The 42,792-nt window shown below is 74.8% G+C and carries 38 protein-coding genes; 31 read left to right on the plus strand and 7 right to left on the minus strand.

Annotated elements, in window-relative coordinates; all coding sequences use genetic code 11:
* Positions 1-168 precede the first annotated feature (168 nt).
* The 10 genes from lspA to ACI799_RS19510 all read left to right on the plus strand — a co-directional run bounded on the left by lspA (position 169) and on the right by ACI799_RS19510 (position 13,738).
* Positions 169-699 (plus strand): signal peptidase II, encoded by a 531-nt coding sequence (gene lspA / locus ACI799_RS19465; protein ID WP_456588739.1) that lies wholly within the window; start codon positions 169-171, stop codon positions 697-699.
* Positions 700-737: 38 nt separating this feature from the next.
* Positions 738-1,685, plus strand: a complete 948-nt coding sequence (locus tag ACI799_RS19470; protein ID WP_456588738.1) for an RluA family pseudouridine synthase — start codon at positions 738-740, stop codon at positions 1,683-1,685.
* Between the two features lie 10 nt (positions 1,686-1,695).
* Positions 1,696-2,514 carry a CPBP family intramembrane glutamic endopeptidase gene (locus ACI799_RS19475; RefSeq protein ID WP_456613732.1) on the plus strand — a complete coding sequence of 273 codons (819 nt, stop codon included), beginning with the start codon at positions 1,696-1,698 and terminating at the stop codon, positions 2,512-2,514.
* Between the two features lie 26 nt (positions 2,515-2,540).
* Positions 2,541-3,005, plus strand: coding sequence for a GNAT family N-acetyltransferase (locus ACI799_RS19480; RefSeq protein WP_456613733.1), 465 nt, complete (start codon positions 2,541-2,543; stop codon positions 3,003-3,005).
* 185 nt (positions 3,006-3,190) lie between these two features.
* On the plus strand, positions 3,191-6,751 hold the full coding sequence (gene dnaE / locus ACI799_RS19485; RefSeq protein ID WP_456588735.1) for a DNA polymerase III subunit alpha: 3,561 nt from the start codon (positions 3,191-3,193) through the stop codon (positions 6,749-6,751).
* Positions 6,752-6,836: 85 nt separating this feature from the next.
* The gene (locus ACI799_RS19490) at positions 6,837-7,442 is read left to right on the plus strand and encodes a DUF2567 domain-containing protein (RefSeq protein ID WP_456613734.1); all 606 of its coding nucleotides are present in this window, start codon (positions 6,837-6,839) and stop codon (positions 7,440-7,442) included.
* Positions 7,443-7,591: 149 nt separating this feature from the next.
* The gene (locus ACI799_RS19495) at positions 7,592-9,058 is read left to right on the plus strand and encodes a class I adenylate-forming enzyme family protein (RefSeq protein ID WP_456613735.1); all 1,467 of its coding nucleotides are present in this window, start codon (positions 7,592-7,594) and stop codon (positions 9,056-9,058) included.
* A gap of 89 nt (positions 9,059-9,147) precedes the next feature.
* Positions 9,148-10,953 (plus strand): DUF3556 domain-containing protein, encoded by a 1,806-nt coding sequence (locus ACI799_RS19500; protein ID WP_456613736.1) that lies wholly within the window; start codon positions 9,148-9,150, stop codon positions 10,951-10,953.
* Complete coding sequence (locus ACI799_RS19505) at positions 10,950-12,365, plus strand: phytoene desaturase family protein (RefSeq protein WP_456613737.1); 1,416 nt, start codon at positions 10,950-10,952, stop codon at positions 12,363-12,365. Before ACI799_RS19500 ends, ACI799_RS19505 begins: the two co-directional genes overlap by 4 nt.
* A gap of 50 nt (positions 12,366-12,415) precedes the next feature.
* Positions 12,416-13,738 (plus strand): PucR family transcriptional regulator, encoded by a 1,323-nt coding sequence (locus tag ACI799_RS19510; RefSeq protein WP_456588730.1) that lies wholly within the window; start codon positions 12,416-12,418, stop codon positions 13,736-13,738.
* Positions 13,739-13,742: 4 nt separating this feature from the next.
* Here ACI799_RS19510 and ACI799_RS19515 read toward each other — a convergent pair whose 3' ends face one another.
* Complete coding sequence (locus ACI799_RS19515; protein WP_456588729.1) at positions 13,743-14,543, minus strand: LON peptidase substrate-binding domain-containing protein; 801 nt, start codon at positions 14,541-14,543, stop codon at positions 13,743-13,745.
* 117 nt (positions 14,544-14,660) lie between these two features.
* Between ACI799_RS19515 and hisD the strand changes: the two genes are divergently transcribed.
* Genes hisD through hisH form a run of 5 tightly spaced genes read left to right on the plus strand, consistent with a single transcriptional unit; the run spans position 14,661 to position 18,567 of the window.
* Complete coding sequence (gene hisD / locus ACI799_RS19520) at positions 14,661-15,965, plus strand: histidinol dehydrogenase (RefSeq protein ID WP_456588728.1); 1,305 nt, start codon at positions 14,661-14,663, stop codon at positions 15,963-15,965.
* A complete protein-coding gene (locus ACI799_RS19525; protein WP_456588727.1) occupies positions 15,962-17,074 on the plus strand; it encodes a histidinol-phosphate transaminase in 1,113 nt (370 codons plus the stop codon). The genes hisD and ACI799_RS19525 overlap by 4 nt, the downstream gene beginning before the upstream one ends.
* Before the next feature lie 5 nt (positions 17,075-17,079).
* Complete coding sequence (hisB, locus tag ACI799_RS19530; protein WP_456588726.1) at positions 17,080-17,676, plus strand: imidazoleglycerol-phosphate dehydratase HisB; 597 nt, start codon at positions 17,080-17,082, stop codon at positions 17,674-17,676.
* 16 nt (positions 17,677-17,692) lie between these two features.
* Positions 17,693-17,869: a hypothetical protein gene (locus ACI799_RS19535; RefSeq protein WP_456588725.1), complete on the plus strand. Its 177-nt coding sequence runs from the start codon at positions 17,693-17,695 to the stop codon at positions 17,867-17,869.
* Positions 17,870-17,928: 59 nt separating this feature from the next.
* Positions 17,929-18,567 carry an imidazole glycerol phosphate synthase subunit HisH gene (gene hisH, locus ACI799_RS19540; RefSeq protein ID WP_456613738.1) on the plus strand — a complete coding sequence of 213 codons (639 nt, stop codon included), beginning with the start codon at positions 17,929-17,931 and terminating at the stop codon, positions 18,565-18,567.
* 10 nt (positions 18,568-18,577) lie between these two features.
* Here the strand turns inward: hisH and ACI799_RS19545 are convergent, their stop codons facing one another.
* Positions 18,578-19,342, minus strand: coding sequence for an SDR family NAD(P)-dependent oxidoreductase (locus ACI799_RS19545; protein WP_456588723.1), 765 nt, complete (start codon positions 19,340-19,342; stop codon positions 18,578-18,580).
* Between the two features lie 102 nt (positions 19,343-19,444).
* On the opposite strand from ACI799_RS19545, the gene ACI799_RS19550 reads away from it, so the two are divergent.
* From ACI799_RS19550 to ACI799_RS19560, 3 genes are all read left to right on the plus strand, one after another.
* On the plus strand, positions 19,445-21,778 hold the full coding sequence (locus tag ACI799_RS19550) for a M28 family peptidase (RefSeq protein WP_456588722.1): 2,334 nt from the start codon (positions 19,445-19,447) through the stop codon (positions 21,776-21,778).
* Between the two features lie 551 nt (positions 21,779-22,329).
* Entirely contained in the window at positions 22,330-23,919 is a 1,590-nt protein-coding gene (locus ACI799_RS19555) for an ATP-binding protein (RefSeq protein WP_456613739.1), read from the plus strand.
* The gene (locus ACI799_RS19560; protein ID WP_456613740.1) at positions 23,916-24,578 is read left to right on the plus strand and encodes a response regulator transcription factor; all 663 of its coding nucleotides are present in this window, start codon (positions 23,916-23,918) and stop codon (positions 24,576-24,578) included. The genes ACI799_RS19555 and ACI799_RS19560 overlap by 4 nt, the downstream gene beginning before the upstream one ends.
* 98 nt (positions 24,579-24,676) lie before the next feature.
* Here ACI799_RS19560 and ACI799_RS19565 read toward each other — a convergent pair whose 3' ends face one another.
* The 4 genes from ACI799_RS19565 to ACI799_RS19580 all read right to left on the minus strand — a co-directional run bounded on the left by ACI799_RS19565 (position 24,677) and on the right by ACI799_RS19580 (position 27,558).
* Positions 24,677-24,970 (minus strand): hypothetical protein, encoded by a 294-nt coding sequence (locus ACI799_RS19565; RefSeq protein ID WP_456613741.1) that lies wholly within the window; start codon positions 24,968-24,970, stop codon positions 24,677-24,679.
* A gap of 112 nt (positions 24,971-25,082) precedes the next feature.
* Positions 25,083-26,309, minus strand: coding sequence for a hypothetical protein (locus ACI799_RS19570; protein WP_456613742.1), 1,227 nt, complete (start codon positions 26,307-26,309; stop codon positions 25,083-25,085).
* A 71-nt stretch (positions 26,310-26,380) separates the two neighbouring features.
* Complete coding sequence (locus ACI799_RS19575; protein WP_456600641.1) at positions 26,381-26,980, minus strand: nitroreductase family protein; 600 nt, start codon at positions 26,978-26,980, stop codon at positions 26,381-26,383.
* Between the two features lie 29 nt (positions 26,981-27,009).
* Positions 27,010-27,558, minus strand: a complete 549-nt coding sequence (locus ACI799_RS19580) for a TIGR03086 family metal-binding protein (RefSeq protein WP_456600642.1) — start codon at positions 27,556-27,558, stop codon at positions 27,010-27,012.
* Positions 27,559-27,596: 38 nt separating this feature from the next.
* Here ACI799_RS19580 and ACI799_RS19585 point away from each other — a divergent pair, with 38 nt between their 5' ends.
* The 5 genes from ACI799_RS19585 to ACI799_RS19605 all read left to right on the plus strand — a co-directional run bounded on the left by ACI799_RS19585 (position 27,597) and on the right by ACI799_RS19605 (position 32,163).
* Positions 27,597-28,436, plus strand: a complete 840-nt coding sequence (locus ACI799_RS19585) for a helix-turn-helix domain-containing protein (protein ID WP_456613743.1) — start codon at positions 27,597-27,599, stop codon at positions 28,434-28,436.
* Between the two features lie 38 nt (positions 28,437-28,474).
* Positions 28,475-29,221, plus strand: coding sequence for a bifunctional 1-(5-phosphoribosyl)-5-((5-phosphoribosylamino)methylideneamino)imidazole-4-carboxamide isomerase/phosphoribosylanthranilate isomerase PriA (gene priA / locus ACI799_RS19590; protein ID WP_456591220.1), 747 nt, complete (start codon positions 28,475-28,477; stop codon positions 29,219-29,221).
* Positions 29,218-29,610: a RidA family protein gene (locus tag ACI799_RS19595; RefSeq protein ID WP_456597292.1), complete on the plus strand. Its 393-nt coding sequence runs from the start codon at positions 29,218-29,220 to the stop codon at positions 29,608-29,610. The genes priA and ACI799_RS19595 overlap by 4 nt, the downstream gene beginning before the upstream one ends.
* Complete coding sequence (gene hisF, locus ACI799_RS19600) at positions 29,607-30,401, plus strand: imidazole glycerol phosphate synthase subunit HisF (protein WP_456613744.1); 795 nt, start codon at positions 29,607-29,609, stop codon at positions 30,399-30,401. Before ACI799_RS19595 ends, hisF begins: the two co-directional genes overlap by 4 nt.
* Before the next feature lie 160 nt (positions 30,402-30,561).
* Positions 30,562-32,163 (plus strand): DUF3604 domain-containing protein, encoded by a 1,602-nt coding sequence (locus tag ACI799_RS19605; protein WP_456613745.1) that lies wholly within the window; start codon positions 30,562-30,564, stop codon positions 32,161-32,163.
* Here ACI799_RS19605 and ACI799_RS19610 read toward each other — a convergent pair.
* Positions 32,157-32,780, minus strand: coding sequence for a TIGR03085 family metal-binding protein (locus ACI799_RS19610; RefSeq protein WP_456613746.1), 624 nt, complete (start codon positions 32,778-32,780; stop codon positions 32,157-32,159). The genes ACI799_RS19605 and ACI799_RS19610 overlap by 7 nt on opposite strands.
* Positions 32,781-32,923: 143 nt before the next feature.
* On the opposite strand from ACI799_RS19610, the gene ACI799_RS19615 reads away from it, so the two are divergent.
* From ACI799_RS19615 to trpC, 8 genes are all read left to right on the plus strand, one after another.
* Entirely contained in the window at positions 32,924-34,699 is a 1,776-nt protein-coding gene (locus ACI799_RS19615) for an ABC transporter ATP-binding protein (RefSeq protein ID WP_456613747.1), read from the plus strand.
* A complete protein-coding gene (locus tag ACI799_RS19620; protein ID WP_456591214.1) occupies positions 34,696-36,531 on the plus strand; it encodes an ABC transporter ATP-binding protein in 1,836 nt (611 codons plus the stop codon). The genes ACI799_RS19615 and ACI799_RS19620 overlap by 4 nt, the downstream gene beginning before the upstream one ends.
* Before the next feature lie 101 nt (positions 36,532-36,632).
* Positions 36,633-38,297: an FAD-binding dehydrogenase gene (locus tag ACI799_RS19625; RefSeq protein ID WP_456613748.1), complete on the plus strand. Its 1,665-nt coding sequence runs from the start codon at positions 36,633-36,635 to the stop codon at positions 38,295-38,297.
* 11 nt (positions 38,298-38,308) lie between these two features.
* Positions 38,309-39,013 carry a hypothetical protein gene (locus ACI799_RS19630; RefSeq protein WP_456591212.1) on the plus strand — a complete coding sequence of 235 codons (705 nt, stop codon included), beginning with the start codon at positions 38,309-38,311 and terminating at the stop codon, positions 39,011-39,013.
* 25 nt (positions 39,014-39,038) lie between these two features.
* Positions 39,039-39,416 carry a phosphoribosyl-AMP cyclohydrolase gene (gene hisI / locus ACI799_RS19635; RefSeq protein ID WP_456613749.1) on the plus strand — a complete coding sequence of 126 codons (378 nt, stop codon included), beginning with the start codon at positions 39,039-39,041 and terminating at the stop codon, positions 39,414-39,416.
* A complete protein-coding gene (locus ACI799_RS19640) occupies positions 39,413-40,930 on the plus strand; it encodes an anthranilate synthase component I (protein ID WP_456613750.1) in 1,518 nt (505 codons plus the stop codon). Before hisI ends, ACI799_RS19640 begins: the two co-directional genes overlap by 4 nt.
* The gene (locus tag ACI799_RS19645; protein ID WP_456600648.1) at positions 40,927-41,571 is read left to right on the plus strand and encodes a Trp biosynthesis-associated membrane protein; all 645 of its coding nucleotides are present in this window, start codon (positions 40,927-40,929) and stop codon (positions 41,569-41,571) included. The genes ACI799_RS19640 and ACI799_RS19645 overlap by 4 nt, the downstream gene beginning before the upstream one ends.
* Positions 41,572-41,724: 153 nt before the next feature.
* A complete protein-coding gene (gene trpC, locus ACI799_RS19650; protein ID WP_456591208.1) occupies positions 41,725-42,534 on the plus strand; it encodes an indole-3-glycerol phosphate synthase TrpC in 810 nt (269 codons plus the stop codon).
* The last annotated feature ends 258 nt before the right edge of the window (positions 42,535-42,792 follow it).

A 42,792-nucleotide genomic window follows, 5' to 3' on the forward strand; every position in this document is an offset into this window, starting at 1 on the left:
GTGGGCCCCGCGAACAGCGCGGTGTGGGACTAGGTCGCCCCATGGTAGGCCCCCGGCCGGGGGGCTTGGGGGGGGGGGGGGGCCCGCGCGCCCACCGCGCGATCCCGCCGAACCGAGGAGCCCGAGCTGTCCGAGCACGACGACCCGTCCGCCGGCTCCTCCGCCGTCGTGCCGCCCGGCCGGCCGCGCACCCGGCTGCTGCTGACGCTGGCCGCCGTCGTCCTCCTGGCCGACCTCGTGACCAAGCTCGTGGTCGTCGCGACCATCGAGCCGGGTGAGGACATCCGGCTGCTCGGTGGCGCGCTGTACCTGACCCACCTGCGCAACACCGGCGCCGCCTTCTCCTTCGCGCAGGGGGCCACGGTCGTGTTCAGCCTCATCGCGATCGTCGTGGCCGTCGTCATCGTCCGCACCGCCCGCCGGCTGCGCTCGACCGGCTGGGCCGTGGCGCTGGGGCTGGTGCTGGGCGGCGCGGTGGGCAACCTGATCGACCGCATCTTCCGCGACCCCGGCTTCCTGCGCGGCGGGGTCGTGGACTTCGTCTCGGTGTTCGGCCCGGGCGGGAGCGTGTTCCCGGCCTTCAACGTCGCCGACTCGGCGATCGTCTGCGGCGGCATCCTGGGCGCGGTGCTGGCGCTCCGGGGCATCGAGTTCGACGGCACCCGCAGCGGTGCGGAGGAGCGGCCCCGGGCCGTCTGAGGTCCGGCTCCGCCGTCCCGTCCGGCCCGACCCGCACAATGGGGGGCGTGACCAGCGCTCCCGGCCTGCACCGCGCCCTTCCGGTGCCCGACGGGCTGGAGGGGCAGCGGGTGGACCAGGCCCTGTCCCGGCTCTTCGGCCTGTCCCGCACGGCGGCGGCCGAGCTCGCCGACGCCGGCCACGTCGTCGTCGACGGCCGGGTGCGCGGCAAGGGCGACCGGCTCGCCGGGGGCAGCTGGCTGGAGGTCGAGCTGCCGCCCCCGCCGGGCGAGCCCGCGCCGCCCAGGCCGGTCGAGGGGATGACGATCCTGTTCGACGACGACGACCTGGTGGTCGTCGACAAGCCGGTGGGCGTCGCCGCGCACCCCAGCCCCGGCTGGGACGGGCCCACGGTCATCGGCGGACTGGCCGCCGCCGGGTACCGCATCTCCACGTCGGGTGCGGCCGAGCGGCAGGGTGTCGTGCACCGGCTCGACGCGGCCACCACCGGCGTGATGGTGGTCGCCAAGAGCGAGCGCGCCTACACCGCGCTCAAGGCCGCGTTCAAGGAACGGACGGTCGAGAAGGGCTACCACGCGCTCGTGCAGGGCCACCCCGACCCGTCGCGCGGCACCATCGACGCACCGATCGACCGGCACCCTCGGCACGACTGGAAGTTCGCCGTCGTGAGCGGGGGGCGGCCGTCGGTCACCCACTACGAGGTGACCGAGGCATTCGCCGCCGCCAGCCTCGTCGACATCCGGCTCGAGACGGGGCGCACCCACCAGATCCGGGTGCACTTCTCCGCCCTGCGCCACCCCTGCGTCGGGGACACCACCTACGGCGCCGACCCGACCCTCGCCGCCCGGCTGGGGGTCTCCCGCCAGTGGCTGCACGCGGTGCGGCTGGGCTTCCCGCACCCGGCCGACGGGCAGTGGATCGAGGTCACCAGCGAGTACCCGCCCGACCTCGCCGGCGCGCTGGCCCTGCTGCGCGCCGAGGCCTGACCCCGCGACGGTGACGGGTCTGCCGGTCGCGCTGGGCGACTTCGGCCCGGCGGCGTTCGCCGCGGTCGTGGTCGCCGTCTACCTGGTGGCGGGGGAGCCCGTCGTCGGGCACGTGCTGCACCGCCGGTTCGAGGGGCGGCTGCGCACCGACGCGGGCGCCCGCCGCTCGTTCTACCGGCGGCTGCTCGTGCTCGAGTGGGGGCTGGCCGCGGTCGCCGCCGTCGTCTGGCTCGCCGCTCCCGGGGTCGACGCCGCGGCCGTGGGGCTGGTCTGGCCGCGGGAGTGGCCCGGGCCGGTCACCGCGGCGGTCGTCGTCCTGGTCCTGCTGTTCGTCGTCGCCTCCACCCGCCAGCTGCGGGCCGGCGCCCTGCTGGAAGCGGCCCGACCGGCGCGGCGGGCGGGTCATTCCCCGCCCGCCCACGGCCGGCACGCCGAGCCGCCCGGGCAGTCCACCCTGGCGCTGCTGCCCCGCACCGGGGGCGAGCGGCGGCTGTTCACCCTCGTCGGCGTCACGGCGGGGGTGTGCGAGGAGTGGCTGTACCGGGGGTTCTTCCTCGCCGTGGTCGCCGCCGTGACCGGAGGCCTGCCCACCTGGCTGCTCGTGGTCGTCGCCGCGGCCGCGTTCGGCCTGGCGCACGCCTACCAGGGGCGCGCGGGCATCGTCCTGACCGGTGTGCTGGGCGGGATCATGGCCGCGTTCTACCTGGACACCGGGTCCTTGCTGCTGCCGGTGCTGCTGCACGCGCTGATCGACCTGCGCTTCCTGCTCGTGCCGGCCAGCGCCCTGCCGGCGTCGGTGCACGAACGGCCCGAGGCCCCCGGCCGCTGACCGGCCCGCTCGCCGGCGTCGCCAGAATGGAGGTCGTGCCCAGCCCCACCGCCCAGGTCGCCACCACCGCCGACTGGCCGGAGGTGGCGGCGCTGCGGAGCCGCGTGTTCGTCGAGGAGCAGGGCGTCCCGCCCGAGATCGAGCAGGACGACGCCGACGCGGTGGCCGTGCACGTGCTCAGCCGCGACGTCTCCGGCCGCGTGGTCGCCACCGGGCGGCTGCTGCTGGACGGGGCCACGGCGCGCATCGGCCGGATGGCCGCCGCGGCCGAGGTCCGGGGCAGGGGGCACGGGGCCGCCGTCCTCGCCGAGCTGCACCGGCAGGCCGTCGCGCGCGGGGCGCGGGCGGTCGAGCTGCACGCCCAGCTGCCGGCCCGCCGCTTCTACGAGCGCGCCGGGTACGCGGCCGTCGGCGAGGTCTACGAGGAGGCCGGCATCGCGCACGTCACCATGCGGCGCGCGCTGTCCTCAGCCGAATCCGGACCGCTGTGACGGATCGGTCCACTGTGAGCAGACACGTCGTGTCAGACCCTCGGCGTAGAACCGAACCAGTGCGAGGATCGACCCACCGGCCCGCCGGTGCCCGACACCCCGCATGCACTGCCGGTCTTCCCCGCCGGTCGCCCGCCGCGTGACGCCGGCCGGGCACGCACGACCCGTGAGGAGCATCCCGCACAGTGAGCAGCCCGTCCGATTCGTTCGTGCACCTGCACGTACACACCGAGTACTCGATGCTCGACGGCGCCGCGAAGCTGCCTGAGGTCACCAAGGCCGCGGCGGAGCAGGGGATGCCGGCGCTGGCCATGACCGACCACGGGAACGTGTTCGGCGCCTACGACTTCTACAAGCAGGCGCACGCGGCCGGCGTGAAGCCGATCATCGGCATGGAGGGCTACTACACGCCGGGCTCGCGGTTCGACCGGGCGCCCTTCGACTTCGGCGACAACCTCATCGACGAGGAGGGCGACGGCGGCTCCAACCGGGGGAAGGCCGCGTACACCCACATGACGCTGCTGGCCCGCAGCACGGAGGGGATGCACAACCTCTTCCGCATCTCCTCGCTGGCCAGCCTCGAGGGGCAGTACCGCAAGCCCCGGTTCGACCGGGACCTGCTGGAGCGCTACGGCAAGGGCCTCATCGCCACCACCGGCTGCCCGTCGGGCGAGGTGAACATGTGGCTGCGCGCCGGCAAGGAGGACAAGGCGCGCCAGGCGGCCGCGGACTTCCAGGACATCTTCGGGCGGGAGAACTTCTACGCCGAGCTGATGGACCACGGCCTGGCCATCGAGAAGAAGACCCGGCCCGCCCTGCTGGCGATCGCCAAGGACCTCGGCATCCCGCTGCTGGCCACCAACGACCTGCACTACACGCACAAGGAGGACGCCGAGGCCCACGACGCCCTGCTGTGCATCCAGACCGGCTCGCGGCTCAACGAGCCCAACCGCTTCAAGTTCAACGGTGACGGCTACTACCTGAAGTCCGCCGCCGAGATGCGGGCGCTGTTCACCGGCGACCTGCGGGAGGCCTGCGACAACACCCTCCTGGTCGCCGAGCAGTGCGAGGTGACGTTCACCGAGGGCGCCGACCTCATGCCCCGGTTCCCCCTGCCACCGGGGGAGGACGAGACCTCCTGGTTCGTGAAGGAGGTCGAGCGCGGCCTGCACAAGCGCTATCCGAACGGCATCCCCGACCACGTGCGCAAGCAGGCCGACTACGAGGTCGGGATCATCTGCCAGATGGGCTTCCCGGGCTACTTCCTCGTGGTCGCCGACTTCATCAACTGGGCCAAGGACAACGGCATCCGGGTGGGCCCGGGTCGTGGCTCGGCCGCGGGCTCGCTGGCGGCCTACGCCATGGGCATCACCGACCTCGACCCGCTGCAGCACGGGCTGATCTTCGAGCGGTTCCTCAACCCCGAGCGCGTCTCCATGCCCGACGTCGACATCGACTTCGACGACCGCCGCCGGGGCGAGGTGATCCAGTACGTCTCCAAGAAGTACGGCGAGGAGCGGGTCAGCCAGATCGTCACCTACGGGACGATCAAGGCGAAGGCAGCGATCAAGGACGCCGCCCGCGTGCTCGACCGGCCCTACTCGGTGGGCGACGAGCTGACCAAGCTCATGCCGCCGGACGTCATGGGCAAGGGCATCCCGCTGTCGGGGGTCTTCGACCCGGCCCACCCGCGCTACAAGGAGGCCGCGGAGTTCCGCGCCCGCTACGAGTCCGACCCCGGGGCGGCCGAGGTCGTCGACCAGGCCCGCAAGCTCGAAGGCCTGAAGCGCCAGTGGGGCGTGCACGCCGCCGGCGTCATCATCGGCCGCTACCCGCTGATCGACAGCATCCCGATCATGCGCCGCGAGGCCGACGGCGCCATCATCACGCAGTTCGACTACCCGACCTGCGAGACGCTCGGCCTGCTGAAGATGGACTTCCTGGGCCTGCGCAACCTCACCGTCATCGACGACGCCCTGCGCAACATCGTGATCAACGGCAAGGAGCCGGTCGACCTCGACGAGATCAGCAAGGACCTCACCGACCCGGCCACCTACGCCCTGCTCTCCCGCGGTGACACGCTCGGGGTCTTCCAGTTCGACGGCGGGCCGATGCGCTCGCTGCTGCGGCTCATGCGGCCGGACAACTTCGAGGACATCTCCGCCGTCGGCGCGCTCTACCGCCCGGGCCCGATGGGTGCGAACTCGCACACCAACTACGCGCTGCGCAAGAACGGCCAGCAGGAGATCACCCCGATCCACCCGGAGCTGGCCGAGCCGCTGGAGGAGATCCTCGGCCAGACCTACGGCCTGATCGTCTACCAGGAGCAGGTCATGGCAATCGCGCAGAAGGTCGCCGGCTACTCGCTCGGCAAGGCCGACCTGCTGCGCCGCGCCATGGGCAAGAAGAAGAAGTCGGTGCTGGACGCCGAGTTCGTCGGCTTCGAGGCCGGCATGAAGGCCAACGGGTTCTCCAGCGCCGCCATCAAGACCCTGTGGGACATCCTCGTCCCCTTCGCCGACTACGCGTTCAACAAGGCCCACTCCGCCGCCTACGGCCTGGTCTCGTACTGGACCGCCTACCTCAAGGCCAACTACCCGGCCGAGTACATGGCCGGCCTGCTCACCAGCGTCCAGGACGACAAGGACCGTCGGCCCATCTACCTGGCCGAGTGCCGCCGGATGGGCATCAAGGTGCTCCCGCCCGACGTCAACGAGTCCTCGTGGGACTTCACCGCGGTCGGCACCGACATCCGCTTCGGGCTGGCCTCGGTGCGCAACGTCGGCACCAACGTCGTGGAGTCCATCGTCCGGGCGCGCGAGGAGAAGGGCGCCTTCAAGGACTTCGCCGACTTCATGCGCAAGATCGACACGGTCGCCTGCAACAAGAAGGTCATCGAGTCCCTGGCCAAGGCCGGGGCCTTCGACTCGCTCGGCCACTCCCGCCAGGGCATCGTCGCCGTCCACGCCCAGGCCGTCGACTCCGCGATGGGACTCAAGCGCAAGGAGGCCGAGGGCCAGTTCGACCTGTTCGGCAGCTTCGGCGGGGATGGGGCGGCCGACGACCCGTTCGCCGGCGCCCTCGACATCACCATCCCGACCGCCGACTGGTCCAAGAGCGAGCGGCTGATGTTCGAGCGCGACATGCTCGGTCTCTACGTCTCCGACCACCCGCTGCACGGCGTCGAGCACGTGCTCGCCGCCAACGCCGACACCCCCATCGCCGAGATCAACGCGGGCGGGGTCGAGGACGGCGCCAACGTGACCATCGCGGGCATCCTCACCGCCGTCTCGCCGCGCACGAACAAGCAGGGCGCGCCGTGGGCGATCGCGACGCTGGAGGACCTCGAGTCCGGCATCGAGGTGCTGTTCTTCCCGAAGACGTGGGCCGAGGTCTCGGAGAAGGTGGTCCGCGACCAGATCGTCGTGGTCAAGGGCCGGATCAGCCGGCGCGACGACCAGCCCTCGCTGTTCGGCTCGGAGGTCATCGTCCCGGAGCTCACCGAGGGCGCGCGCGGGCCCGTGCTGGTCTCGATGGCCGCCGCCCGGTGCACCCCACCGGTCGTGGAGCGGCTGCGGGAGGTGCTGGGCAGCCACCCGGGCACCACGGAGGTGCGGCTCAAGCTGGTGAACGGCAGCAGGGAGACGGTGCTGCGGCTCGACCAGGGGCTGCGGGTGCAGCCCAGCACCGCCCTGATGGGCGACATCAAGGCACTCCTCGGGCCGACGAGCGTGGCGCTGCTCTGAAAGAGGACCCCCTGCCCCCCACCGCTCGCACGCTCGCGGCGGGCCCCTGCAGGGGGCCGGGCTCGGGAGGTTGTTCACTGGTGGGGTGAGCACCCCACCGCTGCCCGTCCAGCCCGTGCCGGGGGTGCCCCCGCACGCCTACTGGCGGGGCCGGCCGGAGGTCCGGGAGGACCTGCGCGCGGGCCGGGCGCTCCTGGTCGGGCTCGCCCTCGCCGGCCTGCCCGCGGGTGCGCTCTGGTGGCTGCTGGCCCCCCGGGCGGAGTTCCAGGTGACCGAGACCGGCCCGGTCGCCGTCGGCCCGCCGGCGGCGGAGGTGCGGATCGCCGACGACACCGTGCTCGTGCTCGTGCTGCTGGGCCTGGGGCTGCTGGCCGGCGCCGCGGCGTGGCAGGTCCGCCGCGGCCGGGGGGTGGGCATGCTGGTGGTCCTCGTGGCCGGTACGTCGGCGGCGGCCGTCCTCGCCTGGCAGGTCGGGGAGCTGCTCGGGCCCTCACCCACCGAGGTCCAGCTCTCCCAGGTCGGCGCCGAGGTCACCACGGGGCTGGTGCTCGGTTCCCTGCCCGGCCTCGCCGCCGCGCCGTTCGCCGCGCTGCTCGTGTACCTGGGCTGCGCGCTGGTGGCCGCCGACGACGGCCTCGGTCGGCGCGGGGGCGGCGATCCGGGGACCGTCGCGCCGCCCCCTGTGCGCTGAGCCGACGCACCGTGCACGGTGCACAAAGGCCGTGGCCAAGTTGGTGCGCGGTGGCCGTGGGCAGGCTGGGGGATCGTTCCTAGTGTCGGCGGTCACAGGATCTGCGTGGTGCGGATCACAGCGTGCGACCACCGAGGAGACGGCGACGCATGAGCTTCGGTTACCTGCCCTGGGCCCGGCCGGCATCCTCGGGTGACGCGCCCTGCGTCCGCGACGAGGTCGTCGCCCTGACCTACGCGGAGCTCGACGTCCGGGTCGCCGCGTTCGCCGGTCAGCTCGCGGAGCACGGGTTCGGTCGCGGCGACGTCCTCGCCGTCATGCTGCCCAACCGGGTCGAGCTCCTCGTGGCGCTCTACGCGGCGTGGCGGCTCGGCGGCGCCGCGACGCCGGTGAACCCGGTGTTCACGGCGAGCGAGGCGGACCACCAGATCGCCGACTCGGGCGCCACGCTCGTGGTGAACCTCGGGCCGGGTGCGCCGACGGCCGGCCTGCCGGCGATCGGTGTCGACGACATGCGGGTCGCCGGCTCCGGGGCGCAGCTCCCGCCGGTCGCCCTGGAAGGGCACGACCTGGCCCTGCTGATCTACACCAGCGGCTCCACCGGGCGCCCGAAGGGCGTCATGCTCGACCACGCCAACGTCGAGGCCATGTCGAGCACCATGGCCGACCACTTCTCCCTCACCGAGCGGGACCACTGCCTGCTGGTGCTCCCGCTCTTCCACGCCAACGCGCTCATGGTGAGCGCACTCGCGACGTTCCGGGCCGGCGGGCAGCTGAGCATCGTGGGCAGCTTCTCCGCGAGCCGCTTCTTCGAGCAGGTGGAGCGGCTGCGGCCGACGTACTTCTCCGCCGTCCCGACCATCTACGCGCTGCTGGCCTCGCTGCCCGACGACGTCCGCCCCGACACCTCGTCGCTGCGCTTCGTCGTCTGCGGCGCCGCTCCCGTGCCGGCGGAGCTCCTCGACCGCTGCGAGGAGCGGTTCGGGTTCCGGATGGTCGAGGGCTACGGGCTCACCGAGGGCACCTGCGCCTCGGCGTGCAACCCGGTCGACGGCGTGCGCAAGCTCGGGAGCGTCGGCCCCGCGCTTCCCGGCCAGCGCATCGAGATCCGGGGTGAGGACGGTGCCCCCGTGCCCACCGGTGCGATCGGCGAGGTCGTGATCGCGGGACCCACCGTCATGCGGGGATACCTCGGCCGGCCCGAGGCGACGGCGGAGACGCTGGTCGACGGCTGGCTGCGCACCGGCGACGTGGGCCGGCTGGACGACGACGGCTACCTCACCATCGTCGACCGTGTGAAGGACATGATCATCCGCGGCGGGGAGAACATCTACCCCAAGGAGATCGAGGCCGTCCTCACCACCGTGCCCGGCGTCCTCGAGGCCGCGGTCGTGGGCCGACCCGACGCCGTCCTCGGGGAGTCGCCCGTGGCCTACGTGAGCCTCTACCCGGACGCCCGGGTCACCGAGGAGCACCTGCTCGAGCACTGCCGGCGCCACCTCACCCGGGTGAAGGTCCCGGAGCGGATCGAGATCGTCGACGGCCTGCCCAAGAACCCGGTGGGGAAGACCGACAAACCCGCCATCCGCCGGTCGTTGCAGCCCCAACCGGCCTGACCGACAGCTTTCCCGCGCCCCTCTGCACGTCCGCCAGCAGCGAGAGCACCCCTCTCGCTGATCACCCCTGCCCGTACGAAGGAGCAACCATGGGCTTCAAGACCGCAGACATGCCGCCGGTGGACCCGGCGCAGTTCGAATCGATGCCCTTCATGGAGCGCATGCGGATGCTCGCCACCCACTGGTGCGAGTACGGCTTCGGCGGCCCGAAGACCAACCACATGCTCTACGTCTACAAGCTCGCCTTCTACGTGTTCGGCGGGTTCACGGTCGTCGGTCTGACGACGCCGGGACTGGGCTTCGGGGACCTCGGGGCGTGGTGGGGCGAGCCGATCGTCTACCAGAAGCTGATCATCTGGACGATCCTGTTCGAGATCACCGGGTGGGCGTCGTCCTCCGGCCCGCTGGCGTTCAAGTTCAAGCCGTTCATCGGCGGCTTCCTCTACTGGTCGAAGCGCGGCACGCTCCGGCTCCCCCCGTGGCCGGGCAAGGTCCCGTTCACCGCGGGTGACCACCGCACCGCTTTCGACGTGGGCCTGTACTTCTGCATCCTGGCCACGCTGGTGTTCCTGCTGATCGGCCCCGGGGTGCGCACCGACGCCCTGCCCGGCAGCGAGGCCGGCCTGCTGCCGCAGTGGGCGCTGCTGACCTTCGTGGCGCTCATCATCGTGATGGGGCTGCGCGACCGCGTCGTCTTCCTGGCGGCTCGCTCCGAGCAGTACATCGCGGTGCTCTTCTTCTTCGGCATCCTCGGCAACCACGTCGACATGATCATCGCGGCCAAGATCGCCATGGTCACCATCTGGATGGGCGCCGGCGTCTCGAAGTTCGGGCACCACTTCACCAACGTGGTCCCGCCGATGATGAGCAACACGCCCTGGCTGACGTCGCTGCGGTTCAAGCGGGCGCTGTACCGCGACTACCCGAACGACCTGCGGCCGTCCAAGGTCGCCTGGGCCTTCGCGCACATCGGCGGCACGGTCGTCGAGCTGGTGCTCCCGCTGGTCCTGCTGTTCTCGACCAACACCACGATCACCTGGCTCGCGATCGTCGGGATGATCGTGTTCCACATCTTCATCACCTCGACCTTCCCCCTGGCGGTGCCGCTGGAGTGGAACGTCTTCTTCATGTTCGCCACCGCGTGGCTGTTCGGCGGCTTCCCGGCCGGCGAGGGCTACGGCATCGGCGACATCAGCTCGCCGTGGCTGCTGCTGCCCATCGTCGCCGTGTTCGTGGCCTTCCCCATCCTGGGCAACCTGCGGCCGGACCTGGTGTCGTTCCTGCCGTCGATGCGGCAGTACGCCGGCAACTGGGCCTCGGCCACCTGGGCCTTCCGGGGCGACGAGGCCGAGGACAAGCTGAACCAGCACCTGGTGAAGTTCAACCCCAACCAGATCGACCAGCTCTCCGGTGCGTTCGGCAAGGAGATCGCGGAGATCTTCATGCAGAAGGCGGTGGCCTGGCGGACGATGCACAGCCAGGGCCGGGGCCTGCTGTCGCTGATGATGCGGCACCTGGACCGCATGGAGAACTACCGCATCCGGGAGGGCGAGTTCGTCTGCACCACGCTGGTCGGCTGGCAGTTCGGCGACGCCCACCTGCACAACGAGCAGACCGTCACGGCCGTGCAGAAGCGCTGCGGGTTCGAGCCGGGGGAGTGCATCGTCGTCTGGGTCGAGTCGCAGCCGATCCACCGCTCGACGCAGGAGTACAAGGTCATCGACGCGGCGCTGGGCGTGGTGGAGCGGGGCTACTGGAAGGTGAGCGACGCGGTCGCGGAGCAGCCCTGGCTGCCGAACGGCCCGATCGCGCACACGGTCACGTGGCGGAGCCCCGGCTACACCCCGGCCGGTGAGCACCCGCACCCCGTCGTCCGTGCCAGTGTGAGTGCATGACCGACGCCGTCGTGGTCGGCAGCGGGCCCAACGGGCTCGCTGCCGCCCTCACCCTCGCCGCCGCCGGCGTGCACGTCACGGTCCTGGAGGCCGCGGACACCATCGGGGGAGGGACCCGCAGCAGCGCCCTCACGCTGCCGGGTCTGGTCCACGACGAGTGCGCCGGCTTCCACCCGCTCGCCGTGGACACCCCGTTCTCCCGCGCGTTCGACCTCGGCGCGCAGGGGCTGACGTGGCGGTGGGCGGGCATCGAGTACTCCCACCCGCTGGACGGCGGCCGCGGCGCCGCCGTCCAGCGGTCGGTGGACGCGACCGCCGACCACCTGGGCGCCGACGCCGGCCGGTACCGCAGCCTCTTCGGCCCGCTGACGGAGCGCTTCGGCGACATCGCCGAGGACTTCCTGCAGCCGCTGCTGCACGTCCCGGCGCATCCCGTGAAGCTCGCGCGGTTCGGCGCCTACTCCCTGCTCCCGGCGGCGGTCCTCGCCCGGCGCTGGTCCACGGAGGAGGCGCGCGCCCTGTTCGCCGGCGTCGCCGCGCACGCCTTCCGGCCGTTGGGCTCCCCGGCGTCGTCGGCCATCGGCGTGGCCCTCGGCACCGCCGCGCACCGCTACGGCTGGCCGGTGGCCGAAGGAGGATCGGCGGCCATCAGCCGGGCGGTGTCCACCCTCCTCGCCCGGCACGGCGCGAAGGTGGAAACCGGGGTGACCGTCGGCTCGATGGCCGAGCTGGGGGAGCCGGACATCGTCATGCTCGACCTCGCGCCCCGTGCCGCGGCCCGGCTCGTCGGCGACCGGATGCCCAGGCGGGTCGCGCGCGCGCTGACCCGCTACCGGCACGGGCCGGGGTCGTTCAAGGTCGAGTTCGCCGTCCAGGGCGGCGTTCCGTGGGCCCACGAGGAGTCGCGGCGGGCCGGGACCGTCCACGTCGGGGGCACGTTCGAGGAGATCGCCGCGGCGGAGAGGGACATCACCCGCGGCCGCATGCCCGAGCGTCCCTTCGTACTCGTCGGGCAGCAGTACGTCGCCGATCCGAGCCGCTCGGCCGGCGACGTCCACCCGCTGTACACCTACGCCCACGTGCCGGCCGGCTACACGGGGGACGCGACGCGGGCCATCGAGCAGCAGATCGAACGGTTCGCCCCCGGTTTCCGCGAGCGCGTGCTGGCCCGGCACGTGACCTCGGCCGCGGGGCTGGAGGCGCACAACGCCAACTACGTCGGAGGGGACGTCGTCACCGGCGCCAACGACCCGCTGCAGCTGGTCTTCCGCCCGCGGGTGGCGCTGGACCCCTACTCCCTCGGGGTCGACGGGGTCTACCTCTGCTCGGCGGCCACACCGCCCGGCGCCGGCGCCCACGGGCTGTGCGGGTACAACGCCGCCCGGTCGGCCCTGTCGCGGGTCGCACGCTGAGCGCGGGGCAGGACGGACGTGCACGGACGGGACGGCGGCAGGAGGCGGGGATGAGCGCGGCGGCGGGGCCAGGGCACGGGGCGCCGGGCCCCGAGGGCGGCGAGCGGGTGCTCGCCCTGGTGTCGCAGGCGGGCAGGCGGCTGGACCGCCGTCAGCCCCAGATCGCCCGGGACATGACCGAGCTCATCGCCCGGCACATCAGGAGTCTGGACGTGGACCCGCAGTTCATGGAGCTGCTCCGGGCCAGCGTGGACGCCAACACCAAGACGCTCACGCACATCCTGACCAACCACATCCCGATCGAGCACCTGATGCCCACGACGGCCGCGGTCGAGTACGCCCTGCGGCTGGCCCAGCGGGAGATCCCGGCCAACTCCCTCGTCCGCGCCTACAGCATCGGCAAGGACGACTTCATCGAGCAGATGTTCCCCGACGTCCAGGCGCTCGACTGCACGGCGGAGGAGAAGTTCGAGGTCCTGCACCACATGGCCACCGTGGTCGGGCGGTACATCGACTGGATCTCCCAGTACGTCTTCGAGGCATACGAGGCCGAACGCGAACGCTGGCTGAGCACGCAGGGGACCGTGCGCGCGGCGCTCATCCACGACGTGCTGGCCGGGCAGAAGGTCGCGCCCGGGCGCTTCGAGCGCGAGACCGGCTACCGCCTGACGGCGCACCACCTCGGGATGATCATCTGGTCCGTGGACGCGGCGCCGGCGCCGGACGAGCTCCGGTTGCTCACCTCCGTCGTGTCGAAGGTCGCGACGGGAGCCGGCTGCTCGGGGCCGCCCCTGGTGACGGCGGTCGACCGAGAGACCGCCTGGGCGTGGCTGCCCTTCGCGGTCCGGCCGGGGGAGGTGGACACCACTCAGATATGCCGGCTCGTCGAGCAGGCGCGCACCTGCCGGGCCGCCCTGGGGCTCTCCGGGTCGGGTGTGGACGGCTTCCGGCGCACCCACGAACAGGCCCGGGCGGCCCGTCGGGTCGCCATGGCCTCGGGCGCCACCACGCCCGTCACGGGCTTCGGCGACGAAGGCGTTGCGATCACGTCGATGCTGGCCGGCGATCTCGACTCCGCGCGGGCGTGGATCCACGAGGTGCTCGGTCCGCTCGCGGTGGACAACGATGCGTCCCAGGTGCTGCGCGAGACGTTGCGGGTCTTCTACCTCACGGGGGAGAGCTACACCGAGACCGCAGAGATCATGCGGCTGCACCGCAACACGGTGAAGTACCGGGTGTCCCGAGCGCTGGAGCTGCGGCAGCCCGCAGCGCGGTCGCACCGGGTGGACCTGGCGGTGGCCCTGAACGCCTGCCACTTCCTGGGGTCCGCCGTGCTCGACGCCGGCGCCCGGGCCGACGCGCCGCCGGCCTGACGGGTCAGTTCACCGTCATCGGGACGGCGAACTGCTGCAGCGGCGCCGGGACCGCGCCGAGGGTCTGCAGCAGCGTCAGCTCCCGGCGCAGCAACCGGGACTCCGCGGCCAGGCGGCGGCGGGTCGCGGACTCCGCCAGCAGCGCCTGCCGGTCCTCGGTGGTCAGCAGCGCCGAGGAGGCGACCAGCCAGGACAGCGCGGTCGGGTCGTCGGACGCCGCCGCGAGCCGCACCGCGGCCTCCGCGCCGTCCCCGTGCGCGCCGGCGCCCAGCGCCGCCACCTCCGCGACGTACCGGGTGAAGAGGTCACCGACCCCGTGCGCGAGGAGGTCGAGCGATCCGCGGGCGACCGAGCTGGCGAGCTCGTCCGTCGGCGGGGCCAGCCCGGCGGAGTCGCCGGTGGCCACCTCGGCGTCCCCGGCGGCCTCCTCCGCGGCCTCCTCCTCGGCCAGCCACTCCACCTCCGCCTGCAGGTAGGGCGGGTCGTCGCCGACCACGACGTCGAGCAGCCGGAACCGCTCACCACCGACGGTCACGATGCGGAATCCGCCGTCGGACTGCGGTTGCACGCGCTGCAGCCGCGCGGTGCACCCGATGTCGTAGAGCGCCGCCGCGGGGGCCACCCGCTCGACCTCCCACCCCTGCCGGATCGCCACGACCCCGAAGAACCTGCGGTCGCCGAGCTCGGGCAGGTCCATCAGGTCGCGCATCAGGCGCCGGTAGCGGGGCTCGAAGATCTGCAGGGGCAGCACGACCCCGGGGAAGAGGGGCCGTCCCAGCGGGAACAGCGGGATCAGCTCACCCATCCGGGGAAGCGTACGGCCCCCCGGCCGCCTGCCCGTGTGGGCGCCCCGGGCCCGTCGCGGGGCGCTGGATACCCTGGGATCCGCGTCGTACCACCGATCCGACCCCGGAGGCCTCCCGTGCTGGCACGCATCGACCTGCGCGGACACGCGTTGCCCGGCGTCCGGGAGCTCACCGGGCTGCTGCCGCGCGCCGCCACCGACATCGACTCGGTGCTCGCCACCGTCCGCCCGCTCTGCGAGGACGTGCGCATCCGCGGCGCCCAGGCGGTGCGGGAGATCACCGCCCGCCTCGACGGCGTGGACGCCGAGGACTTCGCGGTGCCGCAGGAGGCGCTCGACCGCGCGCTCGCCGAGTGCGACCCGACGCTGCGGGAGGCCCTGGAGGAGGCCATCGCCCGGGTGCGGAAGGTGCACGGCGACCAGCGGCGCACCGACGTCACCACGGAGGTCGCGGCCGGCGGCACGGTCACCGAGCGCTGGCTCCCGGTCCGCCGCGTGGGGCTGTACGTGCCCGGCGGCCTGGCGCCGCTGCTGTCCAGCGTCGTGATGAACGTGGTCCCCGCGCAGATCGCCGGCGTCGAGTCGATCGCGGTGGCCTCCCCGCCGCAGCGGGACAACGGTGGCCTGCCCGACCCCGGGGTCCTGGCCGCCTGCGCGCTGCTGGGCGTCACCGAGGTCTACGCCGTCGGAGGTGCCCAGGCCATCGCCGTCTTCGGGTACGGCGCCGGCTCGTGCGAGCCGGTCGACATGGTCACCGGTCCCGGCAACGTCTACGTGACCGCCGCGAAGCGGCTGCTGCGCGGGCTGATCGGCATCGACTCCGAGGCGGGCCCCACCGAGGTCGCGATCCTCGCCGACGACACCGCCGACCCCGCCCACGTCGCCGCCGACCTGATCAGCCAGGCCGAGCACGACCCCCTGGCCGGCGCGGTGCTGGTGACCGACAGCGAGGAGCTGGCCGACGCCGTGCTGGCCCTGGTGCCCGGGCAGGTGGCCGCCACCAAGCACTCCGAGCGGATCACCACCGCGCTGGACGGCAGCCAGTCCGGCATCGTCCTGGTCGACGACCTGGACGCCGGGCTGCGGGTGGTCGACGCCTACGCCGCCGAGCACCTGGAGATCCAGACCCGCGACGCGCGTGCCGTCGCGATGCGGGTGCGGAACGCGGGCGCGATCTTCGTCGGCGCCTGGTCGCCGGTCTCCCTGGGCGACTACTGCGCCGGGTCCAACCACGTGCTGCCGACCGGCGGGTGCGCGCGGCACTCCAGCGGGTTGAGCGTGCAGTCGTTCCTGCGCGGCATCCACGTCGTCGAGTACGACGAGCAGGCGCTGGCCGACGTCGCCCGGCACATCGACGCCCTCGCCGGCGCCGAGGACCTCCCGGCGCACGCGGCCGCGGTGCGGGTCCGGCAGCGCCCGTGACGTCGCTCGAGGAGCTCCCGCTGCGGCCGGAGCTGCGCGGCCGCACGCCCTACGGCGCCCCGCAGCTGCCGGCCACCCACCGGCTCAACACCAACGAGAACCCGCACCCGCTGCCGGCCGAGCTGCTCGCCGACCTCGGCGAGGCGCTCGGGCGCGCGGCGCTGGAGCTCAACCGCTACCCCGACCGGGACGCCGTGGCGCTGCGGGCCGACCTCGCCGCCTACCTGTCCCGGACCGGCGGCCGGCCGCTGGAGCCGGCGCAGGTGTGGGCGGCCAACGGCTCCAACGAGGTGCTGCAGCAGATCCTGCAGGCGTTCGGGGGAGCGGGGCGCACTGCGCTCGGGTTCACGCCGTCGTACTCGATGCACCCGATCATCGCGGCCGGCACCGGCACGTCGTGGGTCGACGGGCACCGGGCCGCCGACTTCACGATCGACACAGAGGCCGCCGTGGCGCAGGTGCGCGAGGTTCGGCCCGACGTCGTCTTCGTGACCAGCCCGAACAACCCCACCGGCACCGCGGTCGACCTGGACACGGTGGCCGCCCTCTACGACGCCACCGACGGTGTGCTCGTCGTCGACGAGGCGTACGCGGAGTTCGCGCGGACCGGTACCCCGTCGTCGCTCACCCTGCTCCCCGGCCGGCCCCGGCTGATCGTGAGCCGGACGATGAGCAAGGCCTTCGGCATGGCGGGGCTGCGGCTGGGCTACCTGGCCGCGGACCCGGCCGTCGTGGACGCCATCCAGCTGGTGCGGCTGCCCTACCACCTGAGCTCGCTCACCCAGGCCGCCGCCCGGGCCGCGCTGGCGCACACGGATGCCCTGCTGGCGACCGTCGACGCGGTCAAGGCGCAGCGCGACCGCATCGTGGCGGCGCTGCCGGGCCTGGGGCTCACGAGCGTGCCCAGCGACGCCAACTTCGTCCTCTTCGGGCACTTCGCCGACGCGCCCGCCGCCTGGCGGGCGCTGCTGGACCGGGGGGTGCTCGTGCGGGACGTCGGTCTCCCGGGATGGCTGCGGGTGACCGCCGGTACCGCCGAGGAGACCGACGCCTTCCTCACCGCCCTGGGTGAGGTCGCGCCGGCCCACCGCACGACTCTGGGAGACTGACGCCCATGACCCGCACCGCACGCGTCGAGCGCCAGACCAGCGAGACCAAGCTCGTGGTGGAGCTCGACCTCGACGGCACCGGCAGCAGCTCGATCAGCACGGGCGTGGGCTTCTACGACCACATGCTCACCGCGCTGTCCAAGCACAGCGGCATCGACCTGACCGTGCGGGCCGACGGTGACCTGCACATCGACGCCCACCACACGGTGGAGGACGTCGCCATCGCGCTGGGGCAGGCGTTCGCCGAGGCGCTGGGCGACAAGCGGGGCATCACCCGCTACGGCGACGCCACCATCCCGATGGACGAGGTGCTCGCGCAGGCCGCGGTCGACCTCTCCGGCCGGCCGTACTTCGTGCACGCCGAGCCCGAGAACATGACGCCGATGATCGGGCCGGACTACCCGACCTCGCTGACCAAGCACGTGCTGGAGTCCTTCGCGTTCAACGCGCGGATCAGCCTGCACGTGCGGGTGCTGTACGCCGGGCGCGACGCGCACCACATCGTGGAGGCGCAGTTCAAGGCGCTGGCGCGGGCGCTGCGTGCGGCCGTCGCGATCGACCCGCGGGTCACCGACGTCCCCTCCACCAAGGGCGCCCTGTGATCCTGCGCGGCCGGCGGTGAGCTCGGGGCTGCCCCTCCTGCTGCTCGGCGGCTTCCTGCTCGGTGGTGCGTGGAGCATCTGGCGGGCGGACACCGCCGACGGCCGGCGCACCGGGCCGCAGGTCGCGTTCGCCGCCATCCTGCTGATCGCGGCCCTGCTGGCCAGCGCGGCGGGCATCCTGCGGCTCGTCTGAGCCGGCGCTGCCCGGGAACACATCGAGGGGCTCCGGCGCTGGTCGGTAGCGTGGCAGGCGTGAAGAAGGTGGCGGTCCTCGACTACGGCTCGGGCAACCTGCGGTCGGCCGAGCGTGCGCTGCAGCGGGTCGGGGCCGAGGTGACGGTAACCGACGACTTCCAGACGGCGCTGGACGCCGACGGGCTGGTCGTCCCCGGCGTGGGCGCGTTCGCCGCGTGCATGACCGGGCTGGACGCCGTCCAGGGGCGCCGGATCATCGGCCGCCGCCTCGCCGGTGGCCGTCCGGTGCTCGGCATCTGCGTCGGCATGCAGATCCTCTTCGAGCGCGGTGTCGAGCACGGCGTGGACGCCGAGGGCTGCGGCGAGTGGCCCGGCGTCGTCGAGCCGCTCGAGGCGCCGGTGCTGCCGCACATGGGCTGGAACACCGTCCAGGCGCCGCAGGACAGCGTGCTGTTCGCGGGGCTCGCGGACCAGCGCTTCTACTTCGTGCACTCCTACGGGGTGCGCACCTTCCCGCTGGGCCAGGACGGCGTGCCCTCCCCGCTGGCGCCGCCGTTGGTCACCTGGGCCGAGCACGGCGACCGGTTCGTCGCCGGTGTGGAGAACGCCGCGCTGTCGGCCACCCAGTTCCACCCCGAGAAGAGCGGCGACGCCGGCGCGCAGCTGCTCACCAACTGGCTCGGCACGCTGAACTGAGGCGCGCAGGTCAGCTGCGCAGGTAGCTGGCCCCGTTGACGTCGATGATCGTGCCGGTGGAGAAGCGGGCCTCCGGGGACGCCAGCCAGAGCACGGCCGCGGCGACCTCCTCCGGTCGCGCCACCCGCCCGTAGGGGGACTGCGCGCGGACGGCGTCGCCGCTGGGCCCGTCGAGGATCTCGCGAGCCATCTCGGTCTGCACGAACCCCGGGGCGACGCTGCCCACGCTGATCCCGTGCGGGGCCAGGGCCTGGGCCATCGACTGCCCGAAGGCGTTCAGGCCCGCCTTCGCCGCGCCGTAGGCCGGTGTGCCCGGCTCGCCGCGGAAGGCGCCCCGGCTGGTCACGTTCACCACGGCGCCGCCACCGGCCGCGACCAGGTGCGGCACCGCGCGGAAGGTGACGTGCATCGCGCCGACCAGGTTCACCTGCAGCGTGCGCGCCACGGCCGCCTGCCAGTCGGTCCAGGACGTCTCCAGCGGCGGGTGCGGCGTGTAGACGCCGGCGTTGTTGACGAGCACCTGCAGCCCGCCCAGCGCCGTCGCCGCGTCGTCGACCATCGCCCCGACCGCCTCGGCGTCGGCCACGTCCGCCTGCACGACGGTGTGCCCGGCCCCGGGCAGCTCGGCGGCGACCCGCTCGGCCGCCTCCCGGGAGCTGCCGGAGTGCACCGCCACCCGGTCCCCCCGGGCGGCGAAGGCGTGCGCGATCGCTCGCCCGATGCCGCGGGAGGCGCCGGTGACGAGGACGGCGCGGGGTGCTGCGGCGCTGGTCATGGCAGCAGTCAACCAGCCGGCGACGGCGCGCCGCGGGCGGTGCTGCACGGCCGGGAGGCGCCCGCGCCCTAAGGTGCGCGGGTCGCCGTCCAAGGAGGTCGCGTGCCCGCCGAGCGTCCGTCCCGCCCCGGCCGGCTCGTCGGGCTGGCCGTCGTCGCGCTGCTGCTGGCGCTCACCGGCTGGACCGTGGCAGGGCTCCGGCCGCCGGACCCGCGCCCCGTCGGCGCCCCGGCCACGGAGTTCAGCGCGGCCCGTGCCTTCGCGCACGTCGAGCGCATCGCGGCCGAGCCGCACGTGGCGGGGAGCCCGGAGAGCGACGAGGTGGTCGACGGGCTCGTGCGCGCCCTGACCGACCTCGGTCTGGACACCCGCGTGCAGAACGCCGTCGGCGCCCGGGCCGGTGGCGCGGGGGAGGCCCGCATGGCGCGGGTGCGCAACGTGGTCGCCGTCCTGCCCGGCACCGATCCCACCGGCCGGCTGTACCTGGTGGCGCACCACGACTCGGTGGAGGGCGGGCCGGGGGCGGCCGACGACGCCGCCGGGGTGGCCGCGCTGCTGGAGTCCGTCCGGGCGCTGACCGAGGGCCCGCAGCTGCGCAACGACGTCGTCGCCGTCCTGACCGACGCCGAGGAGGCCTGCCTCTGCGGAGCCGAGGCGTTCGTCGCCTCGCACCCGCTGGCCGGCGGCGGGGTGGCGCTCAACCTGGAGGCCCGCGGCACCGGCGGCCCACCGATCATGTTCGAGACGTCGCTCGGGAACGCCGAGCTCGCGGCGGCGTTCGCCGACGCCGCCCCCCACCCGGTCGCCAGCAGCTTCGCCGTCGAGGTCTACCGGGCGCTGCCCAACGACACGGACTTCAGCGTGTTCCTCGAGGACGGCGGCTACACCGGCATGAACACCGCCTTCATCGACGGCGCCGCGGCCTACCACTCGCCGCAGGACACCCCCGAGCGGCTGGACCGCGGCAGCCTGCAGGCCCTCGGCGACAACACCCTGGCGCTGGCCCGGGAGCTGGGGGACCGGGACCTGGCCGTCCTCGCCGAGCCCGCCGCCGAGGACGCGACCTACTTCCCGCTCCCCGGGCTGCTGGTGCGCTACCCGGGCTCGCTGGTGTGGCCGCTGGCCGGTGCGGCGCTGGTCGCCGTCGCCGGCCTGGCCTGGACGCTGCGCCGCCGGGGGATCAGCCCGTTGCGGCGCACCGCCGGGGCCGCCGCGCTGGCGCTCGTCCCGCTCGTGGCGGGGCCGCTGGCCGCGCAGGGGCTGTGGGAGGCGCTGGTCGTCCTCCGCCCCGGGTACGCCACGATGCTCGACCCCTGGCGGCCGGGCTGGTTCCGGCTGGCGGCCGTCGCGGTTGTGCTGGCCGTCGTCCTGATCTGGTACGCGCTGCTGCGCCGGCCGGTCGGCGCGGCCCCACTGGCCGCGGGCGCGCTGCTCTGGCTCGCCGTGGTGGCGGCGGTGCTCGCCGCGGTGGCGCCGGGCGGCTCCTACCTCGCGGCCTGGCCGGCCCTGGTCGGTGCGCTCAGCGGCGCCGTCGCCGTGCTCGCCCGCTCGCGCGCGGTGTGCGCCGTCGCCGCGTCGCTCACCGGCGCGACGGCGGTCCTCGTCCTCGCCCCGACCGCCGCGCTCTTCCTCCCCGCGCTCGGCATGTCGCAGGTGCTCGCGCCGTCGGTCGTCGTCGTGCTCGGCGCGCTGGCCCTGCTGCCGGCGCTGGAACTGCTGTTCCCCGACCCCGCCGCGCCGCCCGGGGCGCGCGGCCGGCTGGCGGCGGCCGCCGTCCCGGCCGTCGCGCTAGGAGCCGCAGGGGCCTGCGTGGCCGCGGGGCTGGCGGTCGACCGCTTCGACGCCGACCACCCGGTGCCCAGCCGGCTGGCCTACGTGCTGGACACCGACCGGGACCGGGCGCGGTGGGTGACCACCGAGACGACGCCGGGCGAGTGGACCGGCCGGTTCGTCGACGGCCCCGGGACCCTGGGCGCGGACCTCCCGTACCTCGCCGGCCGCGATCTGCTCACCGGACCTGCCGAAACCGCCGACCTGCCGGCGCCGGAGGTCGTCGTCGTCTCCGACCAGGTCCTCGGCGAACGGCGGGAGATCACCGTCCGGGTCACGCCGCAGCGGGCGGGGGTCCGGCTGGTCCAGCTGGACCTCACCGCCGAGGGCGGCACCGTCGTCCGCGGCCGGTTCGGCGGCCGCGGCGTGCCCGACGCCGCGCTGGGGGAGTCGGGGCTGCGGATCACCTTCCACGCGCCGCCCCCCGACGGGTTGCAGGCCGCCTTCACGGTCGAGGGCGACGGGCCGGTGCGGTTGCGCGCCGCGGACGCCAGCGACGGGCTCACCGGTCTGCCGGGGTACGAGCCGCGGCCCGCGGGCGTGGACGTCGCCGGTACGCACGGTGCGGACCTGCTGGTCGTCACGGCGGTCACCGACCTGGGGTGACGGGCGCGGCCGGATGAGAGCTCTCTCATCCGGCTCTCACGACGCCGTCACCGGTGGAGCGCAGGCTCTGAGCCGTGCATCGTCGCCCGTTCGTCGCAGTGCTCGCCGGAGCGGTGGCCGTGCTGCTGGTAGCCGGTGCAGGCTGGGCGGTGCTGGGGCCCGCCGGTGGGGGGGGGGGGGGGGGGGGGGGGGGGGGGGGGGGGGGGGGGGGGGGGGGGGGGGGGGGGGGGGGGGGGGGGGGGGGGGGGGGGGGGGGGGGGGGGGGGGGGGCCCCCCCCACCGATCGAGGTGCCCCTCCCGGCGTCGCCCACGGAGCCGGGAGCGCCCCCGACCGTGGATTCCGGCCCATCGCCCGATCCCGCTCCGGAGCCACCGCCGCCTCCCGCACCGGCACCGCCTCCGGCACCCGCTCCCGCACCGGCACCGCGCCCGGACGTCGTGCCCCCGCCTCCCATCACCGACGATGACGATGACGATGACGATGACGACGGCGATGACGATGACGATGGCGGCGACGATGGCGACGACGACTGAACGGTGACGACCCAACCGTGACGATCGAGGAACGGACCGCGCCCGGGTGGCGGCAGCACGTCCGGGGGCGGCTGGCGCCCCGGGCCGCCCGGACCCGGATCATCGGCTGGGTCCTGCTGCTGGTCCTGCTCGCCCTCGCCCTGCTGACCCTGGTGACCTGGTGGTTGCTGATCCGGGCGACCGACGAGCGGATGGACCTCGCCCTCGAGGCGGAGGTCGCCGAGTTCTCCCAGATCGTGGCCTCGGGGATCGACCCGGAGACCGGCGCACCGTTCGCCTCGGTCGCCGAGGTCCTGCAGACGGCGATCACCTACAACCTCGCCCGGCCCAACGAGAAGTTCCTCGGGTACGTGGACGGCGCCTATCGCTTCCAGAGCCGGATCGAGGCCCCGGTGCTGCTGAGCGAGGACGCCGTGTTCGCCGACCTGGTCGGCTCGGTCGAGGAGCCCGTGGCCGGGCGGTACGAGAGCGGCGCGGGCGAGGTGCGCTACCTCGCCGTCCCGGTGACCCTGGAGGGCGATCCGTCGCTCGGGACGGCCGTGGTGGCCTACTTCGCCGACCAGGAGCGCCAGGCAGCCGATGAGACGGCCCGGTTGATGCTCGGCGTGGGGGCGGTCACCGTGCTGCTGGCCGCAGCCGGCGCGTGGGTGGTCGCCGGGCGTGTGCTCGCCCCGGTGCGCGCCGTCGCGGCCACCGCCCAGGGGATCACCGAGACCGACCTCACCGGCCGCATCCCGGTCGACGGGCGACCGGCCGACGAGCTCACCGACCTCGCCTCCGCCGTGAACGCGATGCTCGACCGGGTGGAGACAGGCGTGGCCGCCCAGCGGCGATTCCTCGACGACGCCGGCCACGAGCTGCGCACACCGATCACCATCGTGCGCGGCCACCTGGAAGTGCTCGACCCGGCCGACCCGGAGGACGTGCGCCAGACCGTCGCCCTGGTCGACGACGAGCTGGAGAGGATGAACCGCATGGTCTCCGAGCTGCTGCTGCTCGCCCGCGCCGAACAGCCGGAGTTCGTCCGCCTCCAGCCGGTTGACGTCGCCGAGGTGACCGCAGAGGTGTTCGGCAAGGTGCGGCGGTTGGGCGACCGGGACTGGCAGCTGGGCGCCGTCGCCCGGGCCGACCTGCTGCTCGACCCACAGCGCCTGACGCAGGCGGTGGTCGCGCTGGCCGACAACGCCGTCCAGCACACCGCGCCGGGCGACCGGATCGTGCTGGGCAGCCGGCTCAGCGGGGATCAGCTGCTCGTCTGGGTCGACGACACCGGGCCCGGTGTCGCTCCCGCCGACCAGGCGCGGGTCTTCGAGCGCTTCGCCCGCGGCAGCTCCGGGGCCCGGCGCAGCGACGGCGCGGGACTGGGCCTGTCCATCGTGCGCGCCATCGCCGCCGGCCACGGCGGGGAGGTCGAGCTGCACAGCCGCCCCGGCGAGGGGGCCACCTTCACCCTGGTCCTGCCGGCCCGCCCGGCGCCGCCCCGCGCCGAGGCAGGCCCCGACGAGCTGCTGGACAGCGGCTCCGGCACCGTCGACGACGCGCTCGACACCCCACCGATGACCGTTCCGCCCGCGACGGTCGCCCCGACCGAGGGAGGGCCGCGGTGAGCCGCGTGCTGATCGCCGAGGACGAGCCGCGGATCGCCGCGTTCGTCGAGAAGGGGTTGCGGGCCAACGGCTTCGCCACCTCCGTGGTCGGCGACGGGCTGTCCGCCCTGGACCGCGCCCGGAGCGGTGAGGTCGACCTGGTCGTGCTGGACATCGGGCTGCCCGTGCTCGACGGCTTCGCGGTGCTGCGGGCGCTGCGCGCCGAGGGGTCCGCCGTGCCGGTCATCGTGCTGACCGCGCGGGACAGCGTGCAGGACACCGTCGCCGGGTTGGAGGGTGGCGCCGACGACTACATGCCCAAGCCCTTCCGCTTCGAGGAGCTCCTGGCCCGGGTGCGACTGCGGCTGGCCGGGGCCCGCGGCGGCGAGGTCACCGTGCTCACCGCCGGCGAACTGTCGCTGGACCTGCGCACCCGCCGGGCCGACGTCGCCGGGCGGGTGGTCGACCTGTCGGCCCGGGAGTTCGCCCTGGCCGAGACCTTCCTCCGCCACCCCGGTCAGGTGCTGGCCCGCGAGCAGCTGCTCAGCCACGTGTGGGGCTACGACTTCGACCCCGGGTCCAACGTCGTCGACGTCTACGTCCGCTACCTGCGCCGGAAGCTCGGCGCCGACCGGATCGAGACGGTGCGGGGCATGGGGTACCGGCTGGCGGCGTCCTGAGCCCACCCCGGACGGGCGGACGGCCCCGGCCTCCTGACGGGAGCCGGGGCCCTCCGCGCCCCCCCCCCCCCCCCCCCCCCCCCCCCCCCCCCCCGCCCTCAGTCGTCGGTGTCCGGGGTGTCGGTGTCGGGGGTGTGGGTGTCGCGGGTCTGGTCGACGGGGCTCTCGGCGGGCGAGTCCGCCGTCTCCGGGGAGGCGTCCACGTCGCCCACGGCGGCGTCGGGGGCGTCGGGCGTGTCGTCGGGGCTGTCGTCGGCGGCGACGGCGACGGCGGCGGGCGTGGACGGGGCCCCGTCGTCGGCCGTGGCGACGCCGATCCCGGCCAGACCCAGCCCGGTGAGCGCAGTGCCGACGGTGACGACCTTCCAGGTGGCGGCGGGCTTGCGGGTCATGGGCGTTCCTCCTCCGGAGCGGGTGGTGCGCTGACGTGGACCACGGTGCCCGGCGCAGGTGAGGCCGCCAGGAAAGCGCGATGAGCCCTCTCTCATGTCGGCGGGCGCGCGCTCACCGCACACCGGCCCACTCCTCGGCCAGGGCGACCCGGGCCTCGGTGGCGGGAGCCCGGTCCGGCTGCTGCACCCGAAACGGGCCGGTGGCGAGCCCCACCAGGACACCGGCCACCCGCGACCGCAACTGGCCCTCCGGCCAGCGCCCGGCGAGCAGCTCTTGCACCCGTTCCCGGTAGGCGGCGATCGGCGCCGAGTGGCCGGAGAGGTGCTCCAGAAGGACGAGGTGGCCCAGGAGGGTGGCCCAGTCGTCGATCCGGGCGCCCGCCCCGGCGGTGTCCACGTCGAGCAGGCCGACCACCGTCCCGGCATCCACGAGCAGCTGTGCCTCGTAGAAGTCGCCGTGCACCGGGACCAGCGGGTGCTGACCGGCACCTGCGGCCACCGCCGCGGTGAGCCGGTCCAGGCGCGACGTCAGGGGAGGGTAGAGCGTGGCCAGCACGTGGGCGTGCGACCGCACCGGCGGAAGCGGGTCGCCCGGGTTCCGGCGCCGCGCCGCGGCGGGGAGCTCGGGTAGCCGGTCCAGCAGCGCCTCCAGCGACCGCGGGTCGGGCAGTTCCGCGGCGTCTCCGGTCAGCGCCGACCGCATCGACGTGCCCGGCAGCCCCGGCAGCACGACGACCCCGTCCCCGGTGCTCGCCAGCACCGGCGGCACCGGCACCGCCGGGGCCAGGGCGGCGTGACGGGCGACCAGCTCCGCGACCGCCGCTGGACGCACCACCTTGAGGAACCAGCGCCCGGCCGGGGAGGCGACCTCGACCACGGCCCGGCGCCCCGGGCGGTAGGCGCGCAGCCGCAGCCTGGGGTTGCCGACGTCGATGCCCAGGGCGCCCAGCTGCCGCGCGGTCCGCGCCGCCGAGGTGGCCCAGGCCAGGCCCGGCAGCGCGGGGTCCAGCGGCCACCGCCACGCGCCCACGGTGACCGGCCGGCCGGCGACCTCGCCCTCCAGCACGGCGGCGCCCGGGGGGATCGCCGCCCCGGTCGTGGCGGCGAGGGACTCGCGGGTGGACCGGCCGTCGGCCCAGTCGACCACCGCGGTCCACCGGACGGTGGCGGCACCGTCGGCGCGCAGGTTCACCGAGGTCGCCGTCAGGGTGCGCAGCCGGCCGGAGAGCGGGTCGAGGACAGTGGTCCACAGATCACCGGCGGGTTCGCCGAGCAGGACCTGCAGCGAGGGCGGCCACCACGGCGGCACGGGGGGTGGATCGAGCCGGGCAGTGTCCACGCGGTCACCCTCGCTCCGCGAGGTGAGCGGCCGGTGAGACCGGGATGAGGACGCTCTCACCGGCCGTCCGGTCACCAGCGGCCGCGGTGCACGACCTCGTCGACCCCCCGCCGGCCGCGGCGCAGCGACGGGGAGCGGCGGTCGTCGCCCCCGGGGTAGCCGACCGACACGCAGCCGACCGGCCGGTACTCCTCCGGCACACCGAACGCCGCCCGGAACGCCTCGACCCGCTCCCCGGGAACGCCGAAGAAGCAGGCGCCGAGCCCCTCGTCGACGGCGGTCAGCAGCATCAGCAGCGACGCCATCCCCGCGTCGACGTCCCAGTACGGCACCGGCCAGCGGGCCTCGTCGCGGTCGGTCCAGCCCTTGTCCGGCTCGGCGTAGCGGTCGAGGTAGGCGCTCTTGTTGGCCAGCGGCACGATCAGCAGCGGCGCCCGGCGCATGCGGGTGAGCCACCGGTCGGGTGCACCCTCGTCGGTGGTGGCCGTCCAGAACCGGTCGCGCTCCTCGGGCGTCTCCAGCACCAGGAACGCCCAGCCCTGGCTGAAGCCGGCCGACGGCGCCCGGATGGCGTGCGCCAGCAGCCGCTCGCGCACCTCCGGCGGCACCGGGCGGTCGGGGTCGTAGTCGCGCACCATGCGGCGACGGCGGACGACGTCGGCGAACTCCACGACCCCAGCCTGTCACCCGCGCGACCGGGTCAGGCGCTCCGCCCGAGCCGGGCCAGCACCCGCGTGGTGCGGTCGGCGTCCCCGGGCACCTCGACGGCGGGGCGGCAGATCCCGTCCATGTGCAGGGCCGGGCCGAAGCCGTCCGCGCCGGCCTCGATCCGGTCGAGCTCCTCGGCGGTGAGCCCGGCATCGGTGCCGACCGCGCGGGCGAGGTCCCAGCGGTGCACGACCATGTCCCAGACGTAGAACTGCTCGAAGGCCGCGCCGACCGTCGTCGGACCGAAGAAGCCGTCGAACTCCCGGGCCGCCACGGCGTCGTCGGACACGGCCCCGGCCACCCGCTCCGCGTGCTCGCGCCAGGCGGCGGCCGGGTCGGCGGCGACGTCCGGCGCGCCCCCGAGGTCGACGCCGTGCGTGGTGAGGAAGTCCCGTTGCGTGCCGATCAGGTGCCCGACGACGTCGGCGGCGGTCCAGCCCTCGCACGGCGAGGGGCGGGCCCAGCCGGCCGGAGGCACGGCGTCGAGGAGCTGGCGGAGGGGACGGTCGGCTGCCTGGTGGCTCGCGGCGGTGCGGTTCATGCCCCGGAACGTAGGAGCGTGCGGCAGGCTCGGTCTTGATGGAACCCGACAGCCCCGCCGCGATGGACCTCGTGGAGCGGGCGCACCTCAGAGACCCCGGCGACGCGTCCCACGCCATGTACCGGTACGCCGCACCGGCGGACTTCGACGGGTTCCTCCAGCGCTTCTGGATCCCGGTGTGGTCGGTGCCGCCGGGGGAGGAGGCGCCGCAGGCGGTGCTGCAGTACCCGGTGGCGCTGGTCGTCGTCGCCCGGGACTACGCCCGGTTCTACGGCGTCGTCCCGGGGCTGTCGGTGACCAGGCTGACCGGCGCGGGCTGGGCGGTCGGCGTCATGTGCGCACCCGCCGCGGGGGCGCTGATCGCGGGCGGGCCGATGAGCGGGTTCACCGACCGGCACGTCGACGTCGCCGACGTCCTGGGCGACCGGGGGGAGCGGCTGACCGAGCGGGTCCGTGCGGCGATGGGCCCGGACCCGCACGCGCCGGAGGGGCACACGGCGGCGATGGCCGCGTTCGGCGACGCGCTGCGGCCCTGCCTGCCGGTGGACGAGGAGGGCCGGCTGGTCAACGAGGTCGTCGCCTTCGTCGAGGGGAACCGCGAGGTCGTCCGCGTGGCCCAGGTCTGCGAGCGCTTCGACCTCTCCGAGCGGTCCCTCCAGCGGCTGGTCCGGCGCCGGCTGGGGCTGAGCCCGAAGTGGCTCATCCAGCGCCGCCGGCTGCAGGAGGCCGCCGAGCGGCTGCGCGGCGCCCCGGCGAACCTCGGCGAGGTGGCGGCGGCGCTGGGCTACGCCGACCAGGCGCACTTCACCCGCGACTTCGCCCGGGTGACCGCCATGACCCCCGGCCGGTTCGCCGCCCGGTACGCGCCGGGGAGCTGACGCGGACGCCGGCCGGGGCGGTCCCTACGCTGGTCACCGTGCCGAAGCTGCAGCTGCTCCCCGCCGTCGACGTCGCCGACGGCCAGGCCGTCCGTCTCGTGCAGGGGGAGGCCGGGAGCGCCACCTCCTACGGCGACCCCCTCGACGCCGCGCTGCAGTGGCAGCGCGACGGCGCGGAGTGGGTGCACCTGGTCGACCTCGACGCCGCCTTCGGGCGGGGGAGCAACCGCGAACTCCTGGCCCGCGTGGTCGGTGAGCTCGACGTCGACGTCGAGCTCTCCGGGGGCATCCGGGACGACGCGTCGCTCGAGGCGGCGCTGGCCACCGGCTGCCGGCGGGTGAACCTCGGCACCGCCGCCCTGGAGTCGCCGGAGTGGTGCGCCCGGGCCATCGCCGAGCACGGCGACCGGATCGCCGTCGGCCTCGACGTCCGCGGCACCCGGCTGGCCGCCCGCGGCTGGACCCAGGAGGGCGGGGAGCTGTACGAGACCCTCGCCCGGCTGGACGCCGAGGGCTGCGCCCGCTACGTCGTCACCGACATCACCAAGGACGGCACGCTCAAGGGGCCGAACCTCGACCTGCTGCGGGAGGTCTGCGCCGCGACGGCCCGGCCGGTGATCGCCTCGGGCGGGGTCAGCTCGCTCGACGACATCCGCGCCCTGGCCGGGCTGACGACGATCGGCGTCGAGGGCGCCATCGTCGGCAAGGCGCTCTACGCCGGCCAGTTCACCCTGCCCGAGGCGCTCCGGGTCGCCTCCGGGGACGGCGACGGAGAGCTCGCGTGACCGTGCTCAACCTGGGGTCGGCGAACCCCTGGGAGCCCGTCGTCGGCTACAGCCGGATCGTGGTCCGCGGCGACACGGCCTGGGTGAGCGGGACGACGGCGGTCGTCGACGGCGTCGTCGCCCACCCGGGCGACGCCGCGGCGCAGACCCGGCAGGTGCTGGCCACCATCGAGCGCTCCCTGGAGCGGGCGGGTTTCCGCCTCGCCGACGTCGTCCGCACCCGGATGTACGTCACCGACATCAGCCGCTGGGAGGAGGTCGGGCGCGCCCACGGCGAGGTGTTCGGCGACATCCGGCCGGCGTCGACGATGGTCGAGGTGTCGGCGCTGATCGACCCGGAGCTGCTGGTGGAGATCGAGGCCGACGCCGTGCGGGAGCCCGCGGCATGACGCTCGCCGTGCGGGTGATCCCGTGCCTCGACGTCGACGCCGGGCGGGTGGTCAAGGGCGTCAACTTCGTCGACCTGCGCGACGCCGGCGACCCGGTGGAGATGGCCCGGGTGTACGACGCCGAGGGCGCCGACGAGCTGACCTTCCTGGACATCACCGCCAGCTCCGGGAACCGGGAGACGACCTACGACGTCGTCCGCCGCACCGCCGAGAGCGTCTTCATCCCGCTCACCGTCGGCGGCGGGGTGCGCGGCGTCGAGGACGTCGACAACCTGCTGCGCGCGGGGGCGGACAAGGTCGCGGTGAACACCGCCGCCGTCGCCCGGCCCGAGCTGATCGCCGAGATCGCGCACCGCTTCGGCAGCCAGGTGCTCGTGCTGTCGCTGGACGCGCGCCGGGTGCGCGATGGCGCGGTCACCGACTCCGGGTACGAGATCACCACCCACGGCGGGCGCCGGGGCACCGGCCGCGACGCCGTGGAGTGGTGCGTGCAGGCCGCGGAGCTCGGCGTGGGAGAGATCCTGCTCAACTCGATGGACGCCGACGGCACCCGGGCCGGCTTCGACACCGACCTGATCGCCCAGGTGCGCCGCGAGGTCGCCGTCCCGCTGATCGCCAGCGGGGGAGCGGGCGCGGTCGAGCACTTCCCGCCGGCGGTCGCGGCCGGCGCCGACGCCGTGCTGGCCGCGAGCGTCTTCCACTTCGGCCAGCTGCGGGTGGGTGACGTCAAGGCCGGTCTGGCCGCGGCCGGGGTGCCGGTGCGCCGCGAGGGCGACACCCCGCTCGGCTAGCGGGACGCCCCAGGCCGCTGCACAGCCCCGATCGCGGGTGGGCGCTGCTCCCGGCCGGCTGATCACGGGGACGCCTTCCCTCCGCCGGGAGTTCGCCTTCCGGTCAGCCCGCCGCCACCTCCGTAGGTCACGGTGCCCCGAGCAGACGAGGGGAGCGGTGATGCAGGAGCACGGCAGCCACCACCACGGTGGTCACCACCACCACGGCGGTGACCACGAGGACGGTGCTGGGCGGACCGACGAGGGGCACCGCGGCCTGCGGCGTCGCGACGTCCTGGCCGCGGGGGCGGCCGGCGTCGCCGGCGGGCTGCTGCTGCGACCGGCCGGTGCCCTCGCCGCCCCCTTGGGGCCTCGCGGCGTCGCGGGCGCCGAGCGGGTGTCGCGCCTCGGCCGGCGGGCGCGCCTGGCGCACGCCGACCTGCACAACCACAGCCTCCAGTCCGACGGCTCCGGGGATCCCGCCCTGGCCTTCGAGTCGATGCGGGACGCAGGTCTCGACGTGGCCGCGCTCACCGACCACTCGACGGTCTCCAAGCCGCTGGGCCCGATCGACGCCTGCGCGGCCTTCCCGCCGCCGCAGCCGGGCAGCGAGGACCCGTGCCGCTCGCTGGCCGGGATGAACCAGCAGGCGTGGGAGAACACCCGCCGGTACGCCGACGCGGCCGACGACCCCGGCGAGTTCACCGCGCTGCGCGGCTTCGAGTGGTCCAGCCCGCTCCTCGGGCACGTCAACGTGTGGTTCACCCAGGACTGGACCGATCCGCTGAGCACCGCCGGCTTCAGCCTCTCCAGCCTGCTGCAGCTCGGCCTCACCGAGTCCGGGATCGCCGCGGCGCTCGGGCCGCTCGGGCCGCTCGGCCAGCAGCTGCTGGACCTCATCCGCCGGTCGGAGCCCCGCGGGATGGCGCTGTTCTACGAGTGGCTGCGCCGCTCTCCGCAGACCCCGCTCGTCGGGGGCGGCGCCGACGGGCTGGCGGGTTTCAACCACCCCAACCGTGAGCCGGGGGTCTTCGACGCGTTCGCCTACGAGCCCGCGCTGAGCGACCGGATCGTCTCCATGGAGATCATGAACCGGCGCGACGACTACCTCTTCGAGGGCTGGGCGGCGGGGTTCCCCAGTCCGCTGGTCGCCTGCCTGGACGCCGGCTGGCGGGTCGGGCTGCTCGGCGTGACCGACGAGCACGGCACCGACTGGGGGGAGCCGGACGGCAAGGGGCGGGCGGGCCTGTGGGTCGACCAGCTCGACCGCGGCGGGGTGCGCCGGGCGCTGGCGGCGCGGGACTTCTTCGCCACGAACGTCCGGGGCCTGCGGCTGGACGCGACCGCACAGGGCAGCTTCATGGGCCGGTCGGTGCCCCACCGCGCGCGCGACGTCCGCTTCGAGGTGGACCTGGACCGCGGGCCCGAGCACGCCGGCGAGGAGGTCGAGATCCAGGTCCTGACGTCCGGCGACCGGGCCCCCACCGTGGTGCACGTCGAGTCGGTGCGGGTGCCGGATCCGAGGGAACGCCGGCCGATCCGGTTCCGCGCGCCGATCGACCGCGACTCCGCCTCGTGGGCGGTCCTGCGCATCGCCGACCCGACGAAGCCGAACCTCAGCCCCGGGCCGGAAGGGCACCCGTGCAACAACCTGGCCCTGGCGTACAGCAGCCCGTTCTGGTTCGAGGGAGCCGGCCGCCGGCCCCGCGGTGGCGGCCGGCCACCGGTGACGGCGCGAGGAGAGGCGGCTGACCTGCGGGACCTGCTCACCCGCGGTCACTGACGTCGGGGGGCCACGGTCACCCGGGCGACGTCGCGGCGGCCGGAGGCCCACAGCAGCAGCTCCATCGGCTCACCGGTGACCGTGCGACCGCCCGCACCGAAGCGCTTCTCCACGCCGGGGTCGTCGCTGCGCCGGAGCACCAGCCCGCGGCGTCCCGCGGCCCGCCGGCCGAAGAGGGCGGCCGCCGACCAGAGCTGGTCCTGCTCCGACCGCGGCAGGTCCCGCGGCTCCCAGCCCGGCTGGGCGCGGCGGACGTCCTCGTGGTGGATCGCGAACTCCGACAGGTTGAACGCCCGCGCGGCGGCCGGCAGGGCCATCGGCGACCACGCCGGTGGTCCGCTGCGCACCTGGTCGACCACCTCCGCGTACGGCGTCGACCCGCGCAGCCGGTCCTCCAGCCGGTGCGACCACCAGGCCAGGCGCGCACCGCCGGGCAGCATCTCCAGGCCGTAGCCCGGGAGGGCGTCGGGTCGCCGGTCGCGGACGGCGAGGTGCGCGGTCAGGTGCGCGGTGGTCCAGCCCGCGCAGCACGTCGGTGCCTCCGGGCCCAGCTCGTCGAGGAGGTCGGCCAGCGCGGCGCGCTCGCGGTCCGGCAGGGACGGGGGGACGGCGCTCATCCCTCCTGCTTACCCGGCGGCCGGGCCCGGCGGTACCCGGGCGCGGGAAGAAGCCGCTGCGGCGCGGGGTTGCACCGTCCGCTTAGCGTTCCTAACGACCGTCCGGCATCCTGGCCGGGCCGCCCGCACACCCGAGGAGCCCCGTGTCCCGCCGCAGAGACGCCGTCGTCCGACGCGGGCTCCGCCACGTCCGGCGGGCGATCGCCGAGCAGCCGGGCATGTTCACCCTCGCGCTGCTGGCCAGCAGCCTCTACGGCGCCATGACGGTCGCCAGCGCCTACGTCATCGGGGAGATCACCGACCGGGTGCTGCTGCCCTCGTTCGACGACGGCGCCACCACCACGGCCGCCCTGACCCTGGCGGCCGTCGCCATCCTCGTCGTCGCCCTGCTGAAGATCGTCGGCATCCTGGGCCGCCGGCTGTTCGCCGGCGTCATGAGCTACCGGTTGCAGGCCGAGTACCGCCGCCGGGTGACCGGCCAGTACCTGCGGCTGCCGCTCTCCTGGCACCAGCGCCACCCCACGGGGCAGTTGCTCTCCAACGCCAACTCCGACGTGGAGTCGGCGTGGTTCTTCGTCGCGCCGCTGCCGTTCGCCTGTGGCGCGCTGGTGATGATCGCGATCACCAGCGTGGCGCTGGTGCTCACCGACCCGCTCCTGGCGCTGGTCGGTCTCGTGGTCTTCCCACTGGTGTTCGCGGCCAACGGCGTCTACTCCCAGGTGATGAGCCCGCGGATGCAGCGGGCGCAGCAGCTGCGGGCGGAGGTCAGCGAGATCGCGCACGAGAGCTTCGACGCGGCGCTCGTGGTGAAGACCCTCGGCCGCGAGGACACCGAGACCGAGCGCTTCGCCGCCCGGGCCGAGGAGCTGCGCGACGGGCTGATCGCCGTCGGCCGGGTGCGCGGGGTCTTCGACCCGATGATGGAGGCGCTGCCGAACCTCGGCACCCTCGCCGTCCTGCTCATCGGCGCCGGCCGGGTGGCCGAGGGCGCCACCGACGCCGGGGACCTGGTGTCGATCGCCTACCTGTTCACCCTGCTCGCCCTGCCGATCCGGGCCATCGGCTGGGTGCTCGCCGACCTGCCGCGTGCCCTGGCCGGGTTCGACCGGGTCACCCCCGTCCTCGAGGCGACCGGGGAGACCCCGTACGGGCCGGATGCCGCCGTCGCGAGTGCCGGCGGCGCCGGGGTGGCGCTGCGCGACGTCGCTTTCACGTTCGACGGGGGCAGTCGTCCCACGCTGACCGGCGTCACCTTCGACGTGCCGGCCGGCCGCACGGTGGCCGTGGTCGGCCCTACCGGGTCGGGCAAGTCCACCCTCGCCGGCCTGCTGGTGCGCCTCGTCGACCCGGCCGACGGCGCGGTGCTGCTCGACGGCGTCGACCTGCGCCGGCTGCGGGAGGGCGAGGTGAGCGGCCAGGCGGCCTTCGTCGCGCAGAGCGCCTTCCTCTTCGACGACACCGTCCGCGGCAACGTCACCCTCGGCGCGCCCGTGGACGACGACGAGGTCTGGGCCGCGCTGCGCGTCGCGGCGGCCGACGACTTCGTCGCCGCGCTGCCCGACGGCCTGGACACCCGGGTCGGGGAGCGGGGCGCGTCCCTGTCCGGCGGCCAGCGGCAGCGGCTCGCGCTCGCCCGCGCCGTGGTCCGCCGTCCCCGGCTGCTGGTGCTCGACGACGCCACGAGCGCCGTGGACCCCGCCGTCGAGGCGCGCATCCTCGACGCGCTGCGGGGGAGCGGGGCGCCGACGACCGTGGTGGTGGTCGCCTACCGGCAGGCGACGATCGCGCTGGCCGACGAGGTCGTCTGGTTCGAGGACGGCCGAGCCGTCGCCCGCGGCACGCACGAGCAGCTGCTGGCCGAGGTTCCGGGGTACGCGGCGCTGGTGCAGGCCTACGCGCAGGCGGAGGTGCCTGCGTGACCGCCGCGACGCGGCTGGAGGACCGCCCGTCCGAGGGCGCCCTGGCCACGCTGCGCCGCGGCCTGCGGATGATGCCGGAGTTCCGGCGCGGTCTGCCGGTCACCTTCGCCCTGGCCCTGGTCGCCACGGCCGGCCGCGTGGTGGTGCCCATCGCCGTGCAGCAGGTCATCGACCGCGGCCTGGGTGCGCCCGGAGGCCCGGATCTCGGGCTCGTCACCTGGGTGGTCGCCGGCTGCGCCGTCGTCGTGGTGCTCACCGCCGTCGCGGTCTACCGGATGAACGTCCGGCTGTTCCGCACGACGGAGACCGCCCTCGCGGGTCTGCGGGTGCGGGCGTTCCGGCACGTGCACGACCTCTCCGTGCTGCACCAGCAGGGCCAGCGGCGCGGCTCGCTGGTCTCCCGGGTGACCAGCGACGTCGACCAGCTGTCGGTCTTCATGCAGTGGGGTGGTGTCCTCGGGCTGGTCAGCGTCGGTCAGCTCGTCGTCGCCACCGCCGTCATGGCGGTCTACTCGTGGCAGCTGACGCTGCTCGTCCTGGTCTGCTTCGTGCCGCTGGTCTTCGCCGTCCGCTGGTTCGCCCGCCGGCTCGTGCAGGTGTACGGCGTGGTCCGGGAGCGCGTCGGCGACGTGCTCGCCGCGGTCTCCGAGTCGGTGGTCGGCGCCCCGACCGTGCGGGCCTACGGGGTGCGCGCCCGCACCGCCGCGCGGCTGGACGCCGCGATCGACCGGCACTACCGCGCCCAGGTCGACGCGCAGAAGGTGACCGCCGCGGTGTTCGTCAGCGGCGAGTTCGTCGCCGCGGTCGCCAACGCCGCCGTGGTGGTCGTCGGGGTCCTCCTCGGGTTGGCCGGCGACATCACCCCGGGCACGTTGGTGGCCTTCCTCTTCCTGGTCACCCTGTTCGTGGCCCCGGTGCAGACCGCCAGCGAGGTGCTCAACGAGGCGCAGAACGCCGTCGCCGGCTTCCGCCGGGTGCTCGACGTGCTCGACACCGAGCCCGACGTCCGCGACCCCGCCGTCGCCACCCCCGACCGGGTGCGGGAGCTGCCGGCCGGGCCGCTGGGAGTCCGCTTCGAGCACGTCACCTTCCGCTACGCACCCGGTGCGCGGGCGGCGCTCGACGACGTCGACCTCACCATCGCGCCGCGCACCCGCGTGGCGATCGTGGGGGAGACCGGCTCGGGCAAGACGACGTTCGCCAAGCTCGTCACCCGGCTCATGGACCCGGCCGGGGGGCGGGTGCTGCTGGGCTCCGACGCCGGTGGCTGGGTGCCGCTGGCCGATGTCGCCTTTCCCTCGCTCCGCGCGCGGGTGGTGATGGTGCCGCAGGACGGGTTCCTGTTCGACGCCACCGTCGCCGACAACGTGCGCTACGGCCGCCCGGGCATGACCGACGCCGACGTCGTCGCCGCGTTCGACGACCTGGGCCTCGGGGCGTGGGTCGCCGGCCTGCCGGCGGGCGTCGGGACGGCGGTCGGGCAGCGCGGGGAGTCGCTGTCGGCCGGCGAGCGCCAGCTGGTCGCCGTCGCCCGCGCGTACGTGGCCGACCCCGACCTGCTGGTGCTCGACGAGGCGACCAGCGCCGTCGACCCGGCGACCGAGCGGCGGCTGACCCGCGCGCTCGACACCCTCACCCAGGGCCGCACCACGCTGACCATCGCGCACCGGCTCTCCACCGCCGAGCGGGCCGACGAGGTGCTGGTGGTCGACGCGGGCCGGGTGGTGCAGCGCGGCACGCACGCGGAGCTCGTCGACGCCGAGGGCCCCTACGCCCGGCTGCACGCCTCGTGGCGGCGCTCCTCGACCGGGGAGCCCGAGCCGGTCGCCTGAGCCGTTGCGGCGCCGACGGCGACGTCGGGGGCGCACGCGGCGGCGCAACTCGCCCGCCCGGGGGGACGCGCCCGGCAGGGCGCGCCCGCTAGCGTCGCCCTGTGGACAACGGACGCATCGAGGCAGACGTCGTCGTGGTGGGAGCGGGGCTGGCCGGACTGGTCGCCACCGCCGAGCTCGCCGACGCCGGCAAGCGGGTGATCCTGGTCGACCAGGAGCCCGAGGCGTCGCTGGGTGGGCAGGCGTGGTGGTCCTTCGGCGGGCTGTTCCTCGTCGACTCGCCCGAGCAGCGCCGGCTGCGGGTGCGCGACTCGCTGGAGCTGGCCCGCCAGGACTGGTTCGGCACCGCCGGCTTCGACCGCGACAGCGACCACTGGCCCCGGCAGTGGGCCGAGGCCTACCTGCAGTTCGCCGCGGGGGAGAAGCGGGCCTGGCTCAAGGAGCAGGGCATCGGCTTCTTCCCGGTCGTCGGGTGGGCCGAGCGCGGTGGCTACACGGCCACCGGGCACGGCAACTCGGTGCCGCGGTTCCACATCGTCTGGGGCACCGGTCCCGGTGTGGTGGCCCCGTTCGAGCGTCGGGTGCGGGCGGCCGTCGCGGCGGGCCGGGTCGAGCTGCGTTTCCGGCACCGGGTCACCGAGCTCGTCGTCAGCGGCGGCGCGGTGACCGGCGTCCGCGGCGCGGTGCTCGAGCCCGGTGACGTCGCCCGCGGCGAGGCCAGCTCCCGCGCCGAGGTCGGGGAGTTCGAGCTCGCCGCGCAGGCCGTCGTCGTCACCTCCGGCGGGATCGGCGGCAACCACGACCTGGTCCGCCGGTACTGGCCGGCCCGGCTCGGCCCGGCACCGCAGCGGCTGCTCTCCGGCGTCCCGGCGCACGTCGACGGCCTGATGCAGGAGGCCACCGTCGCCGCCGGCGCCAGCATGGTCAACGGCGACCGGATGTGGCACTACACCGAGGGCGTCGCCAACCACTCGCCGGTCTGGGCGCGGCACGGCATCCGCATCCTCCCCGGCCCCTCGTCGCTGTGGCTCGACGCCACCGGCCAGCGGCTCCCGGTGCCGCTGTTCCCCGGGTTCGACACGCTCGGGACGCTCGCGCACATCGGGCAGACCGGCCACGAGCACACCTGGTTCGTCGCCACGCACAAGATCGTGGAGAAGGAGTTCGCGCTGTCGGGCTCCGAGCAGAACCCCGACCTCACCGGCAAGGACCTCCGGCTGCTCGCCACCCGGGTGAAGGCCGGCGTCTCCGGCCCCGTCCAGGCGTTCCTGGACCGGGGCGAGGACTTCGTCGTCGCCCGCACCCTGCCCGAGCTGGTCGCGGGCATGAACCGCGTGACCGGCGGCACGCCGGAGCTCGACCTCGCCCAGGTGGAGCGGGAGATCGTGGCCCGCGACCGCGAGGTCGGCAACACCTTCACCAAGGACCTGCAGATCACCGCCATCCGCGGCGCCCGCAACTACCTCGGCGACAAGCTGATCCGGGTCGCCCCGCCGCACCGGATCCTCGACCCGGAGGCCGGGCCGCTGATCGCCGTCCGGCTCAACGTCATCACCCGCAAGAGCCTCGGCGGGCTGGAGACCGACCTCTCCGGTCGCGTGCTGCGGCCGGGCGGGGAGGTCTTCAGCGGCCTCTACGCCGCCGGTGAGGTGGCCGGCTTCGGTGGTGGTGGCGTGCACGGCTACCGCTCGCTGGAGGGCACCTTCCTCGGCGGCTGCCTGTTCTCCGGCCGGGTCGCGGGTCGCGCGCTCGCGGCCGCCCTGTGACGGGGCGGGACGTGAGCGCACCGCGCGACCCCTGGGCGGACCCGGCGACGCCGACCGAGCCGGGGCCGGTCTACACCGGCCCGCCGCCCACGGCGCCGCCCCCCGGCTACGCGTCGCCCTACGGTCCGCCGCCGCCCGGGTACGGCCCCCCGCCCTACGGCTACCCCGGCCCCTACGGCTACGGCTATCCCGGCCCGTACGGGACGGCGCCGTTCCCGGGCGGTCCGGTGCCGCCCCGGGCCGGGCGCCGTCCGGGTCAGGTCGTCGGCGCCGCGGTGCTGAGCTTCGTGCAGGCGCTGCTGGTCGCGGTGGCGTCGCTGTACGTGTGGTTCTTCGCCTCGCTCGCGGAGATGGCGGTCGAGCAGAGCCCGGGTGCCGCCCCCACCCAGGCCTACGTGTTCGCCCGCGAGGGCGGCACGCTCGCGGTCGTCCAGCTGATCTCGGTGGCGCTGCTGGTGGCCGCCGGGGTCCTCGCCCTGATCCGGCGCACCCGGACGGCGTGGCTGGTGCTGCTGGCCGCGCACGGTGCCCAGCTGGTGCTCGCCGTCTACTGGTGGGCGAAGCTGACCGACCTGCTGGGGCCGGCCGCGGCGGTCGAGGACGTCGGCGGGGTGCTCGCCGTGTTCAGCCTGTTCTTCGCCGCCGCCCCGCTCGTCGCGCTCGGGCTCGTGCTCTTCGGTGGCGGGCGCAGCTGGTTCACCGCCCCGCAGGGCTGACCGGGCGGCACGGCAGACTGGCGGCATGCCCGCGACCGATCCCTCCCGACCCGCGCTGGCCCCCGAGGTCGCCGCTCTGCTGCGCCGCGACCCGGCCGGCCTGGTCGCCGCCGTCGTCCAGCAGCACGATACCCGCGAGGTGCTGATGGTGGCCTGGATGGACGACGAGGCGGTCCACCGGACCCTCACCACCGGCCGGGCCACCTACTGGTCGCGCAGCCGGCGGGAGTACTGGGTGAAGGGGGAGACCTCCGGGCACCGGCAGTGGGTGCGGGAGGTGCGCCTGGACTGCGACGGCGACGCGCTGCTGCTGCTCGTCGACCAGGAGGGCGCCGCCTGCCACACCGGCGCGCGCAGCTGCTTCCACCGGGTGCTGCCGGCCGCGCAGGGGGTGGCGCCGTGAGGTTCGGGGTCACCTCGCCCTCGCGGGAGGAGTTCGCCGGCATCGACGCGGCGGTCGTCCCGGTCACCCGCCGCCTCCTGGTCGACGGCGAGACCGCCGTCGGCATCTACCGGAAGCTGGCCGGCAACCGTCCCGGCACGGTGCTGCTGGAGTCGGCCGAGCAGGGGAAGCGGTGGGCGCGGTACAGCTTCGTGGGCGTCCGCAGCGCGGGTGTGCTCACCGAGCGGGACGGGCGCACGCAGTGGCTCGGGGACGACGTGCCCGGGCTGACCGACGACCTCCCGGCCGATCCCCTCGAGGCCGTCCGGGTCCTGGCGCGGCGGCTGCGCTCGCCCCGCACGCCGGGGCTGCCCCCGCTCACCGGTGGGCTGGTGGGCTACCTGGGCTACGACGTCGTCCGCCGTCTGGAGCGGCTGCCGAGCACCAGCGTCGACGACCTGGGCATGCCGGAGCTGGCGATGATGCTGGTGACCGACCTGGCCGTGCTGGACCACAGCGACGGGTCGGTGCTGCTCATCGCCAACGCCCTGCGCGGGCCCGGAGCCGAGCCCGCCGCCGCCGGCTACGAGGACGCGGTCGCCCGGCTGGACGCCATGGCCGCCGCGCTGGTCCGGCCCGCCGCGCCGGCTGTCGCGGTCTTCGAGCCGGCCGACGTGCCGGCGTCGGTGCGCAGCAACCTGGCGCCCGGGGTCTACCAGGCCGGGGTCGAGGAGGTGCGGGAGCGCATCCGGGCCGGCGACGCCTTCCAGGTGGTGCTCGCCCAGCGGTTCGAGCTCGAGACCGACGTCGCGGCGCTGGACCTCTACCGGGTGCTGCGGGCGACCAATCCGTCGCCGTACATGTACCTGCTGCGCTTCGCGGGCCGGGAGACGCCGTTCGACGTCGTCGGCTCCTCACCCGAGGCGCTGGTGACGGTGGCCGGCACCTCGGCCGTCGTCCACCCGCCGGCCGGCACCCGGCCGCGCGGCGCCACGCCCGAGGAGGACGTGCGCCTGGCCGAGGGGCTGCTCGCCGACCCCAAGGAGCGGGCCGAGCACGTCATGCTCGTCGACCTGGCGCGCAACGACCTGGGGCGGGTCTGCGTGCCCGGCAGCGTCGAGGTGCCGGACTTCATGCGGGTCGAGCACTACAGCCACGTGATGCACCTGGTCTCGACCGTCGCCGGCGAGGTGCGGCCCGGCTGCGACGCCCTGGACGTCTTCGACGCGACCTTCCCCGCGGGCACCGTCTCGGGCGCACCGAAGCCCAGCGCCATGGCGATCATCGACACCCTCGAGCCGACGCGGCGCGCCCTGTACGCGGGCACCGTCGGCTACGTCGACGCCAGCGGCGACATGGACATGGCGATCGCCATCCGCACCGCAGTCCTGCACCAGGGGCGCGCGTACGTGCAGGCCGGGGCGGGGATCGTGGCCGACAGCGACGCCGCCGCCGAGGAGGCGGAGACCCGCCACAAGGCGCGCGCGGTGCTGTCGGCGATCGCGACGGCCGAGCGGCTGCGGGAGCTGTCGTGAGCTCGTCCCCGGGCGTGGGCCGGTCCGGCGGTGCACGGCGCGAACTGACCGCCGCCGTGGTCGGCGTCGCGCTGGCCGGGGCGCTGGCCCTGTCGACCGCGAGCCAGCGGTGGGCGGAGGTGACCGCCGAGCGACGGGCACCCCTGCCGCCGGTGAGCGGGACCCTCACCGGTGGCGCCGCGGCACCGCTGGTGACCGCCGCCGGCCTGGTGCTGCTGGCCGCGGCCGTCGCGCTGCTGGCGGTGCGCGGGACGGGCCGGCTGGTGGTCGGGCTGCTGGTGGCGGCCTGCGGTGGCGCCCTGCTGTGGTCGGGCACCCGGGTGCTGACCGGGGGAGTCGCCGACGCCGCCGCCGACCTGCCCGGCGTCGGCGGCGCCAGCGTCACCGCGACGGCGGTGGAGATCTCGCCGGTCTGGCCGGGGCTCGCCGTGGCCGCCGGGGTGCTGGCCGTCCTCGCCGGGGTGCTGACCGTCCTCCGCGGGGCCTCCTGGCCCGCGATGGGACAGCGCTACGAGCGGGACGCGGGGCCGGCGCCGGTGCGCTCGGACGAGGACCGTGCGGACGACGCCTGGAAGGCGCTGGATCGCGGGGAGGACCCCACCGAGCCGCCACCCCCGCCGCGGTCCGGTTCCGCCGTATAGCGGAACGGCCGAGGGTCGCGATGCCCGCCCCCGGGCCGGGCGGCCCGTGGCCCGCCTCTAGAGTGGTTCCACCCATCCGCCCGGGATCGACGTACGAGGAGCAGTGGCGCCGATGAGCAACCACCGGACCTCGGCCGAGGCTGCGACGACGCCGTGAACGTGCTCGACGAGATCATCGCCGGTGTCCGCGCGGACCTCGCCGTCCGCGAGGCCGCGACACCGCTGGACGAGGTGAAGGCCGCCGCGCAGGCGGCCCGGCCGGCGCGCGACGCGCTCGCGGCCCTGCGTGCACCCGGTGTCGGCGTGATCGCCGAGGTGAAGCGGCGCAGCCCGTCCAAGGGCGACCTGGCCGACATCGCCGACCCGGCCCGGCTCGCGCAGCAGTACGCAGCGGGTGGCGCGCGGGTCATCTCCGTGCTGACCGAGCAGCGTCGCTTCGGGGGATCCCACGCCGACCTCGCCGCCGTCCGCGCCGTCGTCGACGTCCCGGTGCTGTGCAAGGACTTCATCGTCAGCAGCTACCAGGTGCACGAGGCGCGGGCGCACGGGGCCGACGTGGTCCTGCTGATCGTCGCCGCCCTGGAGCAGAACGTGCTGGTCGGCCTGCTGGAGCGGGTCGAGTCCCTCGGCATGACCGCGCTGGTCGAGGTGCACACCGAGGCCGAGGCCGACCGCGCGATGGCGGCCGGCGCCTCGGTGATCGGGGTCAACGCCCGCGACCTGACCACCCTGCAGGTCGACCGGTCGACCTTCGAGCGGATCGCCCCCGGCCTGCCGTCGGAGGTCGTGAAGGTCGCCGAGTCCGGGGTCCGCGGCCCGCACGACCTGATCAGCTACGCCGCCGCGGGCGCCGATGCAGTGCTCGTGGGCGAGGGTCTGGTCACCGCCGGCGACGCCCGCCAGGCCGTCGCCGACCTGGTCACCGCCGGCTCGCACCCGGCCACCCCCCGCACCCCGCGCTGACCCGTCCCGTCGCTGGGTCCTAACCGGGTTGTCGGCCCGAAGTGGTCACCCGGGTCCTGGACCTGGTCGCTCGGCTCCGACCTGCGGAAACTGTCGTACCCCCCGCTTAACCTGCGGATATGTCGTCGGGTGTCGGGTTCGCGGTCGGGGTGACCGTGATGCCGGTGAGCCCGCCGTCGGAGTGGGAGCTGGCCGACCCTGATCCGTTGCCGCGGTTGGGTGAACCGTTGAGCGCGTGGTTGCCGGCCCGGCGGGGTG

It is taken from the genome of Blastococcus sp. SYSU DS0753, assembly GCF_054051175.1.

Coding starts and splice junctions, on each gene's coding strand:
- hisF (WP_456613744.1), top strand. CDS start 29,607: ATGACGCTCGCCGTGCGGGTGATCCCGTGCCTCGACGTCGACGCCGGG.
- ACI799_RS19605 (WP_456613745.1), top strand. CDS start 30,562: ATGCAGGAGCACGGCAGCCACCACCACGGTGGTCACCACCACCACGGC.
- ACI799_RS19545 (WP_456588723.1), bottom strand. CDS start 19,342: ATGACCAGCGCCGCAGCACCCCGCGCCGTCCTCGTCACCGGCGCCTCC.
- ACI799_RS19580 (WP_456600642.1), bottom strand. CDS start 27,558: ATGAACCGCACCGCCGCGAGCCACCAGGCAGCCGACCGTCCCCTCCGC.
- ACI799_RS19480 (WP_456613733.1), top strand. CDS start 2,541: ATGGAGGTCGTGCCCAGCCCCACCGCCCAGGTCGCCACCACCGCCGAC.
- ACI799_RS19495 (WP_456613735.1), top strand. CDS start 7,592: ATGAGCTTCGGTTACCTGCCCTGGGCCCGGCCGGCATCCTCGGGTGAC.
- ACI799_RS19470 (WP_456588738.1), top strand. CDS start 738: ATGGGGGGCGTGACCAGCGCTCCCGGCCTGCACCGCGCCCTTCCGGTG.
- ACI799_RS19500 (WP_456613736.1), top strand. CDS start 9,148: ATGGGCTTCAAGACCGCAGACATGCCGCCGGTGGACCCGGCGCAGTTC.
- ACI799_RS19510 (WP_456588730.1), top strand. CDS start 12,416: ATGAGCGCGGCGGCGGGGCCAGGGCACGGGGCGCCGGGCCCCGAGGGC.
- ACI799_RS19565 (WP_456613741.1), bottom strand. CDS start 24,970: ATGACCCGCAAGCCCGCCGCCACCTGGAAGGTCGTCACCGTCGGCACT.
- ACI799_RS19585 (WP_456613743.1), top strand. CDS start 27,597: ATGGAACCCGACAGCCCCGCCGCGATGGACCTCGTGGAGCGGGCGCAC.
- hisI (WP_456613749.1), top strand. CDS start 39,039: ATGCCCGCGACCGATCCCTCCCGACCCGCGCTGGCCCCCGAGGTCGCC.
- ACI799_RS19505 (WP_456613737.1), top strand. CDS start 10,950: ATGACCGACGCCGTCGTGGTCGGCAGCGGGCCCAACGGGCTCGCTGCC.
- hisB (WP_456588726.1), top strand. CDS start 17,080: ATGACCCGCACCGCACGCGTCGAGCGCCAGACCAGCGAGACCAAGCTC.
- ACI799_RS19610 (WP_456613746.1), bottom strand. CDS start 32,780: ATGAGCGCCGTCCCCCCGTCCCTGCCGGACCGCGAGCGCGCCGCGCTG.
- ACI799_RS19515 (WP_456588729.1), bottom strand. CDS start 14,543: ATGGGTGAGCTGATCCCGCTGTTCCCGCTGGGACGGCCCCTCTTCCCC.